The 56,865-nt window shown below is 72.0% G+C and carries 52 protein-coding genes and 8 tRNA genes (1 of these 60 only partly in view); 18 read left to right on the top strand and 42 right to left on the bottom strand.

Annotated elements, in window-relative coordinates:
• Positions 1–674, bottom strand: the 5' portion of a protein-coding gene (locus tag HS99_RS05250) for a shikimate dehydrogenase (RefSeq protein ID WP_030286396.1). Its footprint begins 187 nt before the window's first position; only the first 674 of its 861 coding nucleotides appear in the window; the start codon lies at positions 672–674; its stop codon lies beyond the left edge, outside the window.
• A 34-nt stretch (positions 675–708) separates the two neighbouring features.
• Positions 709–2,334 (bottom strand): endolytic transglycosylase MltG, encoded by a 1,626-nt coding sequence (gene mltG / locus HS99_RS05245; RefSeq protein ID WP_141763670.1) that lies wholly within the window; start codon positions 2,332–2,334, stop codon positions 709–711.
• Here mltG (HS99_RS05245) and HS99_RS43930 point away from each other — a divergent pair.
• Positions 2,320–2,544, top strand: a complete 225-nt coding sequence (locus HS99_RS43930; protein ID WP_141763669.1) for a hypothetical protein — start codon at positions 2,320–2,322, stop codon at positions 2,542–2,544. The genes mltG (HS99_RS05245) and HS99_RS43930 overlap by 15 nt on opposite strands.
• 185 nt (positions 2,545–2,729) lie before the next feature.
• On the opposite strand, the gene mltG (HS99_RS05240) is transcribed toward HS99_RS43930, so the two are convergent.
• From mltG (HS99_RS05240) to HS99_RS05220, 5 genes are all read right to left on the bottom strand, one after another.
• Positions 2,730–3,959 (bottom strand): endolytic transglycosylase MltG, encoded by a 1,230-nt coding sequence (mltG, locus tag HS99_RS05240; RefSeq protein WP_063737784.1) that lies wholly within the window; start codon positions 3,957–3,959, stop codon positions 2,730–2,732.
• A 159-nt stretch (positions 3,960–4,118) separates the two neighbouring features.
• The gene (gene ruvX / locus HS99_RS05235; RefSeq protein WP_030286390.1) at positions 4,119–4,598 is read right to left on the bottom strand and encodes a Holliday junction resolvase RuvX; all 480 of its coding nucleotides are present in this window, start codon (positions 4,596–4,598) and stop codon (positions 4,119–4,121) included.
• Positions 4,598–7,267, bottom strand: coding sequence for an alanine--tRNA ligase (gene alaS / locus HS99_RS05230; protein WP_030286388.1), 2,670 nt, complete (start codon positions 7,265–7,267; stop codon positions 4,598–4,600). Before alaS ends, ruvX begins: the two co-directional genes overlap by 1 nt.
• A complete protein-coding gene (locus tag HS99_RS05225) occupies positions 7,267–7,746 on the bottom strand; it encodes a DUF6167 family protein (protein ID WP_141763668.1) in 480 nt (159 codons plus the stop codon). Before HS99_RS05225 ends, alaS begins: the two co-directional genes overlap by 1 nt.
• A gap of 4 nt (positions 7,747–7,750) precedes the next feature.
• Entirely contained in the window at positions 7,751–8,230 is a 480-nt protein-coding gene (locus tag HS99_RS05220; protein ID WP_033349866.1) for a DUF948 domain-containing protein, read from the bottom strand.
• A 218-nt stretch (positions 8,231–8,448) separates the two neighbouring features.
• Between HS99_RS05220 and HS99_RS05215 the strand changes: the two genes are divergently transcribed.
• Together HS99_RS05215 and HS99_RS05210 are read left to right on the top strand one after the other, a co-directional pair.
• Positions 8,449–10,683, top strand: a complete 2,235-nt coding sequence (locus tag HS99_RS05215) for an ATP-binding protein (protein ID WP_046386678.1) — start codon at positions 8,449–8,451, stop codon at positions 10,681–10,683.
• Positions 10,684–10,731: 48 nt separating this feature from the next.
• Positions 10,732–11,049 carry a tetratricopeptide repeat protein gene (locus HS99_RS05210; RefSeq protein ID WP_030553673.1) on the top strand — a complete coding sequence of 106 codons (318 nt, stop codon included), beginning with the start codon at positions 10,732–10,734 and terminating at the stop codon, positions 11,047–11,049.
• Between the two features lie 91 nt (positions 11,050–11,140).
• Here HS99_RS05210 and rpsD read toward each other — a convergent pair whose 3' ends face one another.
• From rpsD to HS99_RS05175, 7 genes are all read right to left on the bottom strand, one after another.
• Positions 11,141–11,755, bottom strand: coding sequence for a 30S ribosomal protein S4 (gene rpsD / locus HS99_RS05205; protein WP_030056230.1), 615 nt, complete (start codon positions 11,753–11,755; stop codon positions 11,141–11,143).
• A gap of 310 nt (positions 11,756–12,065) precedes the next feature.
• Positions 12,066–13,484, bottom strand: coding sequence for a replication-associated recombination protein A (locus HS99_RS05200; RefSeq protein WP_223886115.1), 1,419 nt, complete (start codon positions 13,482–13,484; stop codon positions 12,066–12,068).
• Positions 13,485–13,821: 337 nt separating this feature from the next.
• On the bottom strand, positions 13,822–14,640 hold the full coding sequence (gene ppk2, locus HS99_RS05195; protein WP_030553669.1) for a polyphosphate kinase 2: 819 nt from the start codon (positions 14,638–14,640) through the stop codon (positions 13,822–13,824).
• A 100-nt stretch (positions 14,641–14,740) separates the two neighbouring features.
• Positions 14,741–15,259: a GNAT family N-acetyltransferase gene (locus tag HS99_RS05190; RefSeq protein WP_030286376.1), complete on the bottom strand. Its 519-nt coding sequence runs from the start codon at positions 15,257–15,259 to the stop codon at positions 14,741–14,743.
• Between the two features lie 93 nt (positions 15,260–15,352).
• Entirely contained in the window at positions 15,353–17,143 is a 1,791-nt protein-coding gene (gene aspS, locus HS99_RS05185) for an aspartate--tRNA ligase (RefSeq protein WP_030286373.1), read from the bottom strand.
• A complete protein-coding gene (hisS, locus tag HS99_RS05180) occupies positions 17,140–18,402 on the bottom strand; it encodes a histidine--tRNA ligase (protein ID WP_030286371.1) in 1,263 nt (420 codons plus the stop codon). The genes aspS and hisS overlap by 4 nt, the downstream gene beginning before the upstream one ends.
• A gap of 11 nt (positions 18,403–18,413) precedes the next feature.
• Positions 18,414–19,121: an MBL fold metallo-hydrolase gene (locus HS99_RS05175; RefSeq protein WP_030286369.1), complete on the bottom strand. Its 708-nt coding sequence runs from the start codon at positions 19,119–19,121 to the stop codon at positions 18,414–18,416.
• A gap of 237 nt (positions 19,122–19,358) precedes the next feature.
• Between HS99_RS05175 and HS99_RS05170 the strand changes: the two genes are divergently transcribed.
• Together HS99_RS05170 and HS99_RS05165 are read left to right on the top strand one after the other, a co-directional pair.
• A complete protein-coding gene (locus tag HS99_RS05170) occupies positions 19,359–20,177 on the top strand; it encodes a peptidylprolyl isomerase (RefSeq protein ID WP_030553667.1) in 819 nt (272 codons plus the stop codon).
• 264 nt (positions 20,178–20,441) lie between these two features.
• Positions 20,442–21,671, top strand: a complete 1,230-nt coding sequence (locus tag HS99_RS05165; RefSeq protein ID WP_030286365.1) for a DUF349 domain-containing protein — start codon at positions 20,442–20,444, stop codon at positions 21,669–21,671.
• A 69-nt stretch (positions 21,672–21,740) separates the two neighbouring features.
• Here HS99_RS05165 and HS99_RS05160 read toward each other — a convergent pair whose 3' ends face one another.
• From HS99_RS05160 to pgsA, 16 genes are all read right to left on the bottom strand, one after another.
• Positions 21,741–24,182, bottom strand: coding sequence for a RelA/SpoT family protein (locus HS99_RS05160; RefSeq protein ID WP_370863223.1), 2,442 nt, complete (start codon positions 24,180–24,182; stop codon positions 21,741–21,743).
• A 170-nt stretch (positions 24,183–24,352) separates the two neighbouring features.
• Positions 24,353–24,901: an adenine phosphoribosyltransferase gene (locus tag HS99_RS05155; protein WP_030286360.1), complete on the bottom strand. Its 549-nt coding sequence runs from the start codon at positions 24,899–24,901 to the stop codon at positions 24,353–24,355.
• Positions 24,902–24,929: 28 nt separating this feature from the next.
• Positions 24,930–26,027 carry a protein translocase subunit SecF gene (gene secF / locus HS99_RS05150; protein ID WP_030553665.1) on the bottom strand — a complete coding sequence of 366 codons (1,098 nt, stop codon included), beginning with the start codon at positions 26,025–26,027 and terminating at the stop codon, positions 24,930–24,932.
• Between the two features lie 4 nt (positions 26,028–26,031).
• Entirely contained in the window at positions 26,032–27,879 is a 1,848-nt protein-coding gene (gene secD / locus HS99_RS05145) for a protein translocase subunit SecD (RefSeq protein ID WP_030553663.1), read from the bottom strand.
• 147 nt (positions 27,880–28,026) lie between these two features.
• Positions 28,027–28,437 carry a preprotein translocase subunit YajC gene (yajC, locus tag HS99_RS05140; protein ID WP_046386817.1) on the bottom strand — a complete coding sequence of 137 codons (411 nt, stop codon included), beginning with the start codon at positions 28,435–28,437 and terminating at the stop codon, positions 28,027–28,029.
• A gap of 260 nt (positions 28,438–28,697) precedes the next feature.
• The gene (ruvB, locus tag HS99_RS05135) at positions 28,698–29,765 is read right to left on the bottom strand and encodes a Holliday junction branch migration DNA helicase RuvB (RefSeq protein WP_030286356.1); all 1,068 of its coding nucleotides are present in this window, start codon (positions 29,763–29,765) and stop codon (positions 28,698–28,700) included.
• An 86-nt stretch (positions 29,766–29,851) separates the two neighbouring features.
• Entirely contained in the window at positions 29,852–30,463 is a 612-nt protein-coding gene (gene ruvA / locus HS99_RS05130; RefSeq protein ID WP_030286355.1) for a Holliday junction branch migration protein RuvA, read from the bottom strand.
• Positions 30,460–31,032 (bottom strand): crossover junction endodeoxyribonuclease RuvC, encoded by a 573-nt coding sequence (ruvC, locus tag HS99_RS05125; protein WP_030286354.1) that lies wholly within the window; start codon positions 31,030–31,032, stop codon positions 30,460–30,462. Before ruvC ends, ruvA begins: the two co-directional genes overlap by 4 nt.
• 169 nt (positions 31,033–31,201) lie before the next feature.
• A complete protein-coding gene (locus HS99_RS05120; RefSeq protein WP_030286352.1) occupies positions 31,202–31,960 on the bottom strand; it encodes a YebC/PmpR family DNA-binding transcriptional regulator in 759 nt (252 codons plus the stop codon).
• Positions 31,961–32,048: 88 nt separating this feature from the next.
• Positions 32,049–32,666, bottom strand: coding sequence for a pyridoxal 5'-phosphate synthase glutaminase subunit PdxT (pdxT, locus tag HS99_RS05115; protein WP_030286350.1), 618 nt, complete (start codon positions 32,664–32,666; stop codon positions 32,049–32,051).
• Between the two features lie 96 nt (positions 32,667–32,762).
• Entirely contained in the window at positions 32,763–33,674 is a 912-nt protein-coding gene (gene pdxS / locus HS99_RS05110) for a pyridoxal 5'-phosphate synthase lyase subunit PdxS (protein ID WP_030286348.1), read from the bottom strand.
• A gap of 130 nt (positions 33,675–33,804) precedes the next feature.
• A complete protein-coding gene (locus tag HS99_RS05105) occupies positions 33,805–34,350 on the bottom strand; it encodes a hypothetical protein (protein ID WP_030286346.1) in 546 nt (181 codons plus the stop codon).
• 61 nt (positions 34,351–34,411) lie between these two features.
• Positions 34,412–34,774 carry a 5-carboxymethyl-2-hydroxymuconate Delta-isomerase gene (locus HS99_RS05100; RefSeq protein WP_030286344.1) on the bottom strand — a complete coding sequence of 121 codons (363 nt, stop codon included), beginning with the start codon at positions 34,772–34,774 and terminating at the stop codon, positions 34,412–34,414.
• Between the two features lie 107 nt (positions 34,775–34,881).
• Entirely contained in the window at positions 34,882–36,066 is a 1,185-nt protein-coding gene (locus tag HS99_RS05095; protein WP_030553660.1) for a glycosyltransferase family 4 protein, read from the bottom strand.
• Between the two features lie 52 nt (positions 36,067–36,118).
• Positions 36,119–37,087, bottom strand: a complete 969-nt coding sequence (locus tag HS99_RS05090; RefSeq protein ID WP_232543176.1) for a phosphatidylinositol mannoside acyltransferase — start codon at positions 37,085–37,087, stop codon at positions 36,119–36,121.
• A 16-nt stretch (positions 37,088–37,103) separates the two neighbouring features.
• Positions 37,104–37,751 (bottom strand): phosphatidylinositol phosphate synthase, encoded by a 648-nt coding sequence (gene pgsA, locus HS99_RS05085; RefSeq protein WP_030286338.1) that lies wholly within the window; start codon positions 37,749–37,751, stop codon positions 37,104–37,106.
• A 230-nt stretch (positions 37,752–37,981) separates the two neighbouring features.
• Here pgsA and HS99_RS05080 point away from each other — a divergent pair, with 230 nt between their 5' ends.
• On the top strand, positions 37,982–40,030 hold the full coding sequence (locus tag HS99_RS05080; protein WP_030286336.1) for an elongation factor G-like protein EF-G2: 2,049 nt from the start codon (positions 37,982–37,984) through the stop codon (positions 40,028–40,030).
• On the opposite strand, the gene HS99_RS05075 is transcribed toward HS99_RS05080, so the two are convergent.
• Entirely contained in the window at positions 40,018–40,461 is a 444-nt protein-coding gene (locus HS99_RS05075) for a thiol-disulfide oxidoreductase DCC family protein (protein ID WP_030286334.1), read from the bottom strand. The two genes, HS99_RS05080 and HS99_RS05075, sit on opposite strands and share 13 nt — an antisense overlap.
• A 199-nt stretch (positions 40,462–40,660) precedes the next feature.
• On the opposite strand from HS99_RS05075, the gene HS99_RS44635 reads away from it, so the two are divergent.
• Positions 40,661–42,307 (top strand): AbeC-like domain-containing protein, encoded by a 1,647-nt coding sequence (locus tag HS99_RS44635; protein ID WP_030553656.1) that lies wholly within the window; start codon positions 40,661–40,663, stop codon positions 42,305–42,307.
• A 76-nt stretch (positions 42,308–42,383) separates the two neighbouring features.
• Here the strand turns inward: HS99_RS44635 and HS99_RS05065 are convergent, their stop codons facing one another.
• The 4 genes from HS99_RS05065 to HS99_RS05050 form a co-directional block, all read right to left on the bottom strand.
• Complete coding sequence (locus tag HS99_RS05065; protein ID WP_030286330.1) at positions 42,384–42,944, bottom strand: HIT family protein; 561 nt, start codon at positions 42,942–42,944, stop codon at positions 42,384–42,386.
• An 81-nt stretch (positions 42,945–43,025) separates the two neighbouring features.
• Entirely contained in the window at positions 43,026–45,005 is a 1,980-nt protein-coding gene (thrS, locus tag HS99_RS05060) for a threonine--tRNA ligase (protein WP_030286328.1), read from the bottom strand.
• 88 nt (positions 45,006–45,093) lie between these two features.
• A complete protein-coding gene (locus HS99_RS47660) occupies positions 45,094–46,260 on the bottom strand; it encodes a hypothetical protein (RefSeq protein ID WP_050366887.1) in 1,167 nt (388 codons plus the stop codon).
• Between the two features lie 32 nt (positions 46,261–46,292).
• Complete coding sequence (locus HS99_RS05050; protein WP_030286323.1) at positions 46,293–46,847, bottom strand: DUF4365 domain-containing protein; 555 nt, start codon at positions 46,845–46,847, stop codon at positions 46,293–46,295.
• Between the two features lie 150 nt (positions 46,848–46,997).
• Here HS99_RS05050 and HS99_RS05045 point away from each other — a divergent pair, with 150 nt between their 5' ends.
• Entirely contained in the window at positions 46,998–47,765 is a 768-nt protein-coding gene (locus HS99_RS05045; RefSeq protein ID WP_030553654.1) for a 3'-5' exonuclease, read from the top strand.
• A 59-nt stretch (positions 47,766–47,824) separates the two neighbouring features.
• Here the strand turns inward: HS99_RS05045 and HS99_RS05040 are convergent.
• Positions 47,825–47,896 (bottom strand) — tRNA-Val (locus tag HS99_RS05040).
• Positions 47,897–48,108: 212 nt separating this feature from the next.
• Positions 48,109–48,180, bottom strand: a tRNA-Val gene (locus HS99_RS05035).
• 447 nt (positions 48,181–48,627) lie between these two features.
• Here HS99_RS05035 and HS99_RS05030 point away from each other — a divergent pair.
• Positions 48,628–49,041, top strand: coding sequence for an SsgA family sporulation/cell division regulator (locus tag HS99_RS05030; RefSeq protein WP_030056266.1), 414 nt, complete (start codon positions 48,628–48,630; stop codon positions 49,039–49,041).
• A gap of 405 nt (positions 49,042–49,446) precedes the next feature.
• Positions 49,447–50,016, top strand: a complete 570-nt coding sequence (locus HS99_RS05025; RefSeq protein ID WP_030286319.1) for a CGNR zinc finger domain-containing protein — start codon at positions 49,447–49,449, stop codon at positions 50,014–50,016.
• A 58-nt stretch (positions 50,017–50,074) separates the two neighbouring features.
• On the opposite strand, the gene HS99_RS05020 is transcribed toward HS99_RS05025, so the two are convergent.
• Positions 50,075–50,536 (bottom strand): hypothetical protein, encoded by a 462-nt coding sequence (locus tag HS99_RS05020; RefSeq protein ID WP_030286317.1) that lies wholly within the window; start codon positions 50,534–50,536, stop codon positions 50,075–50,077.
• 110 nt (positions 50,537–50,646) lie between these two features.
• Here HS99_RS05020 and HS99_RS05015 point away from each other — a divergent pair, with 110 nt between their 5' ends.
• Positions 50,647–51,147: a DsbA family protein gene (locus tag HS99_RS05015; protein ID WP_030553651.1), complete on the top strand. Its 501-nt coding sequence runs from the start codon at positions 50,647–50,649 to the stop codon at positions 51,145–51,147.
• Between the two features lie 28 nt (positions 51,148–51,175).
• Here the strand turns inward: HS99_RS05015 and HS99_RS05010 are convergent, their stop codons facing one another.
• The 3 genes from HS99_RS05010 to HS99_RS05000 all read right to left on the bottom strand — a co-directional run bounded on the left by HS99_RS05010 (position 51,176) and on the right by HS99_RS05000 (position 54,120).
• A complete protein-coding gene (locus tag HS99_RS05010) occupies positions 51,176–52,033 on the bottom strand; it encodes a GNAT family N-acetyltransferase (protein ID WP_030286313.1) in 858 nt (285 codons plus the stop codon).
• Positions 52,034–52,113: 80 nt separating this feature from the next.
• Positions 52,114–52,944 (bottom strand): aminotransferase class IV, encoded by an 831-nt coding sequence (locus HS99_RS05005; RefSeq protein WP_030553649.1) that lies wholly within the window; start codon positions 52,942–52,944, stop codon positions 52,114–52,116.
• Positions 52,945–52,956: 12 nt separating this feature from the next.
• Positions 52,957–54,120, bottom strand: a complete 1,164-nt coding sequence (locus HS99_RS05000) for a chorismate-binding protein (RefSeq protein WP_078938943.1) — start codon at positions 54,118–54,120, stop codon at positions 52,957–52,959.
• Positions 54,121–54,450: 330 nt separating this feature from the next.
• Between HS99_RS05000 and HS99_RS04995 the strand changes: the two genes are divergently transcribed.
• The 6 genes from HS99_RS04995 to HS99_RS04970 all read left to right on the top strand — a co-directional run bounded on the left by HS99_RS04995 (position 54,451) and on the right by HS99_RS04970 (position 55,088).
• Positions 54,451–54,523, top strand: a tRNA-Gly gene (locus HS99_RS04995).
• A gap of 40 nt (positions 54,524–54,563) precedes the next feature.
• Positions 54,564–54,637, top strand: a tRNA-Cys gene (locus HS99_RS04990).
• Between the two features lie 34 nt (positions 54,638–54,671).
• Positions 54,672–54,743 (top strand) — tRNA-Val (locus HS99_RS04985).
• 41 nt (positions 54,744–54,784) lie between these two features.
• Positions 54,785–54,856 (top strand) — tRNA-Val (locus tag HS99_RS04980).
• 44 nt (positions 54,857–54,900) lie between these two features.
• Positions 54,901–54,972 (top strand) — tRNA-Val (locus HS99_RS04975).
• A gap of 44 nt (positions 54,973–55,016) precedes the next feature.
• Positions 55,017–55,088: transfer RNA gene (locus tag HS99_RS04970), tRNA-Val, on the top strand.
• Positions 55,089–55,389: 301 nt separating this feature from the next.
• Here HS99_RS04970 and HS99_RS43120 read toward each other — a convergent pair.
• Positions 55,390–55,590, bottom strand: a complete 201-nt coding sequence (locus HS99_RS43120) for a hypothetical protein (protein ID WP_030286307.1) — start codon at positions 55,588–55,590, stop codon at positions 55,390–55,392.
• A 405-nt stretch (positions 55,591–55,995) separates the two neighbouring features.
• Here HS99_RS43120 and HS99_RS04960 point away from each other — a divergent pair.
• Positions 55,996–56,865, top strand: an 870-nt coding sequence (locus HS99_RS04960; protein ID WP_063737783.1) for a serine/threonine-protein kinase, incomplete at its 3' end; no start/stop codon positions are given.

Below are 56,865 nucleotides of genomic sequence, written 5' to 3'. Positions count from 1 at the left end.
AGCGCCGTCGGCCACGGGTGGTACAGCACGTCGAACAGCGCGCCCGGGGCCGCCGGCAGCGAGTCGGCGAAGGCGTCGGTCGCCCCGACCGGCGTGGTGGAGACGGTCAGCGGACGCTCCAGCGCCTCGGCGCCGTGCTCCCAGTCGGCGGTGCGCACCGCGACGCCGAGCCGCTCGCCCAGCTCGGCCATCTCCCGCGCCCGCTCGGCGCTGCGCACGTAGACCGTCACCTCGCCGGTGCAGACCTGGGCCAGCGCCGCCAGCGCCGAGGAGGCGGTGGCCCCGGCGCCCAGCACCGCGGCGGCGGACACCTCGGTGATGCCGCGCTCGCGCAGCGCGTTGACCAGCCCGGGGACGTCGGTGTTGTCCCCGGTGCGCCGCCCGTCGGCGGTGAACACCACGGTGTTCACCGCGTCCACCGAGCGGGCCGTCGCGCTGACCTCGTCCAGCAGCGGGATGACCGCCCGCTTCAGCGGCATGGTCAGCGACAGCCCCGCCCACTCGGCCCCGTCCAGGCCGGCGAGGAAGCCGGGCAGGCCGGCCTCGTCGACCTCGAAGCGGTCGTAGCGCCAGCCGTCCAGACCGAGCGCCGCGAAGGCGGCCCGGTGCAGGTCCGGCGAGAGCGAGTGGGCGATCGGCGAGCCGAGGACGGCCGCCCGGTGCTTGCTGGTCAACGTTGCCTCTCCGTGAACGACGGTGCGGTAACGGCTACTTGGTGGTGCAGTGCAGACCGACCTTGTCGAAGCCCTGACCCGCCGCCTTGCAGTACGCCTCGACGTTGGCCGCGTGCTCCTTGTCGGTCTCGGCGAAGAGGGTGTTGGTCGGGGACATCGCGATGAAGTACAGCCACTTGCCGTCCGCCGGGTTGAGCACCGCGTTGAGCGCCTCGTCGCCGGGGTTGGAGATCGGCGTCGGCGGCAGGCCCGGGTTGATGTAGGTGTTGAACTTGTTGGACCCGTCGTTGATGTCCTTCGACGTGAGTTCCTTACGGCCCAGCGAGTACTGCAGCGTGGTGTCCATGCCGAGGGTGTGGTGCACGGTGTCGCTCGCCAGACGGTTCTGGATGGTCCTGGCCATCTTGGCGAAGTCGCCCGGGTTGTTGCCCTCGCGCTGCAGGATGCTCGCCTCGATGACCACCTCGTAGGCGCTCTTGAGGCCCGCCTTGGAGGCCTGGCCGTCCAGGTTGGCGGCCGCGTACTTGTCGGTGGCGTTCTTCACCATCTGCTTGAGCAGGTCCTCGGGCTTCATGCCGTCGGCGATGTTGTAGCGGGTCGGCCAGAGGAAGCCCTCGATGTTGCCGTTCGCGTACGCCGGCAGGCCGAGCTGGTTGACCTGAGCCTTGGCCACGCCCGCCGTGGTGCCCTTCTGGAGCTTCAGCTTGTCGTCGATCTTGGCGTAGATCTCGGAGGAGTTCATGCCCTCCGGGAACACGATCGCCGCGCCGCCCGCCTGATCCAGCAGCTCCTTGAGCGCGGCCGCGGCCGGCATCTCCTTCTTCATCCCGTAGAAGCCCGGCTGGATGGTGCCGCACTTGGGCTCGGCGTCACAGGCCTTGGCGAACGCGTCGACGCTCTTGACCACGCCGGCGTTCTTCAGCGCGAGGCCGATCTGGCCGCCGACCGCGCCCGGCTTGACCTCGACCTGGACGGAGCCGGTGCCGTCACCGGTGAAGTCCGGCGGCGGGCCGAAGTGGCTCTGGTAGAAGCCGTAGCCCCACCAGCCGGCGCCGCCGAGCAGGCCGACCAGCACCAGCGCCACCACCAGGCAGGCGCCGCCGTTGCGGCGGCCCGCCTTCTTGCCCTTCTCCTTGCGCTTCTTCTGCGCCTCGCGGGACTCGTCCTGCTCGCCGAGGAAGCCGGTCTGCTCGGCTTCGGCGTGCTCCTCGACGTACCCCTCGTCGCCGTGGTGCTCGTCCTCGTGGTGACCGTCCCACGCCTCGGCCTCGGGCTCGGCCGCCCCGCCGACCGGGTCGGCGCCGGACTCCAGCGCGGCGGCCTCGGCCTCCCAGTCGATCCCGTCCGGTCCCGGACCGGAGGCGGGCTCGGGCGCCGGGGCCTGCGGCCGGGCCTGCTGCGGAACCGGCTGGGGCTGGACCTGCTGCGGCATCCCCTGCTGGGGCACGCCCTGCTGCTGCATCGGCATCTGCTGCTGCGGATAGCCCTGGGGCATTCCCTGCTGCATCGGCACCTGCTGCTGGGGGTAGCCGTGCTGCGGCATGCCCTGCTGCTGATAGCCCTGGTCGAAGCCCTGCTGCGGATACCCCTGCTGCGGCATCCCCTGTTGCTGGTACCCCTGCTGGTACCCCTCCTGCGGCATGCCGTGCTGCGTCTGCACCGGCTGCTGCTGCCCGTACCCCTGCTGCACGTCCCCGTACGGCTGCTGACCCTGCTGGATCTGCTGACCGTGCTGGCCCTGCTGCGCGTACTGCTGCCACTGGCCGTCCTGCTGGCCGGGGACCGGCTGCTGGCCGCCGTACCCGGGATCTCCGGGGTGCCACGGCTGCTCGCCCTGGGGGCCGTAGCCCCGACCCAGATCGGTCATTGATCCCCTTAACCGACGGTGACGACCGGAGGATCGGACCGGCCGTCCGGGACGACGCCGTCCCGGCTGATTCTCGAACCGGCGTGCTAGCGCAGCGCCTGGGAGGAGACGTTACCGTACCGCAGCCGTACCCCCGCCCGGGCGGACGCACGGTCAGTGAGCGACCTCACCCTCGGCGCACGGGGCCGTCACGGCGTGCCCGCGCCCGGCGTCGAGGGCGTCGCGGCGGCCGCGCCGGAGCCCGGAGAGCTCGGTTTCGCAGCCCGCGCCGCGTTGAACTCCGCCACGTTGCGCTGGTGCACCTCGAAGCTGTCGGTGAAGCGCGTGTCGCCCGGCTTCACGGTCACGAAGTACAGCCAGTCACCGGGCGTCGGGTCCAGCGCCGCCGTGATCGCCTGGCGCCCCGGGTTGGAGATCGGCGACGGCGGCAGCCCCGGGTGCAGGTAGGTGTTGTACGGAGAGTCCAGCTTGGTGTCGGTGACGGTGGTGTTCAGGGTCGAACGGCCGAGCGCGTAGTTGATGGTCGAGTCCAGCTGCAGCGGCATCCCCTTGGCCAGCCGGTTGTAGATGACCCGGGCCACCTTGCCCATGTCCTCGGTGTTGTCGGCCTCGCCCTGGACCATGCTGGCGACGGTGACCAGTCCGTACAGGCTCTGTCCGAGGTTCTGCGCGACGACGTTGGCGTCGTCCCGGCTGAACTCCTTGCCGGCCCGGTCGACCATCTGCTTCAGCAGGTCCAGCGGGGTGGTCCCGTCGGTGACGGCGTAGGTGGCGGGGAACAGGTAACCCTCCGGGCTGCCGTGGGCGAAGTCCGGCAGGCCGAGCTCGGCGCCCTGCTCCTTGGCGGCCTTCTGGGTGGTGCCCTCGGGGAGGTTCAGCTTCCTGTCGATCGCCGCGTAGATCTGCTCTCCACGCCAACCCTCGGGGATGGTGAGGCCGTTGGCGTTGGCCGGGTCGATCAGGATGGACAGCGCGGCGGCGGCCGACATCTTCAGCTTGAGGGTGTACGTCCCGGGCTGGATCCGCCCGGCTGCCGCCGCGCTCCCCTTCGCTGCCCGGGTGAAGGCGAGCGAGCTGGCCACCACCCCGTTGCGGACCAGCGCGGAGGCGATCTGGGACAGGCCCGCGCCCTCGGGCACCGAGACCTGGACGCTGCCGGTGCCCTGCCCTGCGTAGTCGGCGGCCGCGGGGGGTTTGCGCTGCTGCTGGACCCAGGTGTAGCCGGTGAGACCGATCCCGCCGAAGACCGCGACCAGCGCGAGGGCGGTGAGCAGGCAGGCCAGTCCGCTACGCCGTCGGTGCGGATCGGGCGCATCGGGGCGCGGCCGGGGCGCACCCGGCGGACGGCCCTCCGGTTCCAGCACCGGCGCACCGAGGTGGCCCGGTGTGAGCCCCGGGTGGAAGTCCTGATCGATCATGGCTCTCGGCCCCCTCGGCGGTCCCGAATGGCTGCCAATCACTCCGAACCGCCCCGCACCGATCCAGATCGATACGAAACGGACACGGAACCGAACGAAAAAGGGGTCCGTGCGGACGCGTCCGCACGGACCCCTCTTCGGGACGTTAGAGCAGGCCGGTCAGCCGACCGCCTCGACGCTCTCACCGGGCGGGCGTCCGCTCACCCGTTCGGACTCAAGGGCGGTCTGCAGGATCACCACCGCGGCGGCCTGGTCGACCACCGAGCGGCCCTTCTTCGCCTTGACCCCCGAGGCGCGCAGCCCGTGGGTCGCGGTGACGGTCGACATCCGCTCGTCCACCAGCCGCACCGGCACCGGGTAGAGCCGGTTGGCCAGCCGTGCCGCGTACGCCCGGACCTTCTCCGCCGCCGGGCCCTCCTTGCCGCTGAGCGAGCGCGGCAGCCCGACGATCACCTCGATCGCGTCGTACTCCTCGACGATCGCGGCGATCCTGGCCTGCGACTTCACCCCGGCCGGGACGGTCTCCACCGGCGTGGCGAGCACCCCGTCGGGGTCGCAGGACGCGACCCCGATCCGGGCGTCCCCGACGTCGACGGCGATCCGCCGTCCACGTCTGAAGGGCCTCTCCTCGAACTCCATCAGCTGGCGCGCTCCGCGACCAGGCCGCGCACCGCGGCGATGGCCTCGCCGACCGCGGCCGGGTTGGAGCCACCGCCCTGGGCGACGTCATCCTTGCCGCCACCGCCGCCGCCGAGGGTCTTGGCCGCGGTGCGGACCAGCTCGCCGGCCTTGATGCCGCGGCCGCGGGCGTCCTCGTTGGTGGCGATCACGGTCAGCGGGCGGTCGTTCGCGACGGTGAACGCGGCGACCACGGCCGGGCGCGAGCCCAGGCGGCCGCGCACGTCCAGGACCAGCTTGCGCAGCTCGTCCGCGCCCACGCCGTCGGCGACCTGCGCGGCGACCACGGCGATGCCGTGCACGTCCTCGGCCGAGTCGGCCAGGCCCGCCGCGGCGGCCAGCACCTTCTCGGCGCGGAAGCGCTCGATCTCCTTCTCGGCGTCCTTGAGCTTGGTGAGCATGCCCGAGATCTTCTCCGGCAGCTCCTCCGGGCGGCCCTTGACCAGCTCGGTGAGCTGGGAGACCACGGTGTGCTCACGGGCCAGGAACCTGTACGCGTCGACGCCGACCAGCGCCTCCACCCGGCGCACGCCGGAGCCGATCGAGGACTCCCCGAGCAGCTTCACCAGGCCCAGCTGAGCGGTGTTGCCGACGTGGGTGCCGCCGCACAGCTCCTTGGAGAAGTCGCCGATGGTGACGACCCGCACCTCGTCGCCGTACTTCTCGCCGAACATCGCGATGGCGCCGGCCTTGCGGGCCTGGTCCATCGTCATGACCTCGGCGGTGACGTCGAGTTCGCGGCCCAGCACGTCGTTGATCTTCTGCTCGACGTCCACCAGCACGCTGCCCGGAACGGCGGCGGGCGAGCCGAAGTCGAAGCGGAAGCGGCCCGGGGCGTTCTCGGAGCCGGCCTGGGCGGCCGTCGGGCCGAGCGCGTCGCGCAGCGCCTGGTGGGTCAGGTGGGTCGCCGAGTGGGCGCGGGCGATCGCCCGGCGGCGCTCGGTGTCGATCGTGGCGTACGCCGAGGCGCCGAGCACGACCTCGCCGAACAGCACGCCGCCGGAGTGCACGATGACGCCCGGGACGGGCTGCTGCACGTCGCGGATCTCCACCACCGCGCCGGACTCCAGCCGGATCCGGCCGTGGTCGGCGAGCTGGCCGCCGCCCTCGGCGTAGAACGGGGTGCGGTCGAGGATGAGCTCGACCTCGTCGCCCTCGGAGGCGGCCGGCGACGGAACGCCGTCCACCAGCAGGCCGACCACGGTCGCCTCGCCCTCGGTGAGGGAGTAGCCGGTGAAGACGCTGGCGCCGGACTTGTCGGCGACCTCGCGGTACGCGGCGACGTCGGCGTGGCCCATCTTCTTCGCCTTGGCGTCCGCCTTGGCTCGGTCCCGCTGCTCCTGCATCAGGCGGCGGAAGCCGGCCTCGTCCACCTGGAGGCCCTGCTCCTCGGCCATCTCCAGGGTGAGGTCGATCGGGAAGCCGTAGGTGTCGTGCAGCTTGAACGCCTGCTCGCCGGAGAGCACCGCGCCGCCGGCCTGCTTGGTCTCGGTGACCGCGACGTCCAGCAGGTTGGTGCCGGCCTTCAGGGTCTGCAGGAAGGCCGCCTCCTCGCCGATGACGACCGTCTCGATGCGCTTGCGGTCGATCTCCAGCTCGGGGTACTGCGGGGCCATCGCCTTGACGGCGACGTCGATGAGCTCCTTGGCCACCGGCTCGGTGGCGCCCAGCAGCCGCATGTTGCGGATGGCGCGGCGCAGGATGCGGCGCAGCACGTAGCCGCGGCCCTCGTTGCCGGGGGTGACGCCGTCGCCGACCAGCATCAGCGCGGTGCGGATGTGGTCGGTGACCACGCGCAGCGAGACGTCCGACTTGTGGTCGGCGCCGTAGGTGTGGCCGGTGAGCTCGGCGGCGCGGTCGAGGATCATCCGGCTGGTGTCGATCTCGAAGAGGTTGTCGACGCCCTGGAGGATGGCGGCGAGGCGCTCCAGGCCGAGGCCGGTGTCGATGTTCTTGCTCGGCAGGTCGCCGAGGATCTCGAAGCCGTCCTTGCCGTCGCCGTGGCCGCGCTCGTACTGCATGAAGACCAGGTTCCAGATCTCCAGGTAGCGCTCGCCGTTGACCGCCGGGCCGCCCTCCTCGCCGTACGCGGGGCCGCGGTCGTAGTTGATCTCCGAGCACGGGCCGCACGGGCCGGGCACGCCCATCGACCAGAAGTTGTCCTTCATGCCCAGGCGCTGGATGCGCTCGGAGGGCACGCCGATGACGTCGCGCCAGATCTGCTCGGCCTCGTCGTCGTCCTTGTAGACGGTGATCCAGAGCTTCTCCTTCTCCAGGCCGTAGCCACCCTCCGCGACGGGAGTGGTGAGCAGCTCCCAGGCGAACTTGATGGCTCCTTCCTTGAAGTAGTCACCGAAGGAGAAGTTGCCGCACATCTGGAAGAAGGAGCCGTGCCGGGTGGTCTTCCCGACCTCCTCGATGTCCAGGGTGCGCACGCACTTCTGGACGCTGGTGGCGCGCGAGAACTGCGGCTTGACCTCGCCCAGGAAGTAGGGCTTGAACGGCACCATGCCGGCGTTGACGAGCAGCAGGGTGGGGTCGTCGGCGACCAGGGACGCCGACGGAACGACGGTGTGGCCGCGCTCCTCGAAGAAGCGCAGCCAGCGGCGGCGGATCTCAGCCGACTCCATTAGTGGTCCTTCCGGTTCGTTCCGCCCCGCGGCAGGGCTCGGCGGGGCGTTTCTTCCATGGTCTGTGGGGTGGTGCGGCGCCCGCCGTCGGGCAGGGCGCGGGCGGGGGGCAGGGCGGCGGCCGGGTGACCGGGCGCCGCCGAGATAGCTCGGTACTGCGGCTCGCGTGAGAGGGGCAACGCGGAGCGTTTCCCAGGAAGGGTGGTGGCGGGCGACGGGCGGGGCCGGCGGGTGCTCCGGGGCTCGACCACGGCGGTGCCGTGCAGTCCGAGGTCTTCCTTCAGCTGCTCCTCGCGCTCGGCCATGCCGGAACGCACGTCCTGGGCGAACTGCTTGGCGAGGTCGCCCAGGTGCAACGCGCCGCGGGCGGCGGTGCCGGAGAGGCTGTCCGGGGTGAGCCGCTGGACCGCGTCGTTGGCCTTGTTCATGGCCCACACGGCGGCGCCGGCGCCGACGGCCATCCAGAAGATCCTTGCCATGCCGTCAGCCCCTCACCGCGCGCCGGACCCGGGAGAGCAGCCCGCCCCTGGGCGCGGTCGCGGCGCGCACCTCGGCCCGGATCAGCCGCGCCAGCTCGTCGCGCTCCCCGGCCTGGAGCGGCACGTTCGGCAGGGCGCCCTGCTGCTTGGCGACGGCCTTGCGGACGCCGTAGCTGAAGGCGGCGACCTTCATCAGCGGTCCGCCCAGCGTGGCGGCGGCGGTGGAGGACAGCGCCTTGGCGTTGGCGGCGGCGTCCTGCACGTTGGCGGTGATCTCGTCCACCCGGTCCAGCTGCTCGTTGGCGCTGCGCACGGCGGCGCCCGCCTCGGTCAGCAGGGGCACGGCCTGTTCGGTGACGGCGGAGACCAGGACGGTGGCCTCCTTCAGCACCCGGGAGAGCCGGACCAGCACCACCGCGAGCAGGGTGACCAGGACCGCCCAGAACACGGCGACGAGCAAGCCGGCCAGCTCTCCCACGGTCACTCTGCGCGCTCCTCGCCTTGTTGCTCTTCAGGGGAACCCTATCGCGCCGACACCCGCATTCCGGACCGGGTCACGGCCGTGGCCTCGTCCGGGTGTGCGAACCGCGCGCGTAACCTACCGGCCGGTCACCTCGTTCTGCCAGGCGGGCCGTCGGCCGTACGGCCCGACGCACGTCCGGGCCCGCCGCGGTCCGGGCACGGAACAACGGGGAGCAGGGCTTGGCCGGCGACTGGACAGCACAGCCCGCGGCGTGGCCGCGCGAGCCGGAGCCCGGCCGGCTGCCGGCCGAGGTGACCGGCTTCGTCGGGCGGCAGCGGGAACTGGCCGAGCTGGCGGGCCTGCTCGCCCGCGCCCGGCTGGTGACGGTGACCGGGCCCGGTGGGGTCGGCAAGAGCCGGCTCGCGCTGCGGGCGGCGGCCCGGGCGGCCGGGGCCTTCCCGGACGGCACCTGGCTGGTGGACGTGGCCCCGGTGCAGGACCCGCTGCTGCTCGGCCATGCCGTCCTGGAGGCGCTGCGGCTGACCGACGGCACCGCCCGCCCGCCGCTGGACGTGCTGGGCGAGCACCTGGCGGGGCGCCGCCTGCTGCTGGTGCTGGACGGCTGCGAGCACCTGGTGGAGGCCTGCGCCGAGCTGTCCGACGCGCTGCTGCGCGCGCTGCCCGGCCTGCGGGTGCTGGCCACCAGCCGCGCCGCCCTGCGGGCCTCGGGCGAGCACCTGCTGACGCTCGCCCCGCTGCCGGTCGGTCCGCTGCCGGTCGGCCCGCTGCCGGCCCAGCGGGTGGGCCCGGGCCCACTGCCGGACGCGGTGCGGCTGTTCGCCGACCGGGCCAGGGCGGTGGTGCCGTCCTTCGAGGTGACCGAGGCGAACGCGGAGGCGGTCGGCCTGCTCTGCCGCCGGCTGGACGGCATCCCGCTGGCCGTCGAGCTGGCCGCCGGACGGCTGCGGGCGCTGTCGGTGGAGCAGATCACGGCCCGGCTGGACGACCGCTTCCGGCTGCTCACCGGCGGCTCCCGGACGGCCCTGCCGAGGCACCAGACGCTACGCACCACGATCGGCTGGAGCCACGAGCTGTGCACAGTGCAGGAACGTTTACTCTGGGCTCGCCTGTCGGTCTTCGCCGGCGGTTTCGACCTGGAGGCCGCCGAGTACGTCTGCGCCGGCGAGGGCATCGAGGCCGAGGAAGTCCTCGACCTGCTCGACGAACTCGTCGCCAAGTCCGTGGTGCTGCGCGAGGAGAGCGACGTCGGCATCGGCTTCCGGCTGCTGGACACCCTCCGCGAGTACGGCGCCCACTGGCTGCGCGCCACCGGCGAGGAGCAGCGGCTGCTGCGCCGCCACCGCGACTGGTACCTGGGCGTCGCCACCTGGGGCGAGGTCGAGTGGTTCGGCCCCCGGCAACCCGAGACCGCCCGGCGCACCCGGCTCGCCCACACCAACCTCCGCGCCGCGCTGGAGTTCTGCCTCGCCGAGCCCGGCGAGGAGCAGATCGCCCTGCTGCTGGCCGGCACCCTCTGGTTCTACTGGGTCGGCTGCGGCCACCTCGGCGAGGGCCGGCACTGGCTGGACCGCGCGCTCGCCCTGGACCGCGAACCCACCGAGGCCCGGGCCAAGGCCCTGTGGGTGACCGGCTACATGGCCACCCTCCAGGGCGACCTCGGCACCGCCCGGCCCGCCCTGGAGGAGTGCCGCCGCCAGGCCCTGGACACCGGCGACGACCGGGCCCTCGCCTACGCCGTGCACCGCCAGGGCTGCGCCGCGCTGATCGGCGACGACCCGCAGCGCGCCGCCGAGCTGTTCGAGGAGGCGCTCTGGCACTACCGGACCATCGGCGAGCTCAACAGCAACGTGGTGATGGCCATGATCGAGCTGGGCCTCGCCTACCTGTTCCAGGGCGAACCGGACAGCGGCGAGCTCTGGTTCGGGCAGGCCCGCGAGGTCTGCGAGGAGCACGGCGAGCAGTGGGCGTACGCCTACGTGCTGTACGCGACGGCGTACTCGCACTACCTGAACGGGGCGGTCCGGCCGGCCCGCGCCCTGGCCCGCGAGTGCGTCCGGCTGAACCACCACTTCCACGACCTGCTCGGCATCGTGCTGGGGATCGACCTGCTGGCGCTGCTGGAGACCGAACCGGCCGGCCCGGGCGAGCCGGCCGACCTGTGCGAGGCCCGGGTGCTCCAGGGCGCGGCGCACCGGATCTGGCGCGCGGTCGGCAACCCCTTCCTGGGCTCGCGCTCCTTCTTCGGCACCCACGAGGAGTGCGCCGAGCGGGCCCGGGCCGGGCTCAGCGAGCAGGAGTACGAGGAGTGCTACCGGGCGGGCGGGCGGCTGGACCTGGACGCCGCCGTCTGCCGGGCGCTCGGCGGCGGGGGCCCGTGGGACGGCCCGGAGGCCGGCCCCGGCCCGTGCTCGGCACCGCCCGCACCGGCGCCGGCCCCGGCGCGGAATAGCTGAAGCTTGCGGATTGCTTGAGGAGGCAAGGATCTGCCCGGAAGGAGCACCATGGCCGTCCACGACGAGTACCGCCTCGCGAACTTCTACTTCGACTCCAAGGCGTACACCGACGCCGCCCGCATGCTGGAAGGCGTGCTGGCCGAGGAGCCGGCCAACCTCTCGGTCCGGCTGCTGCTGGCCCGCAGCTACTTCCACTCCGCCCAGCTCGGGCGCGCCGAGGCGGAGCTGCGCCGGATCCTCGACCTCGACCCGGCCGAGGACTACGCCCGGCTGATGCTCGGCCGCACCCTGGAGCGCCAGGGCCGCGCCGCGGAGGCCCGCCCGCACCTGCGGCTGGCCGCCGCGATGACCGGCGAGACCGTCTGACCGCCGGCACGGCACAAGCAGCGAACCCCCGCCGCCTCGAAGGGCGACGGGGGTTCGCTGCGGTTTCGCGGTCGGCGGAACCGAGCGCGGGTCAGCGCGAGTAGTACTCGACGACCAGCTGCTCGTCACAGATCACCGGGACCTCCTTGCGCTGCGGCGCACGGTCCAGGCGGAAGGCCAGGGCCTTCAGGTTGACCTCGAGGTACTTCGGGGTCTGGCCCTCACCCGCGTAGCCACCCTCACGGGCGACCTGGAAGGGGACCTTCTCCTTGGAGCGCTCGCGGACGGTGACCACGTAGCCCGGCTTCATCTGGAACGACGGCTTGTTGACCTTGCCACCGTTGACCTCGATGTGGCCGTGGACGACCATCTGGCGGGCCTGGTAGATGGTGCGGGCGATGCCCGAACGCAGGACCAGGGAGTCCAGACGGGTCTCCAGGTCGGCGACGAGCGCCTCACCGGTCTTGCCCTCGGCCTTCTTCGCGCGGTCGAACGCGCGCGCCATCTGCTTCTCGCTCAGGTCGTACTGGGCGCGCAGACGCTGCTTCTCGAGCAGACGGACCTTGTAGTCCGAGTTCTGCTTGCGGCCACGGCCGTGCTGGCCGGGCGGGTACGGGCGGGCCTCGAAGTACTTGACGGACTTCGGGGTCAGCGGCACGCCGAGCGCACGCGCGATCTTGACCTTGGGACGCTTCTGGTTCGCCATGAACCAAACCTTCCTTGCTTACGAATACGGCTTTCACCAGGTGTTGACGGAGGTCGCATGTCGCGGCCCGGAGAAAACCCCGCCGCCTGCGCGAAGGGATCAGCCGCTCTCCGGAGCCGGGCACGAGAAGTGCTGGTCACACGAAGGACCCGGAAGCCGGGCCGTCCGCGACACCGAAACGGTGCGCGACGCTCCTGGTGCGGGCCTCCCTGGGGAGGCCTACGGCCGGTGTCCCGCTGGTGCGGCCGGTCGGTGGGGTCTCCCCCGCCGCCGTCCCGGGACATGGCACTCCGACCCAGTATACCCGCTGCTACTCGCCGTTCTCCCCCGGCTGCTGCTCGGCCTTCTCGGCGGGCTTCTCGGTCTTCTTGTCCACCCTGCGCTCCCCCCGCAGCCGCCCACGCGTCCACTCCACGGTGTCCGCGTACCGGACCTCGCCGCCGCGCCGGTTCGGCCGGTAGTACTCCCGCCCGTGCACCGAGTCCGGCGCGTACTGCTGGGCCGCGATGCCCTCCGGCAGGTCGTGCGGGTACTGGTAGCCCTTGCCGTGGCCGAGCTTGCCCGCCCCGCCGTAGTGGGCGTCCCGCAGGTGCGGCGGGACGGCACCGGCCAACCCCTGCCGGACGTCCGCCAGCGCCGCGTCGATCGCCAGGTAGGCCGAGTTGGACTTGGGTGCCAGGGCCAGCGCGATCGCGGCCTGGGAGAGGATGATCCGGGCCTCCGGGAAGCCGATCAGCGCCACCGCCTGGGCCGCCGCCACCGCCGTCTGCAGCGCCGTCGGGTCGGCCAGGCCGACGTCCTCGCTGGCCGAGATCATCAGCCGCCGGGCGATGAACCGCGGGTCCTCCCCCGCCTCGATCATCCGGGCCAGGTAGTGCAGGGTGGCGTCCACGTCGCTGCCGCGGATCGACTTGATCAGCGCGCTGGCCACGTCGTAGTGCTGGTCGCCGTCCTTGTCGTAGCGCACCGCCGCCTGGTTGACGGCCGTCTCGGTGGTGGCCAGCGTGATGCTCGCCTCGCCCTTCTCCAGCGCCGCCCCGGCCGCCGCCTCCAGTGTGGTGAGCGCGCGCCGGGCGTCCCCGCCGGCGAGGCGCACCAGGTGGTCCTCGGCCTCCGCGGTCAGCTCCAGCGCGCCCTCCAGACCGCGCTCGTCGGCCACCGCGCGGCGCAGCAGCGCCCGGATGTCGTCGTCGGTCAGCGACTCCAGGGTGAGCAGCAGCGAGCGGGACAGCAGCGGGGAGATCACCGAGAAGTACGGGTTCTCGGTGGTCGCCGCGATCAGGGTGACCCAGCGGTTCTCCACGGCCGGCAGCAGCGAGTCCTGCTGGGCCTTGGAGAAGCGGTGGATCTCGTCCAGGAAGAGCACCGTCTCCCGGCCGGACATGCCAACCGCCCGCCGGGCGCCGTCGATCACCGCCCGGACCTCCTTGACCCCGGCGGTGATCGCGGACAGCTCGACGAAGCGGCCCTCCACGGCCTGGCTGATCACGTGCGCGAGGGTGGTCTTGCCGGTGCCGGGCGGCCCCCAGAGGATCACCGAGCTGGTGGCCGCCGGGCCGCGCGAGTTCGCCACCAGGCGCCGCAGCGGCGAGCCGGGCTTCAGCAGCTGCCGCTGCCCGGCCACCTCGTCCAGGGTGCGCGGGCGCATCCGTACGGCCAGCGGCGCCCGGCCGGGCTCCCTGGTCTGGCGTTCCTCGGCAGCGGCGGTGAAGAGGTCCGGTTCGTCCACACCGGAAGCCTAGTTGAGGCGACTGACACGTCGGCCTGGTCCGATGGTGCGGGGCCGGTCCAGCAGCACCACCTCGAACCCCTCCGGCGACCGCAGGGTGCCACCAAGCGCGGCCGGCGCCTGCGCCCGGGAGTCGGCCGTCGGGCCCCGCGAGGCCTCGAGGCCCTCCTGGCCGGCGAAGATCGCGCCCGCGGCCGGCCGGTCGTGCGGTCGGCCGGCATCGCGGCCGTCACGAACCCCGAGCTCTTCTCCAGCACCGGAAGCACCCGGTCCCGGAAGACCTCGGTGGCCTCGCCCGTCCTGGCCGGGTCAGGAGCAGCGCCCGGCGGGGCCCCGTCTACTCCAGTCCGGCAGCGTGGTCCGGAACGTACTTCTGCAGATCGCGCGGGGGCCGCTGGTAGCCGCGCGAGGAGGGCCGGGGCGGCAGTTCGATCCGGGGCGGGGCGACCTCGCGGTACGGCACGGAGGAGAGCAGGTGGGCGATCATGTTGATCCGGGCCCGCCGCTTGTCGTCGCTCTCCACCACGTGCCAGGGCGACTGCGGGACGTCGGTGTGGACGAACATCTCGTCCTTGGCCCGTGAGTAGTCCTCCCAGTGGGTGATCGACTCCACGTCCATCGGGGAGAGCTTCCAGCGCTTCATCGGGTCCTCCAGCCGGTCCCGGAACCGCCGCTCCTGCTCGGTGTCGCTCACCGAGAACCAGTACTTGCGCAGCAGGATGCCCGCCTCGATCAGCATCTGCTCGAAGGTCGGGCACTGGTGCAGGAACTGCCAGTACTCGTCGGCGGTGCAGAAGCCCATCACCCGCTCGACCCCGGCCCGGTTGTACCAGCTGCGGTCGAACAGCACGATCTCCCCGGCCGCCGGCAGGTGTTCGACGTACCGCTGGAAGTACCACTGGGTCTTCTGCCGCTCGGTCGGGGTGGGAAGCGCCGCGACCCGGGCGATGCGCGGGTTCAGGTACTCCGTCACCCGCTTGATCGCTCCGCCCTTGCCGGCCGCGTCCCGCCCCTCGAAGACCACCACCAGACGGGCACCCTCGACCCGCACCCACTCCTGGAGCTTCACCAGCTCCTGCTGCAGCCGCAGCAGCTCCCGCTCGTAGGGCTTGCTCGCCAGTCGTGCCGGCTGCTCGGTCCGCCGCTCCTTGGCCACCCTCGGGTCCTCCGTTCGACTCCTGCCGATGACCCTTCACCGTAGGCGCAGGACGGTGACCCCGCAGGTCCGTACGGAGGGCGCGGAGCGAACGGACGGGCTACACGGCGACGAAGGGCTCCGGGTAACGGCACAGCCCGCGCGGGCCGCCGTCGTAGGCCGCCAACGGCAGCACCTGGAAGTACGCGTCCGGCACCTCGAAGGGGCCGGTGACCTCGTGCCGCCCGGCCGGGATGAAGCCGAACCGCCCGTAGTACCCCGGGTCGCCGAGCACCACGACCAGCTTCTCCCCCGCCTCCTCGGCGGCCGACAGCGCGGCCCGGACGACGAGTTCGCCGACGCCCTGGCGCTGCCACTCGGGCGCGACCGCGACCGGCGCGAGCGCCAGCGCGTCACCGGTCCCGCCGCCGTCGCCGACCTGCAGCCGGGTCAGCAGGGCGTGCCCCACCACCAGCCCCGCGTCGTCCACGGCGACCAGCGACAGTCCGGGCAGCCAGGAGGGGTCGCGCCGCAGCGCGTCCACCAGGTCCGCCTCGTCCGGCCCGGGGAACGCGGCCATGTGGACGCGTCTGGTCGCCGGGGCGTCCTCCGGACACTCGACTCTCGTGGTGATCTGCATGAGTCAACCCTCCCTGTGTCACACGACGTTGTGGACCGGCCCCGGACGGTGGACCGTCCGGGGCCGTTGCAGGTTAGCGCGGATGACGCGTCATCAGCTCTTGGGCTGCGCCTCGGACTTGGCGTCCTCACGGACCTTCGGCTGGGCGTCCACGCCGGCCTCGCGGCGCTGCGCCGGAGTGATCGGGGTCGGGGCGCCGGTCAGCGGGTCGCCACCGGTGGACGTCTTCGGGAAGGCGATGACGTCGCGGATGGTGTCGTACCCGCCGAGCAGCGTGACGATCCGGTCGAGGCCGAAGGCGACCCCGCCGTGCGGCGGCGGGCCGTAGTTGAAGGCGTCCAGCAGGAAGCCGAACTGGGAGGCCGCCTCCTCCTCGGAGAGGCCGATCGCGTCGAACGCCCGCTTCTGCACGTCCCGCTGGTGGATACGGATCGAACCGCCGCCCAGCTCCGAGCCGTTGAGGACCAGGTCGTAGGCGTTGGACAGGGCCGAGCCCGGGTCGGTGTCGAAGCTGTCCAGCGACTCCGCGGTCGGGGCGGTGAACGGGTGGTGCACCGCGTGCCAGCCCTGGAACTGGCCCTTGTCGTCCTCGATCGGCTCGAACATCGGGAAGTCGACGACCCAGAGGAAGGCCCACTTGGACTCGTCGATCAGCCCGCAGCGGCGGCCGATCTCCAGACGCGCGGCGCCCAGCAGCTCCTGCGAGGCGCGCTCCTTGCCGGCCGCGAAGAAGACCGCGTCGCCGTTCTTGGCGCCGGCCGCGGCGGCGAGGCCGGCCAGGTGCTCCTCGGAGAGGTTCTTGGCGACCGGGCCGCGCAGCTCGCCGGTCTCGGCGTCGATCAGCACGTAGGCCAGGCCCTTGGCGCCGCGCGCCTTGGCCCAGTCCTGCCAGGCGTCCAGCTGCTTGCGCGGCTGCGAGGCGCCGCCCGGCATGACCACGGCGCCGACGTACGGGGCCTGGAAGACCCGGAACTCGGTGCCCTTGAAGTACTCGGTGAGGTCGGTGAGTTCCTGGCCGAAGCGGACGTCCGGCTTGTCGGAGCCGTAGCGGCCCATGGCGTCCGCGTAGGTCATCCGCGGCAGCGGGTTGGGGATCTCGTAGCCGTGGACCTCGCGCCAGATGGCGCCGACGATCTTCTCGCCGAGGGCCAGGATGTCCTCCTGGTCGACGAAGGAGGCCTCGATGTCCAGCTGGGTGAACTCCGGCTGCCGGTCGGCGCGGAAGTCCTCGTCGCGGAAGCAGCGGGCGATCTGGTAGTAGCGCTCCATGCCGGCCACCATCAGCAGCTGCTTGAACAGCTGGGGCGACTGCGGCAGCGCGTACCAGTGGCCGGGCTGCAGGCGGACCGGGACGAGGAAGTCGCGGGCGCCCTCGGGGGTGGAGCGGGTGAGGTACGGCGTCTCGATGTCGAGGAAGTCGTTCTCCTCCATCACCCGGCGGATGATGTTGTTGACCTTCGAGCGCAGCCGCAGACCCTTGGCCGGGCCCTCGCGGCGCAGGTCCAGGTAGCGGTAGCGCAGCCGGACCTCCTCGTTGACCGTGCCGGGCTCGTACTCGGCGACCGGGAACGGCAGCGGGGCGGCCTCGGAGAGCACCTCGATGTCGCTGACGACGACCTCGACGGCGCCGGTCGGGATGTCCGGGTTCTCGTTGCCCTCGGGGCGCACCCGGACGTCACCGACGACCTTGACGCAGTACTCGGCGCGCAGGCCGTGCACCGAGTCGAGGTCGCGGACCACGATCTGCACGGTGCCGGAGGCGTCGCGCAGGTCGATGAAGGCGACGCCGCCGTGGTCGCGGCGGCGGGCGACCCAGCCGGCCAGGGTGACGGTGGTGCCTGCGTGCTCCGGGCGGAGCGTGCCCGCGTCGTGCGTGCGGATCACAGCTGCTTCTCCTTCAGGGTGGTGACGAGTGCGTCGAGGGCGACGGGGGTCTGCTCGCCGGTGCTCATGTCCTTGAGCTGGACGACGCCCTCGGCGAGGTCCCGGTCACCGGCGATCAGGGCGAAGCGGGCGCCGGACCGGTCGGCGGACTTCATGGCGTTCTTGATGCTCTTGACGCCGAAGGCGAGGTCGGTGGCCACGCCGGCCCGGCGCAGCTCGACCACCTTGGCGAACAGGACGTTCTTGGCCTCCTCGCCGAGCGCGACGGCGTAGACGGCGGTGGCGGCCGGCAGGTCGAGGTCGACGCCCTCGGCCTCCAGCGCCAGGTACGTGCGGTCCACGCCGAGCGCCCAGCCGACGGACGGCAGCGCCGGGCCGCCGATCATCTCGGACAGGCCGTCGTAGCGGCCGCCGCCGCCGATCGCGGACTGGGCGCCGAGGCCGTTGTGGACGAACTCGAAGGTGGTGCGGGTGTAGTAGTCCAGGCCGCGGACCAGCTTCGGGTCGTCGACGAAGGCCACGCCGTTGGCGGTGAGCAGCTCGCGCACCTTCTCGTCGTACGCCTTGCACTCCTCGCACAGGAAGTCGCGCAGCATCGGGGCGCCGACCAGCTGCTCCTGCACCGACTCGCGCTTGTCGTCCAGCACGCGCAGCGGGTTGATCTCGGCGCGGCGGCGGGTGTCCTCGTCCAGGTCCAGACCGGCGAGGAACTCGATCAGGGCGGCGCGGTAGACCGGGCGGCACTGCTTGTCGCCGAGGCTGTTGAGCAGCAGCGAGTAGTTGCTCAGGCCCAGCGAGCGGAAGGCGTCGTCGGCCAGGATGATCAGCTCGGCGTCCAGCGCCGGGTCCTCGGCGCCGATCGCCTCGGCACCGACCTGGGAGAACTGGCGGTAGCGGCCCTTCTGGGCGCGCTCGTAGCGGTAGTACGAGCCCGAGTACCAGAGCTTGACCGGCAGGTTGCCCTGCTTGTGCAGGTTGGCCTGGAGCGCGGCGCGCAGCACCGAGGCGGTGCCCTCCGGGCGCAGCGCGAGCTCGTCGCCGCCCTTGGTGGTGAGGGTGTACATCTCCTTGGAGACGATGTCGGTGGACTCGCCGACGCCGCGCGAGAACAGCTTCACGTCCTCGAAGACCGGGGTCTCGACGTAGCCGTAACCGGCCCGGCGGGCGGGCGCGGCGATGCGCTCGCGGATCGCCAGGAAGGTCGCGGAGCTGGGGGGCAGCAGGTCGTAGGTGCCCTTGGGGGCGGTGAAGGTGCTCAACTTCTCTTCCGTCACATTCCTCGTCGCGGGAAAGCCGGGGCGCCGGCCGCCCCCGCTGCCTGTCGGAGGTAGGGGTTGGTGGCGCGCTCGCGGCCGATGGTGGTCTGACCGCCGTGGCCGGAGAGGACCACGGTGGAGTCGTCGAGGGGCAGGCACACCCGGGCCAGCGAGCGCATGATCGCTTCGCCGTCCCCGCCCGGGAGGTCGGTACGCCCGATGGAGCCGGCGAACAGCAGGTCGCCCGAGAACAGCACCGGGGGGAGGTCCTCGGCACCGGGCGTCCGGAAGGTCACCGACCCCCCGGTATGGCCCGGGGCGTGGTCCACGGTGAGCTGCAGGCCGGCCAGCTCCAGCACGCTGCCGTCGGTGAGCTCGCGCACGTCGTCGGGCTCGCCGACGGTGATCTCGCCCATCAGCTGGGTGCCCAGGGAGCGGCCGAGCGACCTCTCCGGGTCGGACATCATGTACCGGTCCTCGGGGTGGATCCAGGCCGGGACACCGCGGGCTCCGCAGACCGGGACGACCGAGGCGACGTGGTCGATGTGGCCGTGGGTGAGCAGCACGGCGACGGGCTTGAGCCGGTGCTCACGGACGAGCTCCTCGACGCCGCGGGCGGCCTGGTGACCGGGATCGACGATGACGCACTCCTCGCCCGCCGCCGGCGCGACCAGGTAGCAGTTGGTGCCCCAGGCTCCAGCGGGGAATCCGGCGATGAACACGCGCGTCCTTCGGGTCTGTGCGGCGGGGGGCTGCGGTGGCTACCAGTAGTGATGACGTAAGGGAAGCCTACCGGCGGTACGGGTCCGGTTGCGAACCAGATACGCGGTGACCGGTCCGGCCGCCGGAGGCGTTCACGGTGTTCTTAGGGCCCGGTCCCTACACTTGGCCGCCGATGGATGCGATGATCCGCTCCGGAACCATCCACTTTTCCCGCACATGCTCAGGAGACACGGCCGGTGGTCAGCAGCGAACAGCGGCGGCGGCAGCTCGCCCGCGAGAAGTACGAGCGCCAGATGCAGCGCCGCGCCGAGGCGGCGGCCGCCCGCAGGCGCCGCAACACGATCCTGGGCGCCTCGCTCGCGGTCGTGGTGCTGGCCGGCGGCGGCACCCTGTTCGCCACCGGCGCGTTCAGTTCGGACGACAAGGACAAGAGCGCCTCGGCCGCCGCCTCCCCCCAGGCCGCGCCGACACGCAAGCCGGTCGAGGGCTGCGCCGCCCCCGCGCCGGGCTCGCCCAACGGCAAGCAGTTCAAGGCCGAGCCGGCCATGTCGATCGACCAGAACGCCTCGTACACCATGGCGCTGGACACCAACTGCGGCAAGGTCACCGTCGCGCTGGACGCGGCCAAGGCCCCGCACACCGTGAACTCGTTCAACTTCCTGGCCGGTGAGCAGTACTTCGACCACACCAAGTGCCACCGCCTGACCACCGACGGCATCTTCGTGCTCCAGTGCGGCGACCCGACCGCCAGCGCGACCGTGCCGGGCGGCACGGGCAACCCCGGCTACAAGTTCGCGGACGAGAACCTGACCGGCGCGACCTACCCGGCGGGCACCGTGGCGATGGCCAACTCCGGCCCGGGCACCAACGGCAGCCAGTTCTTCCTGGTCTACAAGGACACCCAGCTGCCGCCGAACTACACCCCCTTCGGCAAGATCACCGGCGGCCTGGACGTGGTCCAGAAGATCGCCGCCGCGGGCACCCTCGAGGGCGGCTCGGACGGCCACCCGATGGCCGACGTCACCTTCAACTCGGTTACGGTGTCCAAGGGTTGACCGATCCCGGGGCCGTCGGCGGCGGGCGCGTGAAGCGCTCCCGCCGGGCCCCGGACCGAAATCGCCCGGCCCGGATGCGGACAGCACCGGGCCTGGTCGCCTATGTTGGCGTTGTATAGGGTGCCCGCACCCGCCTGGCCGTCACCCTCGGCAGCAGGACGCGGCGGACGGGGACGGCGGGCTCATCGGTCCGCCGCACATCAACTGTGGACGACGGTCGCGCGCCGCCCCGGCGCGGGCGCGACGTCATGTGGAGGACGCGCTATGAGCAGCGACCCGTGGGGCCGTGTGGACGAGCAGGGCACGGTGTACGTCAGGACGGCCGACGGCGAACGCGTGGTCGGTTCCTGGCAGGCCGGCTCGCCCGAGGAGGCCCTCGCCTACTTCGAGCGCAAGTACCAGGGCATCGAGGTGGAGATCGGCCTGCTGGAGAAGCGGGTGCGCACCACCGACCTGGCCGCCAAGGACGCCCAGACCGCGCTGGAGCACCTCCGCGCGCAGGTGACCGAGGGGCACGCGGTGGGCGACCTGGACGCGCTGGCCAAGCGGCTGGACACGCTCGCCGGTGAGATCGAGAGCCGGCGGGAGGAGCGCAAGGCCGCCCGCGCCAAGGCCCAGGACGAGACCCGCGCCGCCAAGGAGGCCCTGGTCTCCGAGGCCGAGCAGCTCGCCGGGTCCACCCAGTGGCGGGAGGCCGGGGACCGGCTGCGCGCCCTGGTGGACACCTGGAAGGGCCTGCCGCGGCTGGACCGCAAGAGCGACGACGAGCTGTGGCACCGCTTCTCGCACGCCCGCTCGGTCTTCTCCAAGCACCGCAAGGCGCACTTCGCGACGCTGGACGCCGAACGCGAGCAGGCCCGGCAGACCAAGGAGGCGCTGGTCGCCGAGGCCGAGGCGCTCTCCTCGTCCACCGACTGGGGCGCCACCGCGGCCGCCTACCGCGACCTGATGGCGCGCTGGAAGGCCGCCGGCCGGGCGCAGCGGGACGTCGAGGACGAGCTGTGGGCACGGTTCCGCGGCGCGCAGGACGTCTTCTTCCAGGCCCGTTCCGCTGTGTTCAGCGAGCGGGACGCCGAGCAGGTGGAGAACCAGAAGCTCAAGGAGGCGCTGGCCGCCGAGGCCGAGGCGATCCTGCCGATCACCGACCTGAAGGCCGCCAAGGCCGCGCTGCGCGAGGTCAACGAGCGCTGGGAGGCCATCGGCCACGTGCCGCGCGACGTCCGTCCGAAGCTGGACGGCCGGCTGAACGCGGTCGAGCGGGCCATCCGCGAGGCCGAGGACGCCGAGTGGAAGCGCTCCAACCCGGAGGCCAAGGCCCGCGCGGCCGGCATGGTGGGCCTGTTCGAGGCGAAGGCCGACAAGCTGCGGGCCGACCTGGACAAGGCCCGCGCGGCGGGCAACGCCGGCAAGGCGGCCAAGCTGGAGTCCGAGCTGGCGGGCGTGCAGACCCTGCTGGAGCAGGCGCACAGGAGCCAGGAGGAGTTCAGCGGCTGATCTTGGCTGCTTGGCCGTAGAAACGCCGAAGGCCCCCGGGGCGCTCCCCCGGGGGCCTTCCTCATGCCGTCACTTGCGGGCCGAGGTGACCCGGTAGACGTCGTAGACGCCCTCGACGCCACGCACCGCCTTGAGCACGTGGCCCAGGTGCTTGGGGTCGCCCATCTCGAAGGTGAAGCGGCTCATCGCCACCCGGTCCCGGGAGGTCTGGACCGCCGCCGACAGGATGTTGACGTGCTGGTCGGAGAGCACCCGGGTGACGTCCGAGAGCAGCCGGGAGCGGTCCAGCGCCTCGACCTGGATCGCCACCAGGAACACCGAGGACTGGGTGGCCGCCCACTCGACGTCGATCATGCGCTCGGGCTGCTGGCTCAGCGACTCGACGTTGACGCAGTCGGCGCGGTGCACCGAGACGCCGTTGCCGCGGGTGACGAAGCCGACGATCGGGTCGCCCGGCACCGGGGTGCAGCAGCGGGACAGCTTGACCCAGACGTCCTCGACGCCCTTGACGATCACGCCCGGGTCGCCCTTGGCCCGGCGGCGCACCGCCCGGCGGTTGTCGTGGGTCGGGGTGGCCGTCTCGGCGAGGTCCTCGGTGGCACCCTCCTCGCCGCCGAGCGCCTGGACCAGCTTCTGGACGATGTTCTGCGCGGCGACATGGCCCTCGCCGATGGCGGCGTAGAGCGAGGAGATGTCCGGGTAGCGCATCTCGTGGGCCAGGGTGACCAGCGAGTCGCCGGTCAGGATCCGCTGGATCGGCAGGCCCTGCTTGCGCATCGCCCGGACGATCGCCTCCTTGCCGTGCTCGATCGCCTCCTCGCGGCGCTCCTTGGAGAACCAGGCGCGGATCTTGTTGCGGGCGCGCGGGGACTTGACGAAGCCCAGCCAGTCCCGGGAGGGGCCGGCGTTCTCCGCCTTGGAGGTGAACACCTCGACGGTGTCGCCGTTCTCCAGGGTCGACTCCAGCGGCACCAGCCGCCCGTTGACCCGGGCCCCTATGGTCCGGTAGCCGACCTCGGTGTGCACCGCGAAGGCGAAGTCGACCGGGGTGGCACCGGCCGGCAGCGCTATCACGTCGCCCTTGGGGGTGAAGACGAAGACCTCGTTGCTGGCCAGGTCGAAGCGCAGCGACTCCAGGAACTCACCCGGGTCGGCGGTCTCCTTCTGCCAGTCCAGCAGCTGCCGCAGCCAGGCCATCTCGTTGACGGCGCCGGCCTTGTCGTCCTTGCGGACCTGGGTCGGGGTGTCGGTGCGGACCTTGGAGGCCCCGGCGACCGCGCGCTGCTTGTACTTCCAGTGCGCGGCGATGCCGTACTCGGCCCGCCGGTGCATGTCGAAGGTGCGGATCTGGAGTTCGACGGGCTTGCCGCCGGGGCCGATCACCGTGGTGTGCAGCGACTGGTACATGTTGAACTTGGGCATCGCGATGTAGTCCTTGAACCGCCCCGGCACCGGGTTCCACCGCGCGTGGATGGTGCCCAGCGCCGCGTAGCAGTCGCGGACGGTGTCGACCAGGACCCGGATGCCCACCAGGTCGTAGATCTCGGCGAAGTCCCGGCCCCGGACGATCATCTTCTGGTAGACCGAGTAGTAGTGCTTCGGCCGGCCGGTGACGGAGGCGGTGATCCGGGCGCCGCGCAGGTCCACCTGGACCTGGTCGATGACGGTCGCCAGGTACTCGTCCCGCTTGGGGGCGCGCTCGGCGACCAGCCGGACGATCTCGTCGTACATCTTGGGGTAGAGGATCGCGAAGGCGAGGTCCTCCAGCTCCCACTTGATGGTGTTCATGCCCAGCCGGTGCGCCAGCGGGGCGTAGATCTCCAGCGTCTCGCGGGCCTTCTTCTCCTGCTTCTCCCGCTTGAGGTAGCGCATGGTGCGCATGTTGTGCAGGCGGTCGGCCAGCTTGATCACCAGGACCCGCGGGTCCTTGGCCATCGCCACGACCATCTTGCGGACGGTCTCGGCCTGCGCGGCCTCGCCGAACTTGACCCGGTCCAGCTTGGTGACGCCGTCGACCAGCAGGGCCACCGAGTCGCCGAAGTCCTTGCGCAGGGTCTCCAGGCCGTAGTCGGTGTCCTCGACGGTGTCGTGCAGCAGCCCGGCCATCAGCGTCGGCGCGTCCATGCCGAGTTCGGCGAGGATGGTGGCGACGGCCAGCGGGTGGGTGATGTACGGGTCGCCGCTCTTGCGCTTCTGTCCGCGGTGCCACTTCTCGGCGACGGCGTAGGCGCGCTCGATGTCGCGCAGCAGCGCCGGGTCGGCCTTGGGGTCGTTCGCCCGGATCGAGCGGAACAGCGGCTCCAGGACGGGGTTCAGGACGCTGGAACGCTGGCCGCCCAGGCGGGCCAGCCGGGCGCGCATGCCGCCGCCGCTGCCGGAACCGCGGCCGAGCGGGGCGGAGGGGCGCGAGGAGGTCGGTGTGGGGCGTGCCGGGGTGGCCTCCGAGGGCGTGGGGCGGTTCTCGGCGGCGGCCGCTGCGGCCGTGGGCACAACCTCGTCGGGCAAGGACACTCCTCGGGGCACCGTGGCCGATCCCTGCCGGGCCCGTGACGTCCGGGCACAACCGGGAGGGGATGAATCTTCATGGTACCGAGCCGGGCGGCCCGGTGTTCATCCGGCCGGGCCCGGAAACGGAGGGACGGCGGTCGGATGATCCGACCGCCGTCCCTCCGTCATGATCCTCAGACCGTGACCAGCGTCTCCAGCGGGGCGCCGTCCAGGTGCCCGGCCAGCCGCTCGCGGCCGTCCAGGAAGCCCAGCTCCATCAGCACCACGACGCCCACCAGCTCGGCGCCGGCCTCCTTCACCAGGTCCAGCGAGGCACCTATGGTGCCGCCGGTGGCCAGCACGTCGTCCACCACCAGCACCCGCTCGCCGGGCGCGAAGGCGTCGCGCTGCACCTCCAGCGTCGCCGAGCCGTACTCCAGCTCGTACGAGCGCCGGAACACCTCGCCGGGCAGCTTGCCCTGCTTGCGGATCGGCACGAAGCCGAGCCCGGCCGCGACCGCGGCCGGGGCCGCCAGCACGAAGCCGCGCGCCTCCAGGCCCACCACCTTGGTCGCCCCGAGCTCCTTCGCCCGGTCCGCGAGCGCCCGGGTGAGGGCGCCGAAGGCCTCGGCGTCGGCGAGCAGCGGCGCGATGTCCTTGAACAGCACACCCGGCTTCGGGTAGTCCGGGACGTCCCGGATCCGGCTGTTCAGCAACTCGGCCAGTGCGGTGTCGGCGGTGATCACGGTGGTGGGTTCCTTCGGTTCGGGTTCAGCGCTTGGTGGACGGACGGCCCTTGGCACGCGTGGTGCCGGCCGACCGGCCGCGCTGACCGACCATACCCGCAGGCTGGTCCTCGTCCGCGCCCCCGTCCGTCGCCACCGCGTCCGTGACCTCCGCCCTGGCGGCCGCGGCCCGGTGCTGCAGGACGCGCTTGCGCAGCGCCTTCATCTCCGGCTGCTCCTCCTTGAGCTGCGCCAGCAGCGGGGTGGCGACGCAGATCGAGGAGTAGGCACCGGCCGCGAGGCCGATGAACAGCGCGAGCGAGATGTCGTTCAGGGTGCCGGCGCCCAGGAGGCCGCCGCCGATGAACAGCAGCGCCGCGACCGGCAGCAGCGCCACCACGGTGGTGTTGAGCGAGCGCACCAGGGTCTGGTTGAGGCCGGCGTTGGCCGCCTCGCTGTAGGTGAGCTTGTTCTGCTTGGTGAGGCCCTTGGTGTTCTCCTTCACGGTGTCGAAGACGACGACCGTGTCGTAGAGCGAGTACCCGAGGATGGTCAGGAAGCCGATCACCGTACCGGGGGTGACCTCGAAGCCCACCAGGGCGTAGACGCCGATGGTGATCAGGAGGTCGTGGATCAGGGCGACCAGGGCGGCCACCGCCATCCGCCACTCGAAGGCGATCGCCAGGTAGACCGTCACCAGGACCATGAAGATGATCAGGCCGGTGATCGCCTTGTTGGAGATCTGCTTGCCCCAGCTGGGGCCGATGACCTGGGCCTCGACGGTGTCCAGCGGCACGCCGATCTTCTCGGCGAGCTGGGAGCGGACCTCGTCGGAGCTCTTCGGCTCGTCGGTGCTGACCTGGATGCGGATCTTGTTGTTGTCGGTCGACTGCACCAGCGGGTGCGAGGAGGTGACCTGGTCGGCCTTCTCCTGCGCCTGCGAGACCGTCAGGCCCGGCTTGGTCACGGTGTAGACCGAGCCGCCCTTGAACTCGATGCCCAGGTGCAGGCCCATGGCCAGGCCGATCGCCGCGACCAGCACGATCACGCCGGAGATGGAGTACCAGAGCTTGCGGCGCCCGACGAAGTCGAAGCTGACCTCGCCCTGGTAGAGCCGGTGGCCCAGATTGGAGAAGCGCGACACGGTGTCAGGCCTCCTTCACGGCGGCAGAGGAGGGGCTACGACGACGGCTGCTGCGCAGCGGCGGGCGGGCGCCCAGCCGCTTGGGGTCCAGGCCGGACCACGGGTGGCCGTCGGAGAAGAACTTGCGCCGGGCCAGCAGCGTGATCAGCGGCTTGGTGAAGAGGAAGATCACCACGACGTCGAGCGCGGTGGTCAGACCCAGGGTGAACGCGAAGCCCTGGACCTTGCCGACCGACACCACGTAGAGCACGGCGGCACAGAGGAAGGACACGAAGTCCGAGACCAGGATGGTGCGCCGGGCGCGCGGCCAGGCCCGCTGGACCGCCGGGCGCAGCGGGGCGCCCTCGCGGACCTCGTCGCGGATGCGCTCGAAGTACACGATGAAGGAGTCGGCGGTGATACCGATCGCGACGATCGCGCCGCAGACCGCCGGCAGGTTCAGCGCGAAGCCGATCCCGCCGCCGAGCAGGCTCATGATCGAGTAGGTCAGGGCCGCCGAGACGACCAGACCGGCGATCGAGACCAGGCCGAGGCCGCGGTAGTAGACCAGCGAGTAGGCGACGACCAGCAGCATGCCGATCGCGCCCGCCACCAGACCGGCCTTGAGCTGGTCACTGCCCAGCGCCGGGGAGACGGTGGTGATGTCGCTCTTGGCGAACTCCAGCGGCAGGGCGCCGTAGCTCAGCACGTTGGACAGGTCCTGCGCCTCCGCCTGGCTGAAGCGACCGGTGATGACCGCGCTGCCGCCCGGGATCGGACCGTTGACCTGCGGGTGCGAGACGACCTGGTTGTCCAGCACGATGGCGAACTGGTTGGTCGGCGGGGTCTGGGTGGCCAGCTGGCCGGTGACCTTGGCGAAGGCGTCGGTGCCGGTGCCGTTGAACTGCAGCTGCACCTGCCAGCCGGCACCGGTCTGGGTGTCCAGGCTCGGCTGGGCCTTCGAGACGTCCGAGCCCTTCACGGCCGCGGGGCCGAGCGCCAGCTTCTCGTAGTAGCCGTTCTCGGGCTTCTGCGAGCAGGCGACCATGGCCTTGTCGTCGGCGCCGGTCTGCGCCGCGCGGACCTCGGGCTTGGAGCAGTCGAGGTTCGCGAAGGCGGCCTGCAGCTCCGGCGGGACGGTGCCCTGGGTCATCGCGGCGCTCAGGTCGGCGGCGCTCGGCTGGGTGGCCTGGGCGCTCGGGGCGCCGGAGGCGGACGGGGCGGCCGAGCCGGAGGCGGCGGCGGACGGAGCGGTGCTCGCGCCCGTGGCGGCGGCCGACGGGCTGGCGGCCTCGGCGGCCAGCGCCTCACCGACGGAGCGGCCCTGCTTGGTGGCGCTCGCGGAGGCGGTCGGCGCGTGGCTCGCGGAGGAACCCGCGCTGGCGGAGGCCGACGGGGTGGCGCTGCCCGAGGGGGCGGCGCTCGGGCTGCCGGAGGCGCCGGCGGACGGGGTGCCGGTGGGCGCCGGCGCGGTGATGCCGCTGGGCGCCACGGCCAGGACCGGACGGAAGAACAGCTTCGCGGTGGTACCGACCTGGTCCGCCGCGTTCTGCCGGTCGCCGCCCTTGGGGATGTTCACGATGATCGTGTCCGAGCCCTGGGTCTGGACCTCCGCCTCGGAGACACCCATTCCGTTGACCCGGCGCTCGATGATCCCGGTGGCGATGTCCATGTTGGACTTGTTGACCGCCTTGGGATCGGTCGACTTCGCGGTCAGCGTGATGCTGGTGCCGCCGGCGAGGTCGATACCGAGCCGGGGCTTGGTGTTGCCCGTCCCGAACATGAGGGCGACCAGTCCGACGGTGACGACCAGGATGAGGGCCAGCGCCCGCCCTGGGTAGCCGTCGCGCGGGCGCGACTTGGGTGTTGCCACCTTGCTCGTTTCTCCCTGTCCATGCCACCTCCCCGACCGGACCCCCGTCCGGCTCGTGGCGGGACGGGGGCATGACGGTTCTGCGGCCCTGAGGTCCTGTGGGCTCGCGGCACTGCGCCGCGCGGACGGGCGGGTTGCCCGTCCGTACTACTTGCTCGCGGGAGCCCCGCCCTCGGCGTCGCCCTTCTCGGCGCTGTCCTTGGTCAGCGACAGCGGCTTGTCCTCGGCCGGCGCGGCGTCGGTGACGTCCTCGGCCTCCGACTCGGACAGCTCGTCCTCCTCGGGGCGACCGTTGATGATCGCGTCGTACTCCTGGGGGTCCAGGACGGCCGCGACGGCGCTCTTCGTGAAGTGGGTGATCACGCCGGGAGCGATCTCCAGCTCGACGGTCTCGTCGTTGACCGCCTTCACCTGGGCGTACAGGCCGCCGATGGTGCGCACTCCCGCCCCGGGCTCCAGCGCCGTCTGCATCTGCTGCATCTGCGACTGGCGCTTCTTCTGCGACCGGAACATGAGCACGATCGCGATGATCGGGAGGAGAAGGATGATGAGGTTCACTGCAGCCAGGGTCCTTTACGGGCCGCCGGCCGGCGGCCTGTGTGGTATGGGTCGGCCCGTCAGGTGAGAGGGGCGGTCCGGCGGAGTCTAGGCGACCCCGAACTGATCGGACAACGCCAAGCATCGCATCCTGCCGCCGAAAGTGGCGACCCTCCGCCTGCACGGTTTCCCCGGACTTCCGCCCCGGGACCTCCAAGGGGCGCGGCACCGGGCCGGGCCGGGAACCGGACGCCACCTCTCACCCGTTCAGCCCAGGCCCGTCAACTTCCGTCCGCCGGGAACAGCTCCGGCTGGGGCGGCACGCTGCCGCGCGTGGTCTGGACCGGCGGAGTCATCCCGAGGTGCTGCCAGGCGGCGGCGGTGGCGATCCGCCCGCGCGGAGTGCGGGCGAGCAGGCCCTCGCGGACCAGGAAGGGCTCGGCCACCTCCTCGACCGTCTCGGCCTCCTCCCCCACGGCGACCGCGAGTGTCGACAAACCGACCGGTCCGCCGCCGAACAGCCGCAGCAGGGCGTCCAGCACCGCGCGGTCCAGCCGGTCCAGGCCGCGGGCGTCCACCTCGTAGACGTCCAGCGCCTGGCCGGCGATCTCGGCGGTGACCACACCGTCGTGCCGGACCTGCGCGTAGTCGCGAACCCGGCGCAGCAGCCGGTTGGCGATGCGCGGGGTGCCGCGCGAGCGCCCGGCGATCTCGGCCGCGCCCGCCGGGTCTATCTCCACGTCCAGCAGCGTGGCCGAGCGGTGCACCACCCGCTGCAACTCGGTCGGGGCGTAGAACTCCATGTGCCCGGTGAAGCCGAAGCGGTCGCGCAGCGGCGGCGGCAGCAGGCCGGCCCGGGTGGTGGCGCCGACCAGGGTGAAGGGCGGCAGCTCCAGCGGGATGGCGGTGGCGCCCGGGCCCTTGCCGACGATCACGTCGACCCGGAAGTCCTCCATCGCCATGTAGAGCATCTCCTCGGCGGGCCGGGACATCCGGTGGATCTCGTCGAGGAAGAGCACCTCGCCCTCGGTGAGCGAGGAGAGGATCGCCGCGAGGTCCCCGGCGTGCTGGATGGCCGGGCCGGAGGTGATCCGGATCGGGGCGCCCAGCTCGGCGGCGATGATCATCGACAGGGTGGTCTTGCCCAGCCCGGGCGGGCCGCTCAGCAGCACGTGGTCGGGCGCACTGCCGCGCTTGCGCGCCGCCTGGAGGACCAGGGACAGCTGCTCGCGCACCCGCTCCTGGCCGATGAACTCGTCCAGCAGCTTGGGGCGCAGCGCGGCCTCCACCGCCTGGTCCTCGCCATCGGCGGCGGCCGTGACCAGCCGGTCAGCGGGTTCCTCGTACATCCTCGCGGGCTCCAGGTGGTGTCAGCGGTGTCGACGGTCTCGACCGTACAGACGGTGTCGACAAACGGACAGATCGTCAGGTGGGTTCAGCGGGCGCGGTTCAGGCCGCGCAGGGCGAGCCTGAGCAGCGCGCCGACGTCCGGCGTCTGCTGGGCCTCCGCCTCCGGGGTGAGAGCCGCGACCGCCTCGTCCGCCTCGCGCGGGGCGTAGCCGAGGCCGGTCAGCGCGGAGTGCAGCTGCTCGCTCCACGGCGCCGGGCCGCTGGCGACCGGCTTCTGCGCGGGCACCGCGCCGTGCGGGGCGCCCAGCTTGTCCTTGTACTCCAGCAGCAGCTTGGCCGCCTTCGCCTTACCGATGCCCGGCACCGCGACCAGCGCCTTCTCGTCCCCGTTCGCCACCGCGGAGCGCAGCGCGTCGGGGCTGTGCACGCCGAGGATCGCCTGGGCCAGCTTGGGGCCGACGCCCGGCGCGGCCTGGAGGATCTCGAACACGGCGCGCTCGTCGTCGTCGGAGAAGCCGAACAGGGTCAGCGAGTCCTCCCGGACCACCAGCGAGGTCGCCAGCCGGGCGGGCTCGCCCAGCCGCAGGCCGGCCAGGGTGGTCGGGGTGCACTGGACGGCCATGCCGACCCCGCCCACCTCGACCACCGCGACTCCGGCGGCGATGGCCGCCACAGGTCCTTGCACGAAGGCGATCACCGGACAGTGCCTTTCACGGGAGCGGTGCCTTTCAGCGAATCGGCTTTCAGGGGGGAGGTGCGGGCCGCCTGGACGGCGGCCTGCAGCCGGTTGGTCGCCCCGCCGCGCCAGATGTGGCAGATCGCCAGCGCCAGCGCGTCGGCGGCGTCGGCGGGCTTGGGCGGGGCGTCCAGCCGCAGCAGGCGCTGCACCATGGCCGTGACCTGGGCCTTGTCCGCCCGACCGGAGCCGGTGACGGCGGCCTTGACCTCACTGGGGGTGTGCAGGGTGACGGGGATGCCGCGCCGGGTGGCGCAGAGCATCGCGACCGCGCTCGCCTGGGCCGTCCCCATCACCGTCCGCACGTTGTGCTGCGCGAAGACCCGCTCGACCGCGACCAGGTCCGGCCGGTGCTCGTCCAGCCAGCTCTCCAGGCCCTGCTCGACCAGCAGCAGCCGCTGTCCGACGTCCGCCTCGGCCGGCGTGCGCACCACGCCCACCCCGGCCATCCGCAGCGGCCTGCCGGGCGCGCCCTCGACCACGCCGACCCCGCACCTGGTCAGCCCCGGGTCCACGCCCAGCACCCGCACGTCGCGCCCCGCCTCTCTCTGTGACCCGCCCCTCGCCCCGAGGCGAACGACCTGCGAAGGCTACCGACCGGGTACGACAACCCCGCGGACGACACCGGCCCGGCGGTCCTGGGACCACCGGGCCGGGCAGTGAGAACGGTCACTCGCCGTCGATCGACCGATGCCGCGCCTACTCGGCGTCGAGCTGCGCGCCGACCTCGTCGGGGATGTCGAAGTTGGCGAAGACGTTCTGCACGTCGTCGCTGTCCTCCAGGGCGTCGATCAGCTTGAGGATCTTGCGGGCGCCGTCGACGTCCAGCTCGACCTGCATGCTCGGGAGGAAGTTGGCCTCGGCCGAGTCGTAGTCGACGCCGGCGTCGACCAGCGCGGTGCGCACGTCGACCATCTTGGAGGCCTCGGAGACGATCTCGAAGGAGTCGCCGAGGTCGTTGATCTCCTCGGGGTCCTGGTCGAGGACGATCTCGAACAGCTTGTCCTCGTCGACACCGTCCGCCTTGGGGACGATCACGACGCCCTTGCGGGTGAACAGGTAGGACACCGAGCCCGGGTCGGCCATCGAGCCGCCGTTTCGGGTCATCGCGACGCGCACGTCGGAGGCCGCGCGGTTGCGGTTGTCGGTGAGGCACTCGATCAGGACGGCGACGCCGTTCGGGCCGTAGCCCTCGTACATGATGGTCTGGTAGTCGGCGCCGCCGGCCTCCAGACCGCCACCGCGCTTGACGGCGCGGTTGATGTTGTCGATCGGGACCGAGCTCTTCTTCGCCTTCTGGATGGCGTCGTAGAGGGTGGGGTTGCCCGCCGGGTCGGGACCGCCGGTGCGCGCCGCCACCTCGATGTTCTTGATCATCTTGGCGAAGAGCTTGCCGCGCTTGGCGTCGATCACGGCCTTCTTGTGCTTGGTGGTAGCCCACTTAGAGTGGCCGGACATCGCCAGCTCCTTTACGTCGCCAAAGGGAAATGAACAGATGAGATCTTACCGGTGTCGTCACCGGTGAGGCACACACGGCCACCGGGCCCTACTCGGCGGCGAGGTGCTCCTCGACCATCTTCACGAAGTAGGCGTGCACCCGGTGGTCGCCGGTGAGCTCCGGGTGGAACGAGGTGGCCAGCAGGTTCCCCTGGCGCACGGCCACGATCCGGCTCTCCGGCCCGTCCGCGCCGGGCAGCTCGGCCAGCACCTCGACGCCCGCGCCGACCGCCTCGACCCAGGGGGCGCGGATGAAGACGCCGTGCACCGGCGCGTCGTCCAGGCCCTTGAAGGCGATCCCCGACTCGAAGGACTCGTTCTGGCGGCCGAAGGCGTTGCGGCGCACCGTCATGTCGATGCCGCCGACGCTCTCCTGGTCCTCCCGGCCGTCGAGGATCTTGTCGGCCAGCATGATCATGCCCGCGCAGGTGCCGTACACCGGCATGCCGGCGGCGACCCGCTCGCGCAGCGGGTCCATCACGCCGAACAGCAGTGCCAGCTTGGACATGGTGGTGGACTCCCCACCGGGGATCACCAGCGCGTCGACCTCGGCCAGCTCCTCGGCGCGGCGCACCGGACGGGCGAGCGCGTCGGCCTCGGCCAGCGCCACCAGGTGCTCGCGGACGTCGCCCTGCAGGGCGAGGACGCCGATGACGGGAGTGCTCACGGTCTTCAACCTCAATCGATCGTTACTACGGGCGTACGCGGCGCGGCCCGCCGCACACCGAGGCGCTGCGGCGGGCCGGCGAAGGGGAGGAAGCGATTACCAGCCGCGGTTGGCGTAGCGCTCGGTCTCCGGCAGGGTGTCGCAGTTGATGCCGACCATGGCCTCGCCCAGGTTGCGGGAGGCATCGGCGATGATCTTCGGGTCGTCGAAGAAGGTGGTGGCCTTCACGATGGCGGCGGCACGCTTGGCCGGGTCGCCCGACTTGAAGATGCCGGAGCCGACGAAGACGCCCTCGGCGCCCAGCTGGCGCATCAGCGCGGCGTCGGCCGGGGTGGCCACGCCACCGGCGGAGAACAGCACGACCGGCAGCTTGCCGAGCTCGGCGACCTCCTTGACCAGCTCGTACGGGGCGCGCAGCTCCTTGGCGGCGGCGTACAGCTCGTTGTGGTCCAGCGCGCGCAGGTGGCCGATCTCGTTCTTGATCTGGCGCAGGTGGCGGACGGCCTCGACGACGTTGCCGGTGCCGGCCTCGCCCTTCGAGCGGATCATGGCCGCGCCCTCGGCGATACGGCGCAGGGCCTCGCCCAGGTTGGTGGCACCGCAGACGAAGGGGGTGGTGAAGGCCCACTTGTCGGAGTGGTTGACCTCGTCGGCCGGGGTCAGCACCTCGGACTCGTCGATGTAGTCGACCCCGAGGGACTGCAGGACCTGGGCCTCGACGAAGTGACCGATGCGGGACTTGGCCATCACCGGGATGGAGACCGCCTCGATGATCTCCTCGATCATGTTCGGGTCGGACATGCGGGCCACGCCGCCGTCCTTGCGGATGTCGGCCGGAACCCGCTCCAGCGCCATGACGGCCACCGCGCCGGCGTCCTCGGCGATCTTCGCCTGCTCGGCGTTGACCACGTCCATGATCACACCGCCCTTGAGCTGCTCGGCCATGCCGCGCTTGACCCGGGCGGTACCGATCTGCGGCTGGTCTGCGGTGGTGGGGGTGGTGGACACGTGAGACCTCACTCGAAGATGAACCAGTGCTATCGCCCTATGGTAGGCGGAACGGGTGGCCCAACGATGTGCCACCAAGTCCAGCCCGGGCGACGGGATGCGACAAACGGGCCGTATCCGGGGACAGACCCTACGCGGGCGCCCCTTCCGGCGTGAGGGCGGGCGGTGCGGCGTCGTCCATCTCGAAGGCCATCGGGAACGGCGCCTTGCCCGCCAGCCGGAAGTACCGCACCAGCCGGTGCTCCCGCACCGCCCGCGCCGCCCGCACCGCGTCGTTGTGGAACCGGCGGGCCATCGGGACCCGGCGCACCGCGGCCGTCAGGTCCCGAACCGCCTCCTCGCCACCCGGCTCGGCCACCAGCGCCGCCACCTGCTCCGGCTCGTCCAGCACCGCCCGCAGTGCCAGGCTCAGCTGGCTCTCCGCCACCTCGCGCTGCTCGTCCTCGGCCTGCCGGGCCGCGTGCGCCGCGTCCAGCAGCAGCAGCGAGGCCGCCGGATCCAGCAGCGAGGACGTCGCCAGCTCCATCGCCACCGAGGCCCGGCGGACCAACTGCGCGTCCAGCGCCGCGCGCGCCGCGTCGATCCGGGCGTGCAGCCGGTCCAGGCGCCCGGCCGTCCAACTCAGGTACATGCCGAACAGCACCACGGCCACGCCGGCCCAGATCCAGGTAGTCACGGACCGCTACGTTACCGGGTGTCACCGGCCGCCCCGCCCGGCGTCAGCCACGGCGGCGCACTCAGGCGGTCGCGTTGCGGTAGCTCTCCCGGTCGATGTCCTCGATGCTGACCGCCGTGAACAGCCGGCCTCCCGGCAGCGGGGCGACGTGCTCGGCCAGCAGGGCCATGACGCCCTCGCTCAGCGCCGCCTTCGCCTCCGGCGTACGGCCCGGGAAGATCTGGAACTCGACGTACACCTGGGCGTCGCCCCCCAGCCCGGTGCTGCCGACCACCAGTTCCTCGCTCTGCCGGAACAGCGTCTTGCAGGACTCCGGCTTGGCGTCGATGGTCTCCTCGGCCAGCCGGTTGATGGCCAGGCCCAGCGCCCGGCGGTCGAAGGTCCCGGCCAGGCCGGACGAGTAGTCGACGGAGATCTGCGGCATCGTTTCCCCCATGGGTCACAGTGGTGCGTTCGGCCCGACCCTAACGCCGCTGACATCCGGGCCCTCGGAAGCCCCGGGCGCTCGGTCCCGGCACCCGGTCCCGGCGCTCAGTCCCTCGCCAGCCCGAACCGCCCCCGCCGCCCGCTGCGGACGTCCTCCTCGACCACCGCCGCGGCCCCCGCCGTCACGGTCTCGTACACCGCCAGGATGTCCGCGCCGACCGTCGACCAGTCGAACCGCCGCACGTGCCGCGAGGCCGCCTTGCTCAGCTCCTCCAGCCGCGCCGGATCCCCCAGCAGCCGCAGCGCCGTACGGGCCAGCGCGTCCGCGTCCTCCACCGGGAACAGCTCCCCGGCGTCGCCGCCGTCCAGCACCTGCTTGAACGCGTCGAGGTCGCTCGCCAGTACCGGGGCACCCGCCGACATCGCCTCCACCAGGATGATCCCGAAGCTCTCGCCCCCGGTGTTCGGCGCCACGTACAGGTCCACGCTGCGCAGCAGCCGCGCCTTCTCCCGGTCCGAGACCATGCCCAGGAACTCCACCTGCCCGCGGACCTCGGGCGGCAGGCCGGCCACGGCCTCCTCCTCGTCGCCCTTGCCCGCCACCAGCAGCCGCACCCCCGGCCGCTCGGCCAGGATCCTGGGCAGCGCCGCCAGCAGCGTCGGCAGGCCCTTGCGCGGCTCGTTGATCCGGCCGATGAAGCCGATCGTGCCCGGCTCCCCCGCCGCCGCGCGGCCGGTCCACCGCTCGTCCGGCTCGGCCCCCGCGAAGAACCCGACGTCCACCCCGTTCGGGATCACCACCGCGTCCCCGCCCAGGTGCTCCACCAGGGTTCGCCGGGCGTACTCCGACACCGCGATCCGGGCCCGCATCTTCTCCAGCCCGGGCTGGAGTATCGGCGAGGCCGCGATCATCGCCCGCGACCGCGGGTTCGAGGTGTGGAAGGTGCCCACCATCGGCCCGGTGGCCGACCAGGCCGCCAGCATCGACAGGCTCGGCGAGGCCGGCTCGTGCACGTGCAGGATGTCGAAGTGCCCCTCGCGCAGCCACCTCCGCACCCGCGCCGCCGACAGGATGCCGAAGCTCAGCCGTGCCACCGACCCGTTGTACGGCACGGCCACCGCCCGCCCCGCCGAGACCACGTACGGCGGCAGCGCCTCCTCGTCCTCGGCCGGCGCCAGCACCGACACCTCGTGCCCCAGGCCGATCAGGTGCTCGGCGAGGTCCCGGATGTGGAACTGCACCCCGCCGGGGACGTCCCAGTCGTACGGGCAGACGATGCCGATCTTCACGGGTTCCTCAAGCTCCTTCGGGCAGGTCGTACGGGCCGGGCCAGGGCGCTCCCTAGGCCCCGGAGGCCCCGGCGGCGGGCTCCGCGGCGGACTCGGGACGCGCACCGGCGGACCCGCCCCCCGCCGCCGGCTCACGGGCCGGCAGGTCGGCCAGCCAGAACTTCTGCAGCATGTGCCAGTCCTGCGGGTGCTCGCCGATCCCGCGCTGCCACACGTCGGCCATCGCCTGGGTCATCGCCAGCGTCCGCGCCTTGCGGTCGCCCTCCTCGGGCACCGGCACCTCGGGGTGGATGGTCCCGCGCAGCACCGGGCCGTCGTACCACAGCGTCGCCGGCAGCAGCGCCGCCCCCGTGCGCTGGCACAGCGCCGCCGGCCCGGCCGGCATCCGGGTCGGCTCACCGAAGAACGACACCTCGATGCCCGCCTCCGAGAGGTCCCGGTCCCCCACCAGGCAGACCAGCTTGCCCTCGCGCAGCCGCCGCGCCAGCGTGCCGATCACGTTCACCCCGCCACCGGTCAACGCCAGGACCTCCATGCCCTGGCCCTCCCGGAACGCGACGAACCGGTCGAACAGCCGCTCCGGCTTCAGCCGCTCGGCGACCGTGGTGAACGGGTGGCCCAGCTGCGCTATCCAGGTGCCTGCCAAATCCCAGTTGCCCATGTGCGGCAGCGCCACCACCGCGCCCCGCCCGGACTCCAGCGCCTCCCGCAGGCGCTCCAGGCCGTCCACCTGGACGTCCCGCAGGACCCGCTCCCGGCTCCACACCGGCAGCCGGAAGGACTCCATCCAGTACCGCAGGTACGACCGCATCCCGGCCCGCGACAACCGCCGCAGCGCCGCCTCGTGCAGCCCCGGACGCACCCGCCGAAGGTTCGCCTCCAGCTGGAGCACCCGCGGTCCCCGGCGGCGCCACGCATAGTCCGCCAGCCGGTCGAACAGCCACCGCGCCACCGGCTCCGGCAGGTGCTTCAGCACCGCCCACCCCAGCGCGTACGCCCAGTACACCAGTCGGTCCGTCACCGCAGGACGCCCCCCGTCAACTCCCGGCCGCCGCTCGGTCGGCCTCGAACGCCTCCCGGCGCACGGTCAGCATCCGCTGGAACACCGTCACCAGGCTGCCCGCCGCCACCAGCCACAGCGCCACCGGCAGCAGCCACTCCACGTACGGCACCCCGAACTCGTGCAGACCCGCGACCCCGGCCGCCACCAGGCTGATCACCAGCCGCTCGGCCCGCTCAACCAGCCCCGACACGTCGCACGGCAGGCCCTGGCTCTCCGCCCGCGCCTTGGTGTACGACACCACCAGCCCACTGGCCAGACAGAAGATCGCCACCGCGCACAGCAGGTTGTTGTCACCCTTGCCCGCGTACCACATCGCCAGACCACCGAAGATCGCCGCATCCGCGACCCGGTCCAGCGTGGAGTCCAGGAACGCCCCCCACTTGCTGCTCCGACCCAGCTGACGGGCCATGTTCCCGTCCACCAGGTCCGAGAAGATGAACAGCGTGATCGTGATGGTGCCCCAGAAGAACTCCCCGCGCGGGAAGAACACCAGCGCACCGGCCACCGAACCGGCGGTACCGATCAGCGTCACGGCGTCCGGGCTCACGCCCAACCGGATCAGGAACGCGGCGAACGGGGTCAGAACACGTGTGAAGAAGGCACGCGCGTATTTGTTGAGCATGGCCTTCCCAGCCGCTCCGATCTCCCAGGTACCCGCCTGGCGCAGCGGACGCGGCAGACGGCCGGACGAATGAGCCCGCCCGGCGCACCCATCGTAGCCACGCCCGGGACACCCTCCGTCGCACGGCACCCCGGCCACCGCCCGCACCCGGACGGTCGCACGACACGCGCCTCGCCGGACCCGACCCTAGACTGCCAAAGACAGCCTCGGCGCCACGGGAGGAGACCCCGATGCCCGACCGCAGCACCGCACGAGCCGGCCAGGCGCCCGCCGTGACCAGCCCGCAGGACCTGCGCAACGTCGTCCTCATCGGCTCCAGCGGTGTGGGCAAGACCACCCTCGCCGAATCCCTCGCCCTCGCCGCCGGCGCCATCGGCCGCGCCGGACGCGTCACCGAGGGCACCACGGTCTCCGACCACGAGGACATCGAGCACCAGCAGCAGCGCTCCGTCCAGCTCTCGCTGCTCCCGCTCGAATGGAAGGGCGTCAAGATCAACCTGATCGATCCGCCCGGCCACCCCGACTTCGCCGCCGACCTGCGCGCCGCCCTGCACGCCGCCGACGCCGCCGTCTTCGTCGTCTCCGCCACCGACCCGGTCACCGCCCCCACCCGCGCCCTCTGGCGCGAGTGCGCCGCCGAAGGCATCCCCCGCGCCATCGCCGTCGCCAAACTCGACCTCGCCCGCACCGGCTTCGACGACATCCTCACCACCTGCCACGACGCCTTCGAACTGGGCCCCGACACCCTGCGCCCGCTCTTCCTGCCCGTTCTCCACGACGGACACCCCGACGGCAGCGTCGACCTCCTCACCGGCGACACCTACGGCGACGCCACCCCGCTGCCCGACACCGGCCCCGCCCACGACAGCCTCGTCGAAGCCATCTCCGGCCAGGACGACACCCTCATGGAGCGCTACCTCTCCGGCGACCCCCTCGACACCGACGCCCTCGAAGCCGGAATGCGCCGCGAAGTCCTCTCCTGCGCCCTCCACCCCGCCGTCCCCACCAGCGAGAACGGCCTCGGCGCCGCCGAACTCCTCGACCTGATCGCCCACACCTTCCCCAACCCCACCGAACGCACCCGCCCCGCCCCCGACTGCGACCCCGACGCCCCGCTCGCCGCCCAGGTCGTCCGCGTCACCGGCGACGCCTACGTCGGCCGGATCAGCCTGCTGCGCATCTACGCCGGCACCTTGCGCCCCGACACCAAGATCCATCTCGTCGGCCCCGCCCACACCGCCGACCAGAACGGCGACGAACGCGTCACCGGGCTCACCAGCCCCTTCGGCAAACTCCAGCGCCCCGTCCCGCACGCCGTCGCCGGCGACCTCGTCTGCGCCGCCAAACTCACCACCGCCCGCGCCGGCGACACCGTCCACGAGCCCGGCCACCCCGTCGAACTCGACAGCTGGACCCTCCCCGAACCCCTCCTGCCGATCGCCGTCGAAGCCCACAGCAAGGCCGACGACGACAAGCTCTCCCAAGCCCTCACCCGGCTCGGCGCCGAAGACCCGGCGCTTCGCCTCGAACAGAACCCCGACACCCACCAGCTCGTCCTCTGGTGCACCGGCGAGGCCCACGCCGAGGCCGTCCTCGACCGGCTGCGCACCCGCCACGGCGTCCACGTCGACACTGTCGAACCCAAGGTCGCCCTGCGCGAGACCTTCGGCACCGCCGCCGCCGGCCACGGTCGACTCGTCAAACAGTCCGGCGGCCACGGCCAGTACGCCATCTGCGACCTCGAAGTCGAACCCCTCCCGGCCGGCTCCGGCTTCGAGTTCCAGGAGCACGTCGTCGGCGGAGCCGTCCCCAAGCACTTCATCCCCTCCGTCGAGAAGGGGGTACGCGCCCAGCTCCCCAAGGGCGTCGCCACCGGGCACCCGCTCGTCGATGTCCGGGTCACCCTCACCGACGGCAAGGCCCACTCCGTCGACTCCTCCGACGCCTCCTTCCAGAACGCCGCCGCCCTCGCCCTGCGCGACGCCGCCGAGCACGCCGTCATCCGCCTGCTCGAACCCGTCGCCGCCGTCAGCATCCTGCTGCCCGACGAGTACCTCGGCGCCGTCCTCGGGGACCTCTCCGCCCGCCGCGGCCGAGTCCTCGGCACCGAGACCGGCGGGCAGGGACTCACCCTGCTGCGCGCCGAAGTCCCGGAACTCGAACTCGTCCGCTACCCGGTCGACCTGCGCTCGCTCACCCACGGCACCGCCGAGTTCTCCCGCGCCTACCTGCGCCACGAACCCATGCCCGCCGCCCTGGCCGACCGCTACACCGACTGAACGGGCCCCCGCCTCGGCAGCGCGCACGCCGCCGTACCCCCCGGCATCCGGTGCCGGTTGCGCGACACCCAGCGGTACACCACGCCCGCCACCGGACGCACCGGCCCCAGCGCCATCAGCGCCCCCAGGTACGCCCACGCGCCCCCGGAGCGCATCAGCAGCCGCGCCACCGCCTGCGCACCCCCGTACACCCGGCCCGCCGGCGTCACCCACAGCACCTCGCGCTCGGCCCGCTCGGGCGACACCTCAGCCCGGCCACCCGCCAGCGCGTCCAACTCCGCCAGCTCCGCGAACTGGAACGGCACCGCCTCCCAGCCCCCCGAGGCCAGCGTCTGCCGCAGGTACTTCTCCCCCCAGCGCACACAGGACGAGCAGAACGCGCAGTCCCCGTCGAAAACCAGCACCGGATCCTTCACGGCAACCCCCTTCATCGGCTTCACCGCCCATCCTCCTCCACCCCCACCCGACGGGCTCGGGCGGGTATCGACCGGCCCGAAAGCGGGCATCATGCCCCTCAGGCCGGGTGGGGCCGGAACGTGACGGCTCGTCACGGTACTTCGGACGATCATCCGCGCGGGGGTGCCACGGCACGGTAACCTGCCGCTGACAAGGGGAGGAGGGGACGCCACCGTGACCACACTCGACATGACCCCGGGTGCGCAGATACCCCGGACCGACGCCGGCCCGCAGACCGCCGTCACCCAGGCGCTCTCCTCGGCCGCCTACCGCGACGGCGAGATCGGCAAGTTCGTCGCCGAGGTCAGCGACGCCACGGAGAAGAAGGGCCGCTTCGCCCTCTTCCGTCCCAACCTCGGCGAGGCCTTCAGCAAGGCGCTGATCTCCCGCACCCTCGGCGGCGACCGCAAACCCCTCGTCCCGTCCTTCGGCGTCGACACCCGCCAGGTCGTCGAACACTGCCTGGCCGCCGAGGAACTGCGCCACGCCCGCGACCGGCAGCTCAGCACCGTCTCCGTCATCACCGGCGTGCTGTTCCTCCCCGGCACCCTGGTCTGGCTCGGCGCCTTCCAACTGCGCGCCTGGCTCAAGCGGGACAACGCCCGCGGCGCCGACACCTACGGCGCCTTCGCCCTCATCGCCGCCGCCGTCCTCGCCGGATACCTGGTGCTCCTCCCTCCGGCGGCCGGCGTCCTCGGCATCTACCTGCGGATCACCATGCTCGCCCCGGTGCTCGGCTGGTACCTCGCCCGCCGCATCGTCGAGCGCTCCGCCAAGGACCTCCGCGGCCGCTGGCAGGACCTGGTCGAGGGCAGCGTCGTCGCCGCCACCGTCGCCAAGGCCGTCCCCCGCGACGACCTGGACAAGAAGGCCAACGAACTGCGCGACAAGCTCGGCCGCCTGGACGCCGAGCAGGAGACCAACGTCCAGCACTACGCCGGCCCGAAGGGCATCCTCGGCGCCGGCCGCCGCTGGGGCGAGTGGCGCCTCGCCGACACCCTCCACCCCGCCGAGGGCCACGTCGACTTCCGCGCCTTCCACCCCTGGGACCTGGTCCGCCGGATCTCCGCCCACCTCAAGGGCCTCGGTGTCAGCCACGTCGCCAACAGCGGCATCCCCAACGTCGCCATCAAACAGTGGGTGGTCTTCGACGTCAGCGAGGGCGCCGACGAGATCAGCCGCCCCGGCGGCGCCGACATGGACGGCGAGCGGATGCGCGACTTCGCCGTGCAGAGCATCGCCGACAAGCAGACCTTCCCCGGAGGCCCCCGGCACTACCTGGCCACCCAGTTCATCACCCACGACGGCAAGCTGGTCATCACCTTCACCGTCACGGTGACCCTGCTCGCCAACGTACTGAGCATCTCGGTGGCCGGCTACGCGCTCGGCCCGGTCAAGGGCGTCTTCTTCGACAAGCCGAAGGACAAGGAGAAGACGATCGCCAAGACGGTGAAGTTCTGGGAGGAGCGCACCGTCAAACTCCCGTTGATCGACAACGACGAGGTGGTCCGCCAGGCCGTCCGCGCCCCCTTCCACAAGATGCCCGGCCTGCTCGGCTGGCTCGGCGGTGGCCTCGGCCTGCCCGAACCCTTCGGACTGCGGCACTCCTGGGTCGCCACCGCCTGGAACAACCGCTCCATGGTCGACAACGCGCTCAACGCCTCCGTCCCGGTGCTCAACGCGGTGCACACCGCCACCCTGGAGTTCCTCCAGGAGCACGACCTGGACGCCGACCGCTTCTTCAAGAACCGCACCTCGATCATCAAGTCCGAGGCGCAGGGCAGCCGCCCGTACAAGGTCGACCAGTTCGACGCCGGCTGACTCCGGCGCCGGACGCACGAGGAGGGGCCCGCCACCGGGGAATTCGGTGGCGGGCCCCTCCTCGTACTCCGCGGGCTCAGCCCTGCGGCCAGACCTCGGCCAGCATCTTGCGGGTGTCCGCCAGCAGCTGCGGCAGCACCTTGGTGTGGCCGACCACCGGCATGAAGTTGGTGTCGCCGCCCCAGCGCGGCACCACGTGCTGGTGCAGGTGCGCCGCGATCCCGGCCCCGGCCGCAGCGCCCTGGTTCATCCCGATGTTGAACCCGTGCGCCCCCGAGGCCGCGCGCAGCGCGGTCATCGCCCGCTTGGTGAAGTCCGCCAGCTCGACCGTCTCCGCCTCGTCGAGGTCGGTGTAGTCGGCCACGTGCCGGTACGGGACCACCATCAGGTGCCCGCCGTTGTAGGGGTACAGGTTCAGCACCGCGAAAACGGAGCTGCCCCGGGCGATGACCAGCCCGTCCTCGTCGCTCAGCGACGGGATCGAGCAGAACGGACAACCGTCGTCCGGAGCCGGGCCGGTGGGCTTGTTCTCACCCTGGATGTACGCCATCCGATGGGGGGTCCACAGGCGGCGGAAGCCGTCCGGCTCACCGACACCCCGCTGCAGTTCCGGCTCAGTCGTCATGCTGATCAGCATATTCGCCCAGCCGTGCTTGCAAAGCCGCGCGGGGCAGACTCTTGAAGAGCCTGCCCCGCGCGTGGTCGTCCGACTACGGCGTCACACCTGAACGCGGTTCTTCACCGCGTCCACGATCTCGGCGACGGCCTCGGCCACCGCAACGCCGTTCTTCTGCTCGCCGTTGCGGTAGCGGAACGACACGGCGCCCGCCTCGACGTCGTCGTTGCCCGCGATGAGCATGTACGGAACCTTGGACTTCTGAGCGTTGCGGATCTTCTTCTGCATGCGGTCGTCCGAGGTGTCCACCTCGACCCGGATCCCGTGCTTCTTGAGCTCGGCCGCGACCTCCAGCAGGTACGGCACGTGCTCGTCGGTGATCGGGATGCCGGTCACGGTGACCGGGGCCAGCCACGGCGGCATGGCACCGGCGTAGTGCTCCAGCAGCACCGCGAAGAAGCGCTCGATCGAGCCGAAGAGCGCACGGTGGATCATGACCGGCCGCTGACGCGAGCCGTCCGCCGCGGTGTACTCCAGGTCGAAACGCTCGGGCAGGTTGAAGTCCAGCTGGATGGTCGACATCTGCCAGGTGCGGCCGATGGCGTCCTTGGCCTGCACCGAGATCTTCGGGCCGTAGAAGGCCGCGCCGCCCGGGTCCGGCACCAGCGGGAGCCCCTGCTTCTCGGCGACCGAGGCGAGAACGCGGGTGGCCTCCTCCCAGGCCTCGTCCGTCCCGACGAACTTCTCCGGGTCCTTGGTCGACAGCTCCAGGTAGAAGTCGGTCAGACCGTAGTCACGGAGCAGGTTGAGCACGAAGGTCAGCGTGGAGTCGAGCTCCTGCGCCATCTGCTCGCGGGTGCAGTAGATGTGGGCGTCGTCCTGCGTGAAGCCGCGGGCACGGGTCAGGCCGTGCACGACGCCCGACTTCTCGTAGCGGTACACCGTCCCGAACTCGAAGAGGCGCAGCGGCAGTTCACGGTACGAGCGACCGCGCGCGTCGAAGATCAGGTTGTGCATCGGGCAGTTCATCGGCTTGAGGTAGTAGTCCACGCCCTCGTCGAGCTGCATGGGCGGGTACATACCGTCCGCGTACCAGTCGAGGTGGCCGCTCTTCTCGAAGAGCTTCCCCTTGGTGGCGTGCGGGGTGTAGACGAACTCGTAGCCCTCTTCCTCGTGCCGCTTGCGCGAGTAGTCCTCCATGGCGCGGCGGATGATGCCGCCCTTGGGGTGGAAGACGGCGAGGCCGGAGCCGATCTCCTCGGGGATGGAGAAGAGGTCGAGCTCGTTGCCGAGCTTGCGGTGGTCGCGCTTCTCGGCCTCGACCAGGAAGTCGAGGTGGGCCTTGAGCTCGTCCTTGGTCGGCCAGGCGGTCCCGTAGATGCGCTGCAGCATCGGGTTCTTCTCGCTGCCGCGCCAGTAGGCGGCCGCGTTGCGCATCAGCTTGAACGCCGGGATGTGGCGGGTGCTGGGCAGGTGCGGGCCGCGGCAGAGGTCGCCCCAGCACTGCTCGCCGCTCTTGGCGTCCAGGTTGTCGTAGATGGTGAGTTCGCCGGCGCCGACCTCGACGTCGGCGCCCTCGCCGGCGGTGGCGGCGGAGCCCTTGAGGCCGATCAGTTCCAGCTTGTACGGCTCGGCGGCCAGTTCCTCGCGGGCGGCCTCGTCGGTGACCACGCGGCGGGAGAACTTCTGCCCGCGCTTGATGATCTCCTGCATCTTCTTCTCGATGGCCTTGAGGTCATCGGGGTGGAAGGGCTTCTCAACGTCGAAGTCGTAGTAGAAGCCGTCCTTGACCGGCGGGCCGATGCCGAGCTTGGCCTCGGGGTAGAGCTGCTGCACGGCCTGGGCCATGACGTGCGCGGTGGAGTGGCGCAGGATGTCGAGGCCGTCCTTGCTGTCGATCGCGACCGGCTCGACCTCCTCGCCGTCCTGGAGGACGTGCGCGAGGTCCTTGAGCTGGCCGCCGACGCGGGCGGCGATGATCGAGCGGTCGTCGGCGAAGAGCTCGGCGGCCGTAGTGCCCGTGGTCACCACGCGCTCTTCCCGATCGGGTTCGCGGCTGATGATTACCCGGACGTCCGTCACCGGTCTCTCCTGACGTGCTGGATTTCAGAGGACGCAACACTGCGCTGCGCGTGACGATGGTACCGAGAGCGCCACCCGCGCCGCGCACTCAGGACCTCTCTCCCCTTTGCTGGAGGCCCTTGAGCAGCCGCTCGCGCTCGTCCTCCCCCCATCCGCACAGCTCCAGGCCGCGGGGCCGGGTCAGCCGACGGAATCCGTCGCGCCGCTCCAGGCGTCCGGAGACCCGGACCGGGACGCCGGAGAGGTGGGCCTCGGCGGCAAGCCGGTAGTCGGGGTCGGGCAGGCGCAGCTTGAGTTCGCGGACGTCGGCGCCGTCGAGCACCCGCAGTCGTACCGAGCCCGGTCCGGACGGGTCGGCGCGCTTGAGCCGGACCACCACGGCGAGGACGGTGACGTCGACGGCGGGTTCGAGCCGTTCCAGCAGTTCGGCGGCCTCGGTGAGAGCGGGGAGGTCGCCGGGTGAGAAGTCGAGGTCGATCCGGCGGTCGCCGAAGCCGCCCGGGGTTCCGGCAGCGGGCGACCAGGCGACGGTGAGCCGGGCGGCGGTGGCGCCGCGCACCAGGTCCTCGACGGACTGGACGAGTTCCCGGCTGACTCCGGAGCCGACGGCGTTCTCGAAGGCCTCGGGCCCGCTGCTGACCCGGCGGTAGTCGACGGCGTCGCGCAGTGCCTCAAGGGCGCGGACGAGGGTGGTGACGGCGGTGCGGCCCTCGGGGGCGGGAGTGTAGGCGGTGAGGGCCGCACCCTGGTCGACTGCGCCCTGTTCGACGAGCAGGACCCTGTCGAGGAAGTCCCCGGCGAGGCCGTCCAGCCGGGCGCCGTAGTAGGCGGCGGTGGCGCGGCCGGCCTTGGCTCCGGCGGCGAGCATCGCGCGGGCCGCCCGCTGGAGCCGTTCGGCGTCGTCCCAGGGGGTGGCGTCGGCGGGGCCGGGCAGTTCGCGGCGCCAGCTGAGTTCGTCGCCGGGGACGGCGAGGGCGCGCAGGATCGAGCGGGCGGAGGGGGTGCGGGAGCGGGAGAGGGCGGTGACGGCGTCGGTGAGGAGTTCGACGGCGTCGTCGAAGCCGTCCGCGGTGGGGACGAGGAGGCTGGTGCCGGGTTCGCCGTCGGGTGGGGTCCAGCGGCCGTACCGGGCGGCGGGACCGCCGCGGCGGGTCCAGCCGTGCCGGGCGAGCAGGGTGGCGAGCACCGCGGGGTCGACGGTGGCCGGGTCGGGCAGGGCCGGGGCGTGGCCGTCCGGTCCGTGCGGCAGTGTCATGGGCGTGGTTCCTCGCTGCCGGGGCCGGGTGGTCACGGGCTGTCGCCCGCGCCGACCCGGGCCATGATGTCGCAGAGGGCGCGGTCGTCGAAGACCTTGTCGGTGGGCACCCGGACGTTGGTGCGCCGCTGTCCGGTGACGGGGTGACCGGCCAGGTTCACCCAGTAGCAGCAGTGCCGCAGTTCGAGGGCGTCCGGGCGGGCCCGGAGCCAGTGGTCGACCCGGCGGGGCAGCAGCATCACGACCAGGATGCGCGGGACGGCGACCCGGGCGCGGGCGAGCTTGCGCAGGTGGTCGTTGTCCAGGGTGAAGCTGAAGAACGGTCCGGCGGGGTCAGGCGCGATCTGCTGGGTCGCCTTGAGCTGGATCTTGATGGTGACCTCGTCGTCCACCTCGTGCTCCCGGGAGCCGTGGCTGACCTGCCAGTCGATGCCGTTGTCCGGGAACGGCTGGGAGAGCGAGCAGCCGGCCGCGGCGGCGACCGCGTGCAGGTAGCCGACCTGCAGCGTCTCCATGCACGCGGTGACCGCGAGGTTCCCCCTGAGTGCGGCCGCCGCCTCGTCGGGCTGCGGCTGGGTCAGTGCCATCGCCCCGTGGCCTCCCCCGGCTCCGGGCCCGTCCGGATTCGGACGGGACTGTCGTGGGCAGGATCCCCGGTCGGGGCTGGGCCAAACGGGTTGAGCATGCGTCAGAAACGGGTATCACCCGGGCGCAGAACGCACGCCTGAGGGGCAGTCATGCAGCAGCACTGGTACACCGGCCCACTCGCTTCCTTCGACACCGAGACGACCGGCGTGGACGTGGAGACCGATCGGATCGTCTCGGCCGCCCTGGTCGTCCAACTCGCCCCGGGCGCCCCGGCGCAGACCACCACCTGGCTCGCCGATCCCGGTGTGCCGATCCCGGACGGCGCCCGGGCGGTGCACGGCATCACCGACGAGCAGGTCCGGGCGTACGGCCGGCCGGCCCGGGTGGTGGTGGCGGAGGTCACCCGCGCGCTGGCGGGCCAGGCCCGGGCCGGCCGCCCGGTGGTGGTGATGAACGCGCCCTACGACCTGACGCTGCTGGACCGGGAGTTGCGCCGCCACCACGGGCTGACGCTGAACGCCGGGCTGGGGGGAGCAGGGCTGGTGGTGCTGGATCCGCGGGTGCTGGACAAGCACGTGGACCGCTACCGCAAGGGCCGCCGGACGCTGACCGACCTGTGCGCCCACTACGGGGTGGACCTCACCGGGGCGCACGACGCGGCGGCGGACGCGACGGCGGCCATGTCGCTGATCCGGCGAATAGGCGCCCGCTATCCGGCGGCGCTGGGCGGGCTGTCGGCTGCGGAGCTGCACCTGCGGCAGGCGGTCTGGCACGCGGCGCAGGCGCGCGGGCTGCAGGCCTGGTTCGACCGGTCGGGGACGCCGGAGCGGGTGGACGTGTCCTGGCCGCTGCGGCCGGCCCGGTGCATGTGCGGCCGCCGGCTGGACCCCGAACACGGCTGCGAGGCGGCGGCGTAGGCCCCGGCAACGCCGCAGGCCCTGACCGGTTTCCTGGTCAGGGCCTGCGTGCTGTCCGGTGGGCGATACTGGGATCGAACCAGTGACCCCTTCGGTGTGAACGAAGTGCTCTCCCGCTGAGCTAATCGCCCGGGCAACGAGAAGAACTGTAGCACCATTCGGGGGCGGTCGTACAACTCGCTCTTCCGGGGGACGGCCGACGGACCCGCAGAACTCGCGCTCCGCACGGAAGGTGACTGATCCTCAGTCGGATTAGCGGCCGGTACTTCGGGCGGGATTCCGGAAATGCATGTGAGGCCCAGCCAATAATCGACTGGGCCTCACATATCACAATGCATTCCGGTGGGCGATACTGGGATCGAACCAGTGACCCCTTCGGTGTGAACGAAGTGCTCTCCCGCTGAGCTAATCGCCCGGGTGCAGGGAAAACATTACCGCATCCCGGAGGGTGCTCCGAACACCCCGCCCACCCGCAGCCCCCGCCCGGGGCCCCAGGGCGGCACCCGCCCGGCTCCGCCCCCGCACCCAGGGGCCCCGGCCCGTCCTCGGCCCGCCTCCCCCGCCCACGCCTCCCGCCCGCGCGCACGACTCGTCGGGTCCGGCCGCACCATCCGCTCCCCTGTTCCCGGCCTCCCCGGTGCTTCGTACGGGCCGGGTACGGACCGGCCCGGAATCCCGGCCGAGAAGAACCGCCGGTAATGCCCCGGGCGGGTACTCCGTGATGATTCCGCAATGCGCCGTAAGGGGTACGACTCGCGCCCGAATCGGGACAGAGGGGTTTACATCGGTCTTGGGGGTGGGATGGTCCGTTCGCCGACGTGCGATTCCCCGAGCGCACACTGAGCGAAAGGCCATGGCGCTTATGAACACCACGGTCAGCTGCGAGCTGCACCTGCGCCTCATCGTGTCCAGCGAGTCCTCACTGCCCGTCCCCGCGGGCCTTCGCTACGACACCGCCGACCCCTATGCCGTGCACGCCACGTTCCACACGGGCGCCGACGAGACCGTGGAGTGGGTGTTCGCCCGAGATCTCCTCGCGGAGGGGCTGCACCGACCCACCGGTACCGGCGACGTCCGGGTGTGGCCGTCGCGCAGCCACGGGCAAGGGGTGGTCTGCATCGCCCTGAGCTCTCCGGAAGGAGAAGCCCTGCTGGAGGCCCCGGCCCGGGCGCTTGAGTCTTTCCTCAAGCGGACGGACGCCGCGGTGCCCCCCGGCACCGAACACCGTCACTTCGACCTCGACCGGGAGCTGTCCCACATCCTCGCCGAAAGCTGACTCCGACCGTAGGCGGTCCAGCCCCGCTGTCGGCGGGGCCGTGCTTCCTGCTGTCATCGCGGCCGTCCTACTCGGGGGCACGGCAGCGGACTCAGCCGCGCACGACGCGGTCTCGGGGCCGGTGAACGGCCCGCTCCCGCCGGAGCGGGCCCACACCACGCAGGCGCCCGGCAACCAGGCCGGCCATCCGTACGGGTGGCCGGCCTCGCTGCCGGGCGCCTGCGTCCCCCCGCGGGGCCGTACGGCGGGGCTCGGCGTGGGATCCTGCGACCGCTTTGGGACACTCTGCCGGGATCCGCACACGGCTTCGAACAAACGCGCCGCCCTTACGCCCCAAGGGCCGGTATGGTCTGGGGTAACCGTGGACGCGGGGTACCGGAGTCCCCCTGCGCGAGGAGTCCCAACGTGCTGATCACCCATGACACCGAGTGCGCGCTGAGCATCCTCGTCGATCTGCTCAACACCGCGCCCGAGGTGTGCGGCGACGAGCGGTTGCCGGACATCGCCGCGCTGGACGCCTTCGTGCGCCGCCAGGAGATCAGCGAGATCGACTCGCTCACCGAAGACGACCTGCGCCAGGTGCAGGAGCTGCGCACCCGGCTGCGCGACGTGTTCGGGACGGAGTCCACCGAAGAGGCCGCCGACCTGGTCAACGCGATCGTCGCGGCCGCCGGGACGACGCCCCGCCTGGTCAACCACGACCACCACGACTGGCACATCCACTACTTCGCGCCGCACGCCGCGCTCGGTCCGCACCTCGCGGCCGAACTGGGCATGGCGCTCACCTTCATCCTGATGGCGGGCGAGCGGGAGCGGCTGCGCCGGTGCGGGGCGCCGGACTGCGCGCGGGTCTTCGTGGACCTCTCCCGGAACCGTTCGCGGCGCTACTGCGACAGCCGCACCTGCGGCAACCGGCTGCACGTGGCCGCCTACCGGGCACGGCAGCGGTCGGCGGAGGCCGTCGCCTCCGCCTGACGCCCTGCGGCCGGTCCCCGTGCGGGCGGGTGCGCCCGTCCGCCCGCGCGCCCTCGGCTCAGATACCGCGCTTGCGGAGGATCTCCTCGATGTCTGCGAAGTCGCCGAGGCCGTCGTCCCGCTTGCCCGGCTGCTGCTTCTCGGGTGCTTTCGGTGCCTTGGCGGCCCGGGCCACCGCCGGGCGCTCGGGAGCCGCTCCGGCGGCCGGACGCTCCGCCGGGGTCTCCACGGCGCCCCGGCGGCCCACCCAGCGGGTGGTGACCAGCAGCACGGCCGAGACGCCGAGCAGCACGATGCCGGCCCACACCCGGGGGTCGAAGACCAGCTTGGCCGCCCAGTCGGCGAACTCCCTGCCGATGGTGCTCGCCAGCGGGAACAGCCCGGTCAGGTAGAGGCCGGCGGGCAGCAGCGCCACCGCGAACCAGCGGGTGGCCGAGAGGAACCGACGCCGCCGGGCCCGCAGGCCCGCGACGGCCACTCCACCGGCCGTGAGGAGGAAAGTGATCGCGGCGGTCAGCACGAGTGGGCCCCTTCGCTTCCGATCGTCCTGGTCATCGGTGCCCCCTGTCGGTCCGCCCTCGGGCGCACCGCCGGGCGGGAGCGGGCACCCACTAGTGGAACACTGGGGGGATGATCGATGGTTCCCTCCCCCGCCTCGAGTTCTGGTGCGACCTCCAGTGCCCGGACTGCCGCACCGCGCTGGACGACGTACGGGCGCTGCGCGCGCAGTACGGCGACGCGCTCCCCGTGGAGCTGCGGCACTTCCCGCTGGAGAAGCACAAGCACGCCTACGCCGCGGCGGAGGCGGCGGAGGAGGCGTTCGACCAGGGACTGGGGTGGCCGTTCGTGGAGGCGCTGCTGGCCCGGGTCGAGGACTTGGACGCGCGGGGGCAGCAGGTGCTGCTGGAGGTGGCCCGGGAGGTCGGGGCGGACGTCGAGGAGATCGACACCGCGCTGATCGACGGCCGGCACATGCTGACCGTGGACGCCGACCAGGCCGAGGGCAAGGCGATCGGGGTCACCGGCACTCCGACGTACGTGATCGGCGGGCAGCTGCTGGACGGCGGGAAGAACCAGGAGGGGCTGCGCGAGCGGATCGTGGCCGTCATCGAGGCGGCGCGGGCTTCCTGACGCCGTCCGCTGGCGTTCCGTCAAATCCTCAGAGCTGCTTGCCGTAGCAGCGGTTGACCACCCGGTAGCCGAGCGAGGCGTAGAGCCGCAGGGCGACCTCGTTGCCGGAGAAGACGTTCAGGCCGAGTTCGCGCACTCCGGCGGCCAGGCACTCCCGTTCGGCGAGCAGCATCAGGGTGCGGCCGTGTCCCCGGCCCCGGTGGGCCGGGGACACCTCGACCACCATGACCCAGGCGAGCGGGGTGCCGTCCGGCAGGTCGCGCAGGTGGAGGTCCACCCAGAGCGAGCCGAGCGGCTCGGCGGCCGCCCGGTCGTCGCCGCCCGCCCGGTAGAGGCGGCGCAGGACGACGCCGGGGGTGTCGGCACCCTGCTGGAGGACGTTGTGGTGGTCCAGGCGCGATTTGGCCCGGGCCTGCTCCTCGGTGAGGCCGGAGTCCATCAGGGAGCGGACGTACGCCCGGGCCGCCCGGTCGAGCCAGGCCGGGAACTCTGCGGCGCCGATCGGGCGGGCGGTGACGCCGCCGGGCAGCGGCGGGGCGGCGGTCAGGCTCTTGCCCAGGTTCCGCATCCGCTCGGCGTAGCCGAGGGTGGCGGCGAGTCCGCGGGCGGCCTGGGCGGACTCGGGGACGACCACATCCACCCGGGCGCAGCCCCAGTTGCGCAGCACCTCCTCCGCGGCCAGCGCGCCGAAGGTGCCGCGCCCCCGGCCGCGGGCCTCGGTGATCTCCAACTCAGATATCTCGCCCCAGAGTTGAGTCCCATGGCGGGCGGAGGTGGTGCGCAGGGCGCCGACCTGGTGACCGTTGCTCAGGATCCGCCAGCGTCTGGTGCGGCCGCCGGCCGTGGTGGGTGTCTCCGGGCCCTCGGGGCGCAGCGTGGTGGTCATGTGGTGGTCCCTTCCCCTCGCCGGGAAGGTTATCCGCGCCGCCCGCACCGTCTGGCCGGGGCGCCGCCCCGGGGGTGGGATCAGGGGTCGAGGTCGTCGCCGCTGCGCTCGGCGAAGACGGTCATGGCCTTGGCGGTGACCGGGCCGGTGCCGGGCAGTTCGCGGTCGTCGACGCGGGTGACGGCCTGGACGTCACGGGTGGTGGAGGTCAGGAAGATCTCCTCGGCGTCCTGGAGGGCGCTGAGCGGCAGGTCGGCCTCCTCGGCGCCGCACCAGTCGATGACCAGCCGCCGGGTGATGCCGGCCAGGCAGCCGGAGGCGAGGGTGGGGGTGAGCAGGCGGCCGCCGATGACCACGAAGACGTTGGAGCCGGTGCCCTCGCAGAGCCGGCCGGCGGTGTTGGCGAACAGTGCTTCGGAGGCGCCGACGCGGTGGGCGGCGGCGAGGGCGACGACGTTCTCGGCGTAGGAGGTGGTCTTGAGGCCGGCGACGGCGCTGTGCTCGTTGCGGCGCCAGGGGACGACGGCGACGGCGGTCTCGTCGGGGCGGCGGTTGATGGCGCCGAGTGCGACGACCAGGGTGGGGCCGGTGGTGCCGCGCTCGGAGCCGAGCGGGGCGTTGCCGCCGGTGTAGGTGACGCGCAGGCGGCCGAGCGGGGCCGGATTGGCGGCGAGGACCTGGTCGCAGGCCTCGCGGACCAGGTCGTGGTCAGGGTCGGGCAGGCCGAGGCCGCGGGCGGAGCGCGTGAGCCGGTCGAGGTGGCGGGTGACCGCGAAGGCCCGGCCGTCGACGGCCTTCATGGTCTCGAAGACGCCGTCGCCGGTGGTGAGGCCGTGGTCGAGGACCGAAACGGCGGCGTCGGCGGAGTCGACGAGGGAGCCGTTGACCCAGCTCGTGGTGCGGTTGTGCATCGGGGGCTGCTCCTAGGCGCGGTGCGGCTCGTGGTCGGTGGCGGTTTCGGCGGCGCTGCCGGTGTCGGTGTCACTACCGGTGTAAGTGCCTCTGCCGGTGTTGGTGCCTTCGCCGGTTTCGCTGCCTCTGCCGGTGTCGCTGCCCGACGCTATCGCGACCAGTCGGGCGGCCTTCAGTTCGGTCTCCGCCCACTCCCGGTCCGGGTCGGAGCCCCAGGTGATGCCGGCGCCGGTGCCGAAGCGCAGGACGGGTGCCTCCGGGTCCTGCCGGTCGAGCCAGAAGGTGCGGATGCCGACGGCGAGTTCGCCCACGCCGCGGTCGGCGTCGACCCAGCCGACGGCGCCGCAGTAGGGGCCGCGAGGGGCGGTCTCCAGGGCGTCGATGATCCGGAGGGCACTGGACTTGGGGGCGCCGGTGACCGAGCCGGGCGGGAAGGTGGCGGTGAGCAGCTCGGGCCAGCCGGCGCCGTCGCGCAGGGTGCCCTCGACGGTGGAGACCAGGTGGACCAGGCCGGGATGCTTCTCGACGACGCACAGGTCGGGGACGGTGACGCTGCCGGTCTCGCAGACCCGGCCGAGGTCGTTGCGGACCAGGTCGACGATCATCACGTTCTCGGCGTGGTCCTTCTCGAGGAGGTCGTCCTCGGTGCGGCCGGTGCCCTTGATCGGGCCGGAGGAGACGGTGCGTCCGCTGCGGTGCAGGTAGAGCTCGGGGGAGGCGGTGGCGATCTCGACACCGTGCTCGGGCAGCCGGATGGTGCCCGCGTAGGGGGCGGGGTTGCCGTGGGCGAGGAGGCCGGTGAGGGCGTCGATGTCGCTGCGGTCGGGGTCGGGGAGCGGTGCGGACAGCACTCGGCAGAGGTTGGCCTGGTAGACCTCGCCGGCGGCTATGTGCTCGCGGATGCGGCGCACGCCCGCCGTGTAGGCGGCGCGGTCCAGGGAGCTGTGCCAGCTGCCGGCGTCCGGGCCGTGCCAGCCGGCGCCCGAGGGCGGGGCGGAGGCCGGGCGGACGTCGTCGAAGCGGGCGCAGATCAGCCGGCCCTCGAAGTCGTGGGCGACGGCCCAGTAGCCGGAGGATTCGAGCGCGGCCGGGTCCGAGGTGACGTCGCGCAGTCCGGTGGCCACGCGGCCTCCGAAGCGGGCGAGCGGGGTGCGGGGGTCGGGGTGGCCGGACACGGTTCTCCTGCTCGGTGGTACTGGGCAGCGGTGCCTGAAGTGTAGGTCCGGGGGCGCGGCCCCGGTCGGCCGCGGAACTCCCCGCGCCCCGCGTACGAGCAGCTGAGTGCGTCGGGCGGGTGTGCGCCCGGTGACCTGCGGATGATCGTCCGGGAGCGCCGCAGGTGGTGGCCGGTGACCGGTCGGAAGGGCTGACGGGACGGCACTCGGCGGGGCATCCCCTCGGCACGCTGCGGGAACGGATTTTTAGCTGGCCCGGGAATCCGCTAGAGTTCAACACGTCGCCGGGGAGCGCAGCCGAAGAAAAGCGGTGAAGATCCCGGGAGACAGGCGGACGTGGCTCAGTTGGTAGAGCATCACCTTGCCAAGGTGAGGGTCGCGAGTTCGAATCTCGTCGTCCGCTCGATGGAGAACAGTGTAAGATCGTTCTTCGTGTGTTGCCTGGTGGAGTGGCCGAGAGGCGAGGCAACGGCCTGCAAAGCCGTGTACACGGGTTCAAATCCCGTCTCCACCTCCAAGAGGCTCTCCCGGTTCTTCCGGGAGACCTCCCCGCGCGATTAGCTCAGCGGGAGAGCACTACCTTGACACGGTAGGGGTCACTGGTTCAATCCCAGTATCGCGCACGTCGGGCCCTACAGGGCCTGCTGCAGGAACGCCTCACCAGGCGCGATTAGCTCAGCGGGAGAGCACTACCTTGACACGGTAGGGGTCACTGGTTCAATCCCAGTATCGCGCACAGTAACGGGCCCTTCGAGGCCTGCTGCACAACCGCCACACCAGGCGCGATTAGCTCAGCGGGAGAGCACTACCTTGACACGGTAGGGGTCACTGGTTCAATCCCAGTATCGCGCACAGTAACGGGCCCCTCGGGGCCTGCTGCACAACCGCCACACCAGGCGCGATTAGCTCAGCGGGAGAGCACTACCTTGACACGGTAGGGGTCACTGGTTCAATCCCAGTATCGCGCACAGTAACGGCCGAGGCCGCGATCCGTCAGGGTCGCAGCCTCGGCCCTTTCGTCGTTCCGGCGGTGGATGCTCCCGGGGGACGGAAAGAGAAGAGCCGCGTACGGTCGCCCTCACCGACGTCCGTACGCGGCGTCTCCGCCTGCCGGGGCGCTCTGCGCACCGCTCTCGCCCGTCCGCGTGTCATCGCGGCCGCGGCCTCCCCGGCGGCACTGCTCCCCGTCCCCAGGGGAACAGTGCCCGTTCTGGTGTTCCTCTTTCAGTGGCTTCCTCGGCCTCGGCGGCCTGGGCGGCCTGGGTTGCCTCAGCGGCCGATCAGCTCGGCCAGGGCTTCGGCCTGCTTCGCCATCTGCTCCCACCCGCCGAACAGCAGTACCAGGAGCACGGCGCACGGCAGGGCCATGGCCAGCGCCACGGCGGGGTGCCGGGTGCGCTGCTCGGCGGACTGGGGCTGGGTGAAGGCCGGCCGACGGCGGCGGGTGGTGCCCGTCTGCTGCGTTGCCATGGCCTTGCTCCTGATCCGGTCGAGTGGGGCGGTGGACGGCTTACCTCGGGGGACGAGCTCCCCGTCCACCGCTGAGCACAACGCTATTGGTCAGGGGGCCGTTCGGACGTCATGCCGTCGTACTGTTCCTCGGGCATCCCGGAGGATGACGCTCCAACTCAAGGCGTACTACCGGAGGGGGAGGGCCGACTCCCCCCGCCCCCGAGGGAACCCTGAGGGGCAACCCCGAGAAACGATTCGGCGTCCCTGTGACCTGCAGCTCAGAGCACGATCCGACAATCGCACGGTGGCTTGAGGTGTTGCGTATCAGCACACCGCAGCAGGCAGTCCGTAAGCTGTGCCAGACAGGAACTGACGATGCCCCAACCGACGGGGCCTCACCCACAGGCTGACGGGGAACGAGACATGGCGATGATGCGGCTGAGGCGTGAGGACCCCCGCATCGTCGGGCCCTACCGCCTCCACCGGCGACTCGGAGCCGGCGGCATGGGCGTGGTCTACCTCGGCTCCGACCGCCGCGGACAGCGCGTCGCCCTCAAACTGATCCGCGCCGAACTCGCCGAGGACCAGGAGTTCCGCACCCGCTTCGCCCGCGAGATCGCCGCCGCCTCCCGGATCCGCGGCGGCTGCACCGCACGGGTCGTCGGCTCCGACATCGAAGCCGACCGCCCCTGGCTCGCCACCGCGTACGTCCCCGGGCCGTCCCTCTACAAGCAGGTCGGCGACGAGGGGCCGCTCAGCTGGCCGGACGCCGCCCGGATCGGGGCCGCGCTGGCCGACGGGCTGGTCAAGGTGCACGAGGCCGGGGTCGTCCACCGCGACCTCAAGCCCTCCAACATCCTGCTCTCGCCCCGCGGCCCGCGGATCATCGACTTCGGCATCGCGTGGTCGCGCGGCGCCAGCACCCTCACCCACGTCGGCACGGCGGTCGGCTCCCCCGGCTTCCTCGCACCCGAGCAGGTGCGCGGCGCCGCCGTCACCCCGGCCACCGACGTCTTCGCCTTCGGGGCCACCCTCGCGTACGCGCTCACGGGGGACACCCCGTTCGGCTCCGGGGCGTCCTCCGAAGTGATGCTGTACCGGGTCGTCCACGAGGAACCCGACCTGTCGGCCGTACCGCCGCAGCTCGCCCCGCTGATCCGTGCCTGCCTCGCCAAGGAGCCCGCCGAGCGGCCCGGCGCGGCCGCACTGCACGAGCGGCTCAGCGAGCTCGCGGCCCGCGGGGCGGCGGCCACCGGTGGCAACGGGCGGGCGACGCGGCGAGGCGCGGCCCCG

The sequence above is a fragment of the Kitasatospora aureofaciens genome, assembly GCF_001188955.3.
GTDB classification, from domain to species: Bacteria; Actinomycetota; Actinomycetes; order Streptomycetales; family Streptomycetaceae; genus Kitasatospora; species Kitasatospora aureofaciens.
The sequence above is the reverse complement of the archived record's forward strand: the minus strand, read 5'-3'. Positions and strand labels throughout refer to the sequence as shown.

Bases quoted from the DNA above. Each gene is read 5' to 3' on its own strand.
- mltG (WP_063737784.1), bottom strand. From the start codon at position 3,959: ATGATCGATCAGGACTTCCACCCGGGGCTCACACCGGGCCACCTCGGT.
- ruvX (WP_030286390.1), bottom strand. From the start codon at position 4,598: ATGGAGTTCGAGGAGAGGCCCTTCAGACGTGGACGGCGGATCGCCGTC.
- alaS (WP_030286388.1), bottom strand. From the start codon at position 7,267: ATGGAGTCGGCTGAGATCCGCCGCCGCTGGCTGCGCTTCTTCGAGGAG.
- HS99_RS05225 (WP_141763668.1), bottom strand. From the start codon at position 7,746: ATGGCAAGGATCTTCTGGATGGCCGTCGGCGCCGGCGCCGCCGTGTGG.
- HS99_RS05210 (WP_030553673.1), top strand. From the start codon at position 10,732: ATGGCCGTCCACGACGAGTACCGCCTCGCGAACTTCTACTTCGACTCC.
- rpsD (WP_030056230.1), bottom strand. From the start codon at position 11,755: ATGGCGAACCAGAAGCGTCCCAAGGTCAAGATCGCGCGTGCGCTCGGC.
- HS99_RS05190 (WP_030286376.1), bottom strand. From the start codon at position 15,259: ATGCAGATCACCACGAGAGTCGAGTGTCCGGAGGACGCCCCGGCGACC.
- HS99_RS05165 (WP_030286365.1), top strand. From the start codon at position 20,442: ATGAGCAGCGACCCGTGGGGCCGTGTGGACGAGCAGGGCACGGTGTAC.
- ruvB (WP_030286356.1), bottom strand. From the start codon at position 29,765: ATGTACGAGGAACCCGCTGACCGGCTGGTCACGGCCGCCGCCGATGGC.
- HS99_RS05120 (WP_030286352.1), bottom strand. From the start codon at position 31,960: ATGTCCGGCCACTCTAAGTGGGCTACCACCAAGCACAAGAAGGCCGTG.
- HS99_RS05100 (WP_030286344.1), bottom strand. From the start codon at position 34,774: ATGCCGCAGATCTCCGTCGACTACTCGTCCGGCCTGGCCGGGACCTTC.
- pgsA (WP_030286338.1), bottom strand. From the start codon at position 37,751: ATGCTCAACAAATACGCGCGTGCCTTCTTCACACGTGTTCTGACCCCG.
- HS99_RS05080 (WP_030286336.1), top strand. From the start codon at position 37,982: ATGCCCGACCGCAGCACCGCACGAGCCGGCCAGGCGCCCGCCGTGACC.
- HS99_RS05075 (WP_030286334.1), bottom strand. From the start codon at position 40,461: ATGAAGGGGGTTGCCGTGAAGGATCCGGTGCTGGTTTTCGACGGGGAC.
- HS99_RS05065 (WP_030286330.1), bottom strand. From the start codon at position 42,944: ATGCTGATCAGCATGACGACTGAGCCGGAACTGCAGCGGGGTGTCGGT.
- HS99_RS47660 (WP_050366887.1), bottom strand. From the start codon at position 46,260: ATGACACTGCCGCACGGACCGGACGGCCACGCCCCGGCCCTGCCCGAC.
- HS99_RS05050 (WP_030286323.1), bottom strand. From the start codon at position 46,847: ATGGCACTGACCCAGCCGCAGCCCGACGAGGCGGCGGCCGCACTCAGG.
- HS99_RS05045 (WP_030553654.1), top strand. From the start codon at position 46,998: ATGCAGCAGCACTGGTACACCGGCCCACTCGCTTCCTTCGACACCGAG.
- HS99_RS05030 (WP_030056266.1), top strand. From the start codon at position 48,628: ATGAACACCACGGTCAGCTGCGAGCTGCACCTGCGCCTCATCGTGTCC.
- HS99_RS05015 (WP_030553651.1), top strand. From the start codon at position 50,647: ATGATCGATGGTTCCCTCCCCCGCCTCGAGTTCTGGTGCGACCTCCAG.
- HS99_RS05010 (WP_030286313.1), bottom strand. From the start codon at position 52,033: ATGACCACCACGCTGCGCCCCGAGGGCCCGGAGACACCCACCACGGCC.
- HS99_RS05005 (WP_030553649.1), bottom strand. From the start codon at position 52,944: ATGCACAACCGCACCACGAGCTGGGTCAACGGCTCCCTCGTCGACTCC.
- HS99_RS43120 (WP_030286307.1), bottom strand. From the start codon at position 55,590: ATGGCAACGCAGCAGACGGGCACCACCCGCCGCCGTCGGCCGGCCTTC.